49 protein-coding genes (2 of these 49 cut by a window edge) are annotated in these 57,671 nt (G+C 37.2%); 7 read left to right on the forward strand and 42 right to left on the reverse strand.

Annotated features, from left to right (window positions below; translation table 11 throughout):
• The 3 genes from trpS to DET49_RS10120 form a co-directional block, all read left to right on the forward strand.
• A protein-coding gene (gene trpS / locus DET49_RS10110; RefSeq protein WP_133547982.1) for a tryptophan--tRNA ligase crosses the window boundary here: on the forward strand, nucleotides 1-318 show its end. Its footprint begins 651 nt before the window's first position; the window shows 318 of its 969 coding nt (coding positions 652-969); its start codon lies beyond the left edge, outside the window; the stop codon is at nucleotides 316-318.
• A gap of 283 nt (nucleotides 319-601) precedes the next feature.
• Nucleotides 602-1,531, forward strand: a complete 930-nt coding sequence (locus DET49_RS10115; RefSeq protein WP_133547983.1) for an SPOR domain-containing protein — start codon at nucleotides 602-604, stop codon at nucleotides 1,529-1,531.
• A gap of 57 nt (nucleotides 1,532-1,588) precedes the next feature.
• On the forward strand, nucleotides 1,589-2,101 hold the full coding sequence (locus DET49_RS10120) for an acyl-CoA thioesterase (protein WP_133547984.1): 513 nt from the start codon (nucleotides 1,589-1,591) through the stop codon (nucleotides 2,099-2,101).
• On the opposite strand, the gene DET49_RS10125 is transcribed toward DET49_RS10120, so the two are convergent.
• From DET49_RS10125 to DET49_RS10220, 20 genes are all read right to left on the reverse strand, one after another.
• Complete coding sequence (locus DET49_RS10125) at nucleotides 2,098-2,736, reverse strand: hypothetical protein (protein ID WP_133547985.1); 639 nt, start codon at nucleotides 2,734-2,736, stop codon at nucleotides 2,098-2,100. The genes DET49_RS10120 and DET49_RS10125 overlap by 4 nt on opposite strands.
• Nucleotides 2,720-3,424 (reverse strand): hypothetical protein, encoded by a 705-nt coding sequence (locus DET49_RS10130; protein WP_133547986.1) that lies wholly within the window; start codon nucleotides 3,422-3,424, stop codon nucleotides 2,720-2,722. The genes DET49_RS10125 and DET49_RS10130 overlap by 17 nt, the downstream gene beginning before the upstream one ends.
• A gap of 65 nt (nucleotides 3,425-3,489) precedes the next feature.
• A complete protein-coding gene (locus DET49_RS10135; RefSeq protein ID WP_243729602.1) occupies nucleotides 3,490-4,662 on the reverse strand; it encodes a murein hydrolase activator EnvC family protein in 1,173 nt (390 codons plus the stop codon).
• Between the two features lie 50 nt (nucleotides 4,663-4,712).
• Nucleotides 4,713-5,483 (reverse strand): DUF4292 domain-containing protein, encoded by a 771-nt coding sequence (locus tag DET49_RS10140; RefSeq protein ID WP_133547988.1) that lies wholly within the window; start codon nucleotides 5,481-5,483, stop codon nucleotides 4,713-4,715.
• A complete protein-coding gene (locus DET49_RS10145; protein ID WP_133547989.1) occupies nucleotides 5,484-6,860 on the reverse strand; it encodes a tetratricopeptide repeat protein in 1,377 nt (458 codons plus the stop codon).
• A gap of 69 nt (nucleotides 6,861-6,929) precedes the next feature.
• Nucleotides 6,930-7,946 carry a sugar phosphate nucleotidyltransferase gene (locus tag DET49_RS10150; protein WP_133547990.1) on the reverse strand — a complete coding sequence of 339 codons (1,017 nt, stop codon included), beginning with the start codon at nucleotides 7,944-7,946 and terminating at the stop codon, nucleotides 6,930-6,932.
• Between the two features lie 90 nt (nucleotides 7,947-8,036).
• On the reverse strand, nucleotides 8,037-8,471 hold the full coding sequence (dut, locus tag DET49_RS10155; RefSeq protein ID WP_133547991.1) for a dUTP diphosphatase: 435 nt from the start codon (nucleotides 8,469-8,471) through the stop codon (nucleotides 8,037-8,039).
• Between the two features lie 2 nt (nucleotides 8,472-8,473).
• Entirely contained in the window at nucleotides 8,474-9,925 is a 1,452-nt protein-coding gene (locus DET49_RS10160) for an oligosaccharide flippase family protein (protein ID WP_133547992.1), read from the reverse strand.
• 25 nt (nucleotides 9,926-9,950) lie between these two features.
• A complete protein-coding gene (locus DET49_RS10165; protein WP_133547993.1) occupies nucleotides 9,951-10,394 on the reverse strand; it encodes a hypothetical protein in 444 nt (147 codons plus the stop codon).
• 193 nt (nucleotides 10,395-10,587) lie between these two features.
• Nucleotides 10,588-11,448 (reverse strand): ATP synthase F1 subunit gamma, encoded by an 861-nt coding sequence (gene atpG / locus DET49_RS10170; protein WP_133547994.1) that lies wholly within the window; start codon nucleotides 11,446-11,448, stop codon nucleotides 10,588-10,590.
• Between the two features lie 43 nt (nucleotides 11,449-11,491).
• Nucleotides 11,492-13,072: a F0F1 ATP synthase subunit alpha gene (gene atpA / locus DET49_RS10175; protein ID WP_133547995.1), complete on the reverse strand. Its 1,581-nt coding sequence runs from the start codon at nucleotides 13,070-13,072 to the stop codon at nucleotides 11,492-11,494.
• A gap of 116 nt (nucleotides 13,073-13,188) precedes the next feature.
• Entirely contained in the window at nucleotides 13,189-13,743 is a 555-nt protein-coding gene (atpH, locus tag DET49_RS10180) for an ATP synthase F1 subunit delta (RefSeq protein WP_133547996.1), read from the reverse strand.
• 5 nt (nucleotides 13,744-13,748) lie between these two features.
• On the reverse strand, nucleotides 13,749-14,243 hold the full coding sequence (locus DET49_RS10185) for a F0F1 ATP synthase subunit B (RefSeq protein ID WP_133547997.1): 495 nt from the start codon (nucleotides 14,241-14,243) through the stop codon (nucleotides 13,749-13,751).
• Between the two features lie 92 nt (nucleotides 14,244-14,335).
• The gene (gene atpE / locus DET49_RS10190) at nucleotides 14,336-14,566 is read right to left on the reverse strand and encodes an ATP synthase F0 subunit C (protein ID WP_133547998.1); all 231 of its coding nucleotides are present in this window, start codon (nucleotides 14,564-14,566) and stop codon (nucleotides 14,336-14,338) included.
• Nucleotides 14,567-14,590: 24 nt separating this feature from the next.
• A complete protein-coding gene (gene atpB / locus DET49_RS10195; protein WP_133547999.1) occupies nucleotides 14,591-15,679 on the reverse strand; it encodes a F0F1 ATP synthase subunit A in 1,089 nt (362 codons plus the stop codon).
• A 134-nt stretch (nucleotides 15,680-15,813) separates the two neighbouring features.
• A complete protein-coding gene (locus tag DET49_RS10200) occupies nucleotides 15,814-16,209 on the reverse strand; it encodes a hypothetical protein (RefSeq protein ID WP_243729604.1) in 396 nt (131 codons plus the stop codon).
• Entirely contained in the window at nucleotides 16,190-16,420 is a 231-nt protein-coding gene (locus DET49_RS10205) for an AtpZ/AtpI family protein (protein WP_133548000.1), read from the reverse strand. Before DET49_RS10205 ends, DET49_RS10200 begins: the two co-directional genes overlap by 20 nt.
• Nucleotides 16,421-16,437: 17 nt before the next feature.
• The gene (locus DET49_RS10210; protein WP_243729605.1) at nucleotides 16,438-18,951 is read right to left on the reverse strand and encodes a tetratricopeptide repeat protein; all 2,514 of its coding nucleotides are present in this window, start codon (nucleotides 18,949-18,951) and stop codon (nucleotides 16,438-16,440) included.
• Between the two features lie 90 nt (nucleotides 18,952-19,041).
• Entirely contained in the window at nucleotides 19,042-19,767 is a 726-nt protein-coding gene (locus tag DET49_RS10215; RefSeq protein WP_133548002.1) for an ABC transporter ATP-binding protein, read from the reverse strand.
• Between the two features lie 10 nt (nucleotides 19,768-19,777).
• Nucleotides 19,778-21,262, reverse strand: a complete 1,485-nt coding sequence (locus DET49_RS10220; RefSeq protein WP_133548003.1) for a DUF5687 family protein — start codon at nucleotides 21,260-21,262, stop codon at nucleotides 19,778-19,780.
• Between the two features lie 179 nt (nucleotides 21,263-21,441).
• Between DET49_RS10220 and DET49_RS10225 the strand changes: the two genes are divergently transcribed.
• Together DET49_RS10225 and DET49_RS10230 are read left to right on the forward strand one after the other, a co-directional pair.
• Nucleotides 21,442-22,488, forward strand: a complete 1,047-nt coding sequence (locus DET49_RS10225) for a ferredoxin--NADP reductase (RefSeq protein ID WP_133548004.1) — start codon at nucleotides 21,442-21,444, stop codon at nucleotides 22,486-22,488.
• A 35-nt stretch (nucleotides 22,489-22,523) separates the two neighbouring features.
• Nucleotides 22,524-23,492, forward strand: a complete 969-nt coding sequence (locus DET49_RS10230) for an ABC transporter ATP-binding protein (RefSeq protein ID WP_133548005.1) — start codon at nucleotides 22,524-22,526, stop codon at nucleotides 23,490-23,492.
• Between the two features lie 184 nt (nucleotides 23,493-23,676).
• On the opposite strand, the gene DET49_RS10235 is transcribed toward DET49_RS10230, so the two are convergent.
• From DET49_RS10235 to pdxA, 9 genes are all read right to left on the reverse strand, one after another.
• On the reverse strand, nucleotides 23,677-24,135 hold the full coding sequence (locus DET49_RS10235) for a transcription elongation factor (RefSeq protein ID WP_166636568.1): 459 nt from the start codon (nucleotides 24,133-24,135) through the stop codon (nucleotides 23,677-23,679).
• Nucleotides 24,136-24,297: 162 nt separating this feature from the next.
• Entirely contained in the window at nucleotides 24,298-24,969 is a 672-nt protein-coding gene (gene mtgA / locus DET49_RS10240) for a monofunctional biosynthetic peptidoglycan transglycosylase (protein WP_133548006.1), read from the reverse strand.
• The gene (locus DET49_RS10245) at nucleotides 24,966-26,081 is read right to left on the reverse strand and encodes an NAD(P)/FAD-dependent oxidoreductase (RefSeq protein ID WP_133548007.1); all 1,116 of its coding nucleotides are present in this window, start codon (nucleotides 26,079-26,081) and stop codon (nucleotides 24,966-24,968) included. The genes mtgA and DET49_RS10245 overlap by 4 nt, the downstream gene beginning before the upstream one ends.
• 100 nt (nucleotides 26,082-26,181) lie before the next feature.
• A complete protein-coding gene (gene accC / locus DET49_RS10250) occupies nucleotides 26,182-27,537 on the reverse strand; it encodes an acetyl-CoA carboxylase biotin carboxylase subunit (RefSeq protein ID WP_133548008.1) in 1,356 nt (451 codons plus the stop codon).
• A gap of 54 nt (nucleotides 27,538-27,591) precedes the next feature.
• Nucleotides 27,592-28,092 (reverse strand): acetyl-CoA carboxylase biotin carboxyl carrier protein, encoded by a 501-nt coding sequence (gene accB, locus DET49_RS10255; protein ID WP_133548009.1) that lies wholly within the window; start codon nucleotides 28,090-28,092, stop codon nucleotides 27,592-27,594.
• A gap of 21 nt (nucleotides 28,093-28,113) precedes the next feature.
• Nucleotides 28,114-29,109: a beta-ketoacyl-ACP synthase III gene (locus DET49_RS10260; RefSeq protein WP_133548010.1), complete on the reverse strand. Its 996-nt coding sequence runs from the start codon at nucleotides 29,107-29,109 to the stop codon at nucleotides 28,114-28,116.
• 177 nt (nucleotides 29,110-29,286) lie between these two features.
• Nucleotides 29,287-29,484: a 50S ribosomal protein L32 gene (rpmF, locus tag DET49_RS10265; RefSeq protein WP_037318365.1), complete on the reverse strand. Its 198-nt coding sequence runs from the start codon at nucleotides 29,482-29,484 to the stop codon at nucleotides 29,287-29,289.
• A gap of 9 nt (nucleotides 29,485-29,493) precedes the next feature.
• Nucleotides 29,494-30,033, reverse strand: a complete 540-nt coding sequence (locus tag DET49_RS10270) for a YceD family protein (protein ID WP_133548011.1) — start codon at nucleotides 30,031-30,033, stop codon at nucleotides 29,494-29,496.
• 96 nt (nucleotides 30,034-30,129) lie between these two features.
• A complete protein-coding gene (pdxA, locus tag DET49_RS10275) occupies nucleotides 30,130-31,176 on the reverse strand; it encodes a 4-hydroxythreonine-4-phosphate dehydrogenase PdxA (protein WP_133548012.1) in 1,047 nt (348 codons plus the stop codon).
• A 146-nt stretch (nucleotides 31,177-31,322) separates the two neighbouring features.
• On the opposite strand from pdxA, the gene DET49_RS10280 reads away from it, so the two are divergent.
• A complete protein-coding gene (locus tag DET49_RS10280; RefSeq protein WP_133548013.1) occupies nucleotides 31,323-31,910 on the forward strand; it encodes a riboflavin synthase in 588 nt (195 codons plus the stop codon).
• On the opposite strand, the gene DET49_RS10285 is transcribed toward DET49_RS10280, so the two are convergent.
• From DET49_RS10285 to DET49_RS10345, 13 genes are all read right to left on the reverse strand, one after another.
• A complete protein-coding gene (locus tag DET49_RS10285; RefSeq protein WP_133548014.1) occupies nucleotides 31,911-32,153 on the reverse strand; it encodes a hypothetical protein in 243 nt (80 codons plus the stop codon). It lies immediately after the preceding gene.
• A 175-nt stretch (nucleotides 32,154-32,328) separates the two neighbouring features.
• Entirely contained in the window at nucleotides 32,329-34,452 is a 2,124-nt protein-coding gene (locus DET49_RS10290; protein WP_133548015.1) for a response regulator, read from the reverse strand.
• A 114-nt stretch (nucleotides 34,453-34,566) separates the two neighbouring features.
• Nucleotides 34,567-35,907, reverse strand: coding sequence for a Gfo/Idh/MocA family protein (locus DET49_RS10295; protein ID WP_133548016.1), 1,341 nt, complete (start codon nucleotides 35,905-35,907; stop codon nucleotides 34,567-34,569).
• A 2-nt stretch (nucleotides 35,908-35,909) separates the two neighbouring features.
• Nucleotides 35,910-37,268, reverse strand: a complete 1,359-nt coding sequence (locus DET49_RS10300) for a DUF1080 domain-containing protein (RefSeq protein ID WP_133548017.1) — start codon at nucleotides 37,266-37,268, stop codon at nucleotides 35,910-35,912.
• 134 nt (nucleotides 37,269-37,402) lie between these two features.
• A complete protein-coding gene (locus DET49_RS10305; RefSeq protein ID WP_133548018.1) occupies nucleotides 37,403-38,161 on the reverse strand; it encodes a family 16 glycosylhydrolase in 759 nt (252 codons plus the stop codon).
• A 2-nt stretch (nucleotides 38,162-38,163) separates the two neighbouring features.
• The gene (gene bglX / locus DET49_RS10310) at nucleotides 38,164-40,440 is read right to left on the reverse strand and encodes a beta-glucosidase BglX (RefSeq protein ID WP_133548019.1); all 2,277 of its coding nucleotides are present in this window, start codon (nucleotides 40,438-40,440) and stop codon (nucleotides 38,164-38,166) included.
• A gap of 129 nt (nucleotides 40,441-40,569) precedes the next feature.
• Nucleotides 40,570-42,225: a family 16 glycosylhydrolase gene (locus DET49_RS10315; RefSeq protein WP_133548020.1), complete on the reverse strand. Its 1,656-nt coding sequence runs from the start codon at nucleotides 42,223-42,225 to the stop codon at nucleotides 40,570-40,572.
• A gap of 11 nt (nucleotides 42,226-42,236) precedes the next feature.
• Complete coding sequence (locus DET49_RS10320; RefSeq protein ID WP_133548021.1) at nucleotides 42,237-44,291, reverse strand: hypothetical protein; 2,055 nt, start codon at nucleotides 44,289-44,291, stop codon at nucleotides 42,237-42,239.
• Between the two features lie 11 nt (nucleotides 44,292-44,302).
• Complete coding sequence (locus DET49_RS10325; protein ID WP_133548022.1) at nucleotides 44,303-45,769, reverse strand: RagB/SusD family nutrient uptake outer membrane protein; 1,467 nt, start codon at nucleotides 45,767-45,769, stop codon at nucleotides 44,303-44,305.
• Between the two features lie 11 nt (nucleotides 45,770-45,780).
• The gene (locus DET49_RS10330) at nucleotides 45,781-48,804 is read right to left on the reverse strand and encodes a SusC/RagA family TonB-linked outer membrane protein (RefSeq protein ID WP_133548023.1); all 3,024 of its coding nucleotides are present in this window, start codon (nucleotides 48,802-48,804) and stop codon (nucleotides 45,781-45,783) included.
• Between the two features lie 240 nt (nucleotides 48,805-49,044).
• The gene (locus DET49_RS10335; protein ID WP_133548024.1) at nucleotides 49,045-51,813 is read right to left on the reverse strand and encodes a triple tyrosine motif-containing protein; all 2,769 of its coding nucleotides are present in this window, start codon (nucleotides 51,811-51,813) and stop codon (nucleotides 49,045-49,047) included.
• A 222-nt stretch (nucleotides 51,814-52,035) separates the two neighbouring features.
• Nucleotides 52,036-53,142 (reverse strand): DUF3616 domain-containing protein, encoded by a 1,107-nt coding sequence (locus tag DET49_RS10340; protein WP_133548025.1) that lies wholly within the window; start codon nucleotides 53,140-53,142, stop codon nucleotides 52,036-52,038.
• 62 nt (nucleotides 53,143-53,204) lie between these two features.
• Nucleotides 53,205-54,263, reverse strand: coding sequence for a glycosyltransferase family 9 protein (locus tag DET49_RS10345; RefSeq protein ID WP_133548026.1), 1,059 nt, complete (start codon nucleotides 54,261-54,263; stop codon nucleotides 53,205-53,207).
• Between the two features lie 1,019 nt (nucleotides 54,264-55,282).
• On the opposite strand from DET49_RS10345, the gene DET49_RS10350 reads away from it, so the two are divergent.
• On the forward strand, nucleotides 55,283-57,671 hold the 5' portion of the coding sequence (locus DET49_RS10350; protein ID WP_133548027.1) for a substrate-binding domain-containing protein. It continues 338 nt past the right edge of the window; the window shows 2,389 of its 2,727 coding nt (coding positions 1-2,389); the start codon lies at nucleotides 55,283-55,285; its stop codon lies off the right edge, out of view.

The raw sequence follows: 57,671 nt of genomic DNA on the forward strand, positions 1-57,671 counted from the left end.
GAGACTGACAGCAAGGCTTTGGAAGAACCTAAAAATCCTGATACCTGTAACGTTTTCGCATTATACAATCTAGTAGCTACAGGAGCACAAATAGCAGAAATGCGCAGAAACTATGAAGCAGGAGGGTATGGTTATGGACACGCCAAACAAGACCTATATGAAGTGCTTAAAGAGAAGTTTGAAACACCTCGTACAAAATATGATTATTATATGAATAACCTGGAAGAAATAGATAAAGCCCTGGAAGTGGGTGCCGAAAAAGCCAGGAGTGTAGCTAATAATGTTATAAATAGAGTTAGGAAGAAAGTTGGATATTAAATTAATTACCTCAGCAAGCATTTCCCATAATAATAAAAGAATCGCATTTTAATAGGAATCCAAGTTTTATTGTACGGAATTTTCGTCTAGCTGATTTTTAGCTTTCTATTACAATGGGAAACTTGATTATCCTACCTTCCCAATAGTAAAGATGTAGTTTTGAAAAGATTTACCATTACAGGTATTGGGTTGATTTGCGTTAAAATTACTGAGAAAAGGTTTGTTAATAAATTTTCTTTAGGTAACTTTAAAAAGATTAAAATAACCTCTTATTTTTGCGGCAATGAAGATAGCTAACTACATCCAGGACTTACTTTATCGTTACGAATGCGTAATATTACCCGGGTTTGGGGCATTTCTTTCCCAAAAAGAACCGGCTTACATAGACAAAGAAACCGAAACTTTTTATCCGCCAAAAAAGATAGTTTCCTTTAATTCGCAACTGAAAAAAAATGATGGGCTTCTAGCAAACTACATCGCTTCCGCCCAGAAAGAATCTTACACCACTGCGGTGAATATGATCGCTGAGTTTGTGTCGAAATTGGAAAAATCTCTTAAAGAAGATGGTAAGGTTGAGTTCGAAAATATCGGTCGTTTATTTTTTGTGGAGGAAAAACTTCAGTTTGAACCATTTAGCCAAATAAATTATCTGACAGATTCCTTTGGACTGGATAGCTTTAAAACTTCGGAAATAAATCGCGAAACCTATAAGAAACAAGTTGAAGAACTGGACGAAAAAGCACCAATACTTTTTACTCCTGAAAAAAGAAAATCGCCCGCTTACCTTAAATATGCCGCTATAGGACTTGTCGCTTTGGGTATTTCGGGATTTATGGGATTAAACATATACAGCAGCCAGGTTTCTGAACATAATATTGCTGAACAACAACAAGCTCAGGAGCAGCTTCAGGAACAACTTCAAAGAGCAACTTTTGTAATTGACAATCCTTTACCGGCCATTACCTTCAAAGTAGCTAAGCAAACCGGAAATTATCACATTGTTGCCGGCGCATATCGAGTAGAAGAAAACGCAAAAACAAAAGTAGCCGAACTTAGAAATGAGGGCTTTAAAGCGCACCTTCTTGGGGAGAACAAATATGGTTTACACCAGGTTGTTTATGAAAGTCATGAAAAAAGACGTGACGCCTTAAAAATGTTACGAAAGGTGAAATCTTTTAACGAAGCTGCCTGGTTATTGGTACAAGAACTTTAATAGTTTTTTAGGCTTCAAATTGCTCAAAGCTCCCTATTTTTGCCCAAAATTGGCGAAATGCAAGCAAAACATCCAAAAGAATCCAGAACGACTTTAACAGATTTGGTTTTACCTAGTGAAACAAATCCACTCAATAATTTATTTGGGGGAGAATTACTGGCACGAATGGATCGTGCTGCAAGCATTGCAGCCAGAAGGCACAGCCGTCGAATTGTGGTTACCGCCTCGGTAAACCACGTAGCTTTTAATAAAGCTGTTCCATTAGGAAGTGTCGTTACGGTAGAAGCTGCAGTTTCTCGTGCATTCAAATCCTCTATGGAAATCTTTATCGATGTATGGGTGGAAGACCGTGAAAGCGGAAACCGGTCTAAAGCCAACGAAGCCATTTATACTTTTGTTGCTGTTGATGAAACCGGCGCCCCTGTAGCAGTACCACCTTTAGCACCAGAAACAGAGCTTGAAAAAGAACGCTACCAAGCCGCATTAAGAAGAAAACAGCTTAGCCTTGTACTTGCCGGCAAAATGAAACCGAACGAAGCCACTGAGCTTAAAGCATTATTTGAGGTTTAACCATTTGGGTTTTGCAAATGAAGTCTTACTCCAAAGCCTATTAGCAATAAGCCGTGTTTGTTAAAGTAATCTTTTAAAACCTGGGGAGTTTCTATGTTCATTCTATCCCAGCGTAGCGTTGCTTTTAAAAAGATGCTTGCAGTTCTATCAAATCGGTATCCTATAGCACTTTGCAACATTAAACTGTTTCCATCTTCGGTAAAACGGGAATCTGGGGATCTGTTTCCGTTTTGTACTGTACCAAAACCTGCAAGGCTATGTAAGTTCCATTCGCGATTAAAGGCATGATAATAACCAAGGTGAAGCCCTAGGTAATGAGTAGTAACACCTTTGACTGCTCCTGTATTACTTATATCCTCCCCTTTCAAATTCCCGCCCATAAGACTATATTGACCACCAATGGTTAAAAATGGAAACACAAACCAATTAAAATCCACTGCAAAACCCAACTTAGAATAATTTTCCCAGCTGGAATTATTCACACTATAACCTCTAAAAAATTCTCCTACGAAAAATACTGTTTCAGGATCCGTTGTAACATATTGATTTCTGTGAGGGTCCGAAATACTATCTTGCGCAGAGAGAAAAAGTGGAAAAAAGACCACAAGTAAGGAGAGTTTAATAGTTGAATTCATAAACCGTGTTTTCAGGAGTTATTTCAACATTTATCGTATCATAAACCGCCTCGGCACTAAATTTATATTTAAACTGAAACTGGCTATTTTCCAAAGTTCTAAAGGGAATAATCTTTTCAATACTACCAGGCAGCAACCGATCAGTGTATTCTATTTCACTTTGAAAATTATACGGATTTTCCACAAATGAATTTTCATTAAGTTTTCTATAATATTCAGGATTCGAATAGGAAAGTCCATAAAACAATGTATCGGTACTCCCTGAAGTATTTTTCATTTTCAGCTCAAATCCCTGAATGCTTGGCAGTCGGATATTTACAAGTTCAAAAGAATTCCCGCGCGTTCCTATGGAATCAACAAAGTGAAGCGTTGCATATCCTTCCCGATAGGTCTCGTGATCAGGATGGTTTACACTTATACCATAAAAACTATTATCGGTGTCTAGGCTTATAAATGAAAACTGCCCGGCAGCATTGGTAGAACTTTTACCCAAAATCTCCTGTGCCCGGGCGTCCAAAATAGTATACTCTGATCCGGAGGCGGTGACATTTATATTTTCTAAAGCAGTGTTTTCTGTGTCAAGAATATTTCCCGAAACCAGTATTCTTTTGTTGTCAACCACTGAAACACTATGATCGAAGCAACCGACAAAAACAACAAAACTAAGAAGAAGTAACACTTTTTTCATATGTGTTTTAAAAAAGAGGTTCTTATAGTAAGATGCAAAAATTGCTAAAAGGTTGCGTGAGTAGGTTACATTTCCAGGATCCAGTCTGCAGGATCCATTTTCTGCATGTTTTTATATACTAAAAAGTGTAATGTGGTTTTCCCTGTAGTGCGGCTGGTAGCCACCTCTCCAAGTTCCTGTCCCGTGTTCACAACATCTCCTTTTCGAACATATACACGATCAAGATTATCGTAAATGGTGATATAATCTCCGTGCCTAACCATTACAGCCTTATTAGCACCTTTTAAAACCTGCACTTCACTTACCGTTCCATTAAAAACAGCGCGAGCTTTTCCACCGGGATCGGTGTCAATATTAACACCATTATTGTTTATACTAATGGATTTTACCACCGGGTGCGGTTGCCTGCCAAAACGTGAAGTCACAACACCCGATCTTACTGGCCAGGGCAAATTCCCTTTATTCTTAACAAAATCGGCTGCAAGAGCTTTAGCCGCAGGAGTTAATTCATAGACATCTCTTTCTGTAGAACCACTTTCTTCGTTAGATTTAACAATAGATTCTCGAATCATTCTTTCAATTTGAGCGTCTATTTTATTTATTTCTTCCTGTTTTTGCCTAATCTGTGCCGCAAATTCACCCTCTTTATTTCTTATACTCTGCATTAATTCTTGTTGCGCCTGTTTATTCTTCTCTAATTGGGCCCGGGTTTGACGGTTCTCGGCAATAAGTTTATCCTTGGTCTCCTTTTGGTCTGCAAGATCAGCGTTAAGTTGCTGAAGCTCTATAGTTTTCAGCTTAATCTCATCCCCTTGTTGCTTACGATAATTCGTATATTGTTTCATATACTGTAAGCGTTTATAAGCCTGTAAGAAGTTTTCTGAAGAAAGCAAAAACATTATTCTGCTCTGGGTAGATTTGCTTTTATAGGATTTTTGAATCATTCTTGCATAATCCTCCTTCAGCTGTTCCAATTCTTCTCTAAGACGAGATATTTTATTGGTATTAGCGCTAATCTGATTCGTTAAAAGATTAGCCTGTTGATTGGTGATTTTTATTAAATTTTCGGTGCTTCTTATTTGCTGGTCCAAATCTTCTACCTGACCTAAGACAGACCGTTCTCTTTGCTTGTTATTACTTCTTAACTCGTTAATTCTTCTGATTTCATTACGAAGTTCCAAACGCTTTTTTTCAAGTGTCTCTCGGGTTGTTTGAGCAAACAGATCTCCAGCTGACATTAGTAAAAAGCTGGTACAAATTAAAATTCTAGAAAAATACCTAAACTTCATTATAAACTAATTTCTTCATAGCCTGATGGAATATCGAATGGAAAACTTAATTCCCCAGGATTAAATTCCAATGAGCGATAGGTGAGTTCGATTCTTGTACTATTCCCTGACTCATTGGCAATTATACTTATTTCTTCCGGAAAAATCCTTCCCTCTACCTCCTGATAGTCGGAATAGGTTACCGTTACACTTTTATTGTTTTCCGCTTGGGCCAGCTGCTGTGCAGAGGTCATAAATGTCTTAGGGTTCAACAGAAACATTTTTTTAATTAATCCTTCCTCAGAGGGCATGAACTGAAATCCTTTTGCAGTCTGAGAAAACTCATATTCTTCTTCCCGTAAATCATAAATTGCCTGACCAATCAATAAATTCTGCAATTTTTGGAAATCTAGTGGCGTACCTAATAAATCACTCAATAACCTAAAATCCCCATCAAAATAAGTTTGGCTAACCTTTTCATAATAGCTTACACGTGAAGGGGTGATATAAGCCTTAGCAACCGGAAAGCCTAAAACTGAAGCGCTCATCCAAATAGCGGTATCTTTCTTCATTCTAAAACTCAGGTTCACCGATTGTGTTCGGTCTTCACTTTGATAAACCGTTTTTAATTTACCAGTTAAGGTATTAAAATCTACCTCGTTTTGGTAATGTTTATTAATAATATTGGCAGCTTCAGCATTTTTAGTTGCAATTCCTTTTACACCTTTTCGGCTTCCGCAGGAAACAATAAAAAGGCTTAGCAATACTAAACCTAAAATCTTTCTGTACATTTATTCTAATTCTTTAATTATTGATTCGACCTTATGGGAAAAATCAGATGCTTCTTCTTTCTCACCCAATGCAGCATGTGCTTTGCTTAGCTGCGTATAAAAATCCACTTCCATCCTCGGATTATTTATTAAATAATCAAGCCCAAATGTAAGTATTTCAATTGCTTCATTATATTCTTTCAGTTGATTTAAAGCAATCCCCTGCAGTAAGAACAAAACAGGCTGCGCAGGAAACACTTCTAACATTTCCTTACTCAAATCCCGGGCCTTTTCATTCTTTTCTAACTCTAATTGAAGTAAAATAGTATTTTTTACCAACTGAAAATCATTTGTTTCTTTTTTTAAACCTGTTTCAAAAAAACTTAAAGCGTTTTCCTTTTCCCCACGATTCAAGTAATACTGCCCCAATTGCCTGTAGAGTTTTGGAGCATTTTCACGTTTACTAAGCATTTTACTCACCTGCATTAAATCGTCTTCATAGTCAGGATTACTATCTACAAAAAGCAGAAAATCATTAAGGACTTTAAATTTTGATTCAGGATCAATTTCTTCACTTTCAAAAACGACTTTCATAGAATTTACAGCTTGATCTGGCTCCTCTCTATCAAGATAAAATTTATAAAGCGCCAGATGAACCAATGTTGATCCAGGATTGGCCTCCAGTAGGTCTAAAGCTGTAAGATAGGCTTTTTGATGATCCCCCATATCGCTGTAGATATAAATGAGATCCAGGTAATTTTGTTCACTTTCAGGATTTATAGAAATGCTCCTTTCAAGATTTTTTATTTGCGCTGCCGTGTTCCCTGTGCGAGCATAAATTTGTCGCCGCAATTTATTTCGGTAAGAACTTGGACCTTTATCAGCATCCAATTGGTCAATTATCTGAAGTGCTTCCTCGTATTGAAGATCCAAAAGGTAAATATTCCCGAGCTTTTCTTTGTATTTCTCATCAAATTGTAGCAATTTTTTCAAAGTTGCTATAGAATTTTCATAATCCTTCGCCTGGGTGTAGTTCCTGTATAGTTGATTTAAAATATCTTCTCTTTCCGGAGCTAATTGGTGAGCTTTTTCAAGATTTGCTATGGCCTCCTCATATTTCTCTAATTCATTGTAATTTCTGGCCATTTCAAAATATACCACTGGATTATTCAATTCCAGTTTTTTGCATTGCTCTAAAGCATCCAAAGCTTTTTCATAATTCTCAATGCCCTTTTGTTTTAATGCCTCGAAAAAATACTCCTGAAATTCATCGGTAACATTTCCCAGGTCATCCTTATTCACATCTTTAAGCATAAGCTCCTTTTCCTGAGCAAAACTACTCTGAAATATAAATAATACTCCAAAAAGTAATATAACTATGAAGATGCAATTTTTCATATAAATCAATACAGGAGAACCTTTAAATAAGGGCTGATCAAAAAAGAATTCAATCAGCCTCTGTGAAATCTATTCCAAAGTTGAATAATCGCCAATACTAATTTGGGTAAATTCCCCATTAAATTTCGCAAAATTACCAATCATCGCATTATCAAGCTTTGCGTTTCTCACCTCAGCAAAGGTCTGAATTAAACTGTTCTTTAATTCAGAATCGGTGATTTTTGTGCCATCTCCAACTGAAACATTAGGACCGATTTTCGCGTTTAACAATTCTACATTTTCACCTATATAACAAGGTTCGGTGATTTCAGAATTAGTGATTTTCACAGAATTTGAAATCAATTTTACCCCATCCTGATGAAGAAAATTCAGCATTCGGCTATTTGTTTCTACGGTAACATTTTTATTTCCGCAATCCATCCATTCATCTACTGTCCCGGTTTTAAAAATCCTGCCTTCGGCCATCATTTTTTTAATACCGTCATTGATTTGGTATTCCCCCCCGTGCATTAAATTTTCATCCAGCACTTCCTCAAGTTTTCTCTTTAAAACAGCGATATCTTTAAAATAGTAAATTCCAATAACCGCCTGGTCGCTTACAAATTCTGTGGGTTTCTCAACCAGTTCTATAATCTCATCTTTTTCGTTAAGGTTTACAACTCCAAAGGCTTCGGGATTGTCCACTTTTTTGGTCCAGATCACCCCATCAGCATCTTTATCCAGTTTAAAATCGGCTTTTATCAATGTATCGGCATATGCGACCACGGCGGGGCCTGAAAGTGATTCTTTTGCGCTCATAATGGCGTGACCGGTTCCCAATGGTTGATCCTGACGGTAGATGGAAGCCTTTGCATTTAGGCTTTTTGCCAAGTCTTTTAAACTCTCTACCACGTCATCCCCAAAAAATGCCGGATCGCCAAGAATAAAAGCAATCTCATCTATGGGCTGATCCAACACTTTTGCAATATCCTCTACCAAGCGATGCACGATTGGTTTTCCCGCAACGGGAATTAAAGGTTTTGGTATGGTTAAGGTATGAGGACGAAGTCGTGAACCACGACCCGCCATAGGTACTATAATTTTCATAGGTTAAATTTATGATTCCTTTGTATATCGAGAACCTTCTGTTCATATTAATTTTCCGCACAACCAGTTACAACTGGTTAAACTATATTTTTACTTATTTCCGGTACTTCCAAAACCGCCGACGCCACGAATGGTTTCCTCTAACACCTCAACTTCCTTCCAGGAAATATGTTCGTGTTTAGCAATGACCAATTGAGCAATGCGTTCGCCGTTTTCTATGGTAAATTCATCGTTAGATAAATTCACTAAAATAACCCCGATTTCCCCGCGGTAATCGGCATCAATGGTGCCGGGAGCATTTAAAACAGTGATTCCCTTTTTAGCTGCAAGGCCACTTCTTGGTCTCACCTGCGCTTCGTAGCCTACGGGAAGCTCAATAAAAAGTCCGGTTTTTACAATGGTGCGTTCTAAAGGTTTTAACGTAATAGCTTCGGAAATATTGGCTCGAAGGTCCATTCCTGCTGAAGCTTCAGTTTCATAATGTGGCACTTTATGTGCCGATTTATTGATGATCTTTACTTGCATAGTTAAGATTGTAAGATTTGTATAAGTTGTTTTCTTTCAGAAACATATACCGTTCCAAGAAAGATGATTAATAAGCTTATTCCCACGAAATAATTTCCGCGGAAAACATAAAATGAAAATACCGAAAATAAGACGGACAGCACTAAATAGCCGCTTATTTTTTTAAGGTTATAAGGAATGGGATAATATTTTCTTCCGTAGAAATAAGAAAGCAGCATCATCACCCCGTAAGCCACTAAAGTTGCGATCGCGGAACCGGTATAACTAATAAATGGAATAAGCAGAATATTGAGTGCCAGGGTAAATAAAGCGCCAACAACTGAGATATAGGCGCCAAAACGGGTTCTATCTGTTATTTTATACCAAACCGAAAGATTATGATAAATTCCCAGGAACAAGTTTGCCAACAGAATGAGTGGCACAATATGCATCGCTTCCCAATAAGAATTATTCTGAATTAAAAGTTCTTTTAAAAGATCTATAAAAACGATCACCGCTACCAGGATAAAACTTCCAAAAACTACAAAATACTTGGTGATTATCGCATAGGTTTCCCGGGCATTTTTTGCATCGGCATGGCTAAAGAAAAAAGGTTCTATACCCAATCTAAAGGCCGTTGCAAAAAGGGTCATAAACAAGGCTAATTTATAGCAGGCAGCGTAGGCTCCAATCTCCTCGCGAGCTATATCTTTCGGAAGCAGGTAATCCAGCATGAGCCTGTCGAAAACTTCGTTTATCGAAAAAGCAAGTCCGGCGATCAAGACTGGAAACGCATAAGACATCATAGATTTCCAAAGCTTGCTATTAAAGCTGAAATCTATTTTAAAATAGAAAGGCAGCATCATCAAAAGCGTAACACCGCTGGCCACCAGGTTGGAAATAAAGATATAACTGATCTCAAAATCTGGTACATAAATACTTTGAAAAACTGAATTTTCTTGGGCCAGATCTTTTAAAAACAATAAGAAGAAAATGTTTAGACCCAGATTTATAGATACATTAATAATTTTAATTACTGCAAAACGCATTGGCTTTTCGGTTGCCCGCAACCAGGTAAATGGGATAATCACCAAAGCGTCAAGAAAGAGAATCCAAATAACGATTTGAATGTATCTAAGCGGAAAATTAGTGATTTCAGCAATAAAATCCTGCACTAAAAATGCCGCAGCGAAAAATACTAAAGAAGTAGCAACAATAGACCAGCCGGAAGTGCTTAAAACCTCCTTGCTGTTCTTCATTTTATTGTAAAACCTAAAAAAGGCAGTTTCCATCCCGTAAGCCAGGATGACATTAAAAAATACAAAATAGGCGAAGATTATTGAAACTTCGCCATATTCCTCTCTGGGTAAAACGTATGTGTAAAGTGGAATCATGATAACATTCAGCATACGCGGCAACACCGTGGCGAGGCCGTAGATGAATGTTTGCTGAAAGAGTTTCTTGAAGGTACTCAACAGGAAGGTAAATTAGATTTAAGGCTTAGTTTTTCTCTTCTATTCCTGTTAATTTGTAATATTTGGTTTTGTCGTTTTGCGAAAAAACAAGAATAGCTTCATCGTCTTCAATCTCAAACGGTACTTTCTCAGCTTTCTGTGGAACCCTGTTTTTGTTTTCCTCAGTAGGATCAGAACTCATTATATGCATCCCATTGGCAGTACTGAAATTAGCAGTAAAAAGATTGGTTTGCTCGCTATCCTGAATCAGGGGAGATTTCATTCCTCTAAAATAAACGCTTTTCAGGTTTATACGATTATCCTGAATAGCCGCAACGGGAATGTGGAGATCTAACCCATTTTCACCCTGTGTATAATAAATATCCTGAAACTGTGCTGGAGCTCGTTCCTGCAATTCTTTATTGCTACCGCAACCAGTTACAATACTTAAAACCAATAGGAGGCTGGAAAAGAAAAGAAAATTTTTCATCTATATAAATTTAATATTCACTTTATTAATTGTGGCTGTTGGCATTAACCTTTTAACCAAATGCCCATTATGGGCTTTCAATAGAAATTTTGTTGTTTAAAAGTACAAAAACAAAACGCATACCAAATAAAAAACCCGTAGTTAACTTACGGGTCTTTAGAACGGAATTACTTCCGGAATATTATTAAATGATTTATCCATTTAGTGCTTCAGCACCACCAACAATTTCCAGAATTTCATTGGTAATAGAAGCCTGTCTTGCCTTATTATAGGACAATTTCAGATCGTCTCTAAGCTCTTTAGCGTTATCGGTGGCTTTATGCATAGCCGTCATTCGGGCACCGTGCTCTGAAGCAAACGAATCTCGAAGGGCCTTAAATAACTGCATTTTTAAAGACTTAGGAATAAGTTCCTTTACAATCTCAATCTTGGAAGGCTCGAAAAGATAATCCAGTTGTTTTTCTTCTGCAGTTTCAAACTGTTCTATTGGTAAAAACTGCTCATGTTGCACAAATTGAGTAGCCGCATTCTTAAACTGGTTATAAACTAAAATAATTTTATCATATTTTTCGTCTAAGAATAACTGCATTAATTCTTCAGCGATCTCTGAAACGTTTTCAAACGTAAGTTCATCATAGATTGCATTGTTATTTTTATAAACTTCGTAGTCTTTCTTAAGTACATCATTAGCTTTTTTACCAAGTGTATAAAGCGCTAAATTGTTGGACTTGTAATCATTTTTAGCTTTGTATTTAACACCTTTTACAATATTGGTGTTAAAAGCACCTGCAAGCCCTTTATTTGATGAAATAGCAACAACCAATACGTTTTTAACTTCCCGGTCTTCAGCAAATTTACTACTAGTATCATCATCCAGGGTTGCACTTAAATCCTGTAACAGTTGAGTTAATTTTTCGGAATAAGGCCTCATCTGCGTAATGGCGTCCTGCGCCCGGCTCAACTTTGCCGCAGATACCATTTTCATGGCACTGGTGATTTGCATCGTCGATGATACCGAAGTAATCCTGCTACGTAATTCTTTTAAGTTTGCCATAGGTTTATTATGAAATTTCCGCAAAGGCGGGAATGACCACCTCTTACTTTTTATATTTAGCTGAAAGCTCCTTTGCTACGGAAACCAATGTATCTGTAACTTCGTCGGTTAATTTACCAGCTTTTAGCGTATCCAAGACGTCTCGATGTTTCGTGTTAAGAAATTCAAGATAGTCTCTTTCAAATTCTTTAACCTTTTCTACCGGAACGTCTTTTAAAAGGTTTTTAGAGCCTGCATAAATTATTGCAATCTGGTCTTCTACCGGGTAAGGATCGTTTTCAGCCTGCTTAAGGATTTCTACGTTACGCTTTCCTTTTTGAATAACTCTTAAAGTTGTTGGATCAAGATCTGAACCGAACTTAGCAAAGGCCTCTAGTTCACGGTATTGGGCCTGGTCTAATTTCAAAGTACCGGCAACTTTTTTCATCGATTTAATTTGCGCTGAACCACCCACACGAGATACTGAAATACCAACATCAATTGCAGGACGAACCCCGGAATTAAATAAATCCGAAGTAAGGAAGATCTGTCCATCAGTAATGGAAATAACGTTGGTTGGGATATATGCGGAAACGTCTCCTGCCTGAGTTTCAATAATCGGAAGCGCAGTTAAAGAACCTCCTCCTTTTATTTTACCTTTTAGGGATTCAGGAAGATCGTTCATACTTTGTGCAATATCGTCATTATTAATAACCTTGGCTGCACGCTCTAATAATCTTGAGTGTAGGAAAAAAACATCTCCAGGATATGCTTCACGTCCCGGTGGTCGACGTAAAAGCAGAGAAACCTCACGGTAAGCTACTGCTTGCTTGGAAAGATCATCGTAGATAATCAAAGCCGGACGACCAGTATCCCTAAAATATTCACCAATGGCTGCACCTGCAAATGGGGCATATACCTGCATTGGAGCAGGGTCTGATGCGTTTGCAGCAACAATGGTAGTATAGGCCAAAGCACCTTTATCTTCTAGTACTTTTGCTATACCAGCAACGGTTGAAGCTTTTTGCCCAATGGCAACATATATACAATGTACAGGTTTCCCTGCATCATAAAATTCTTTCTGGTTAAGAATGGTATCGATACACACGGTAGTTTTACCAGTTTGACGGTCACCAATTACAAGCTCACGCTGTCCTCTACCTACAGGAACCATCGCATCAATAGACTTGATCCCTGTTTGCAATGGTTCGCTTACCGGTTGACGGTAAATTACCCCAGGTGCTTTACGTTCCAGTGGCATCTGAAAAGTTTCCCCTTCGATTTCACCTTTACCGTCTATGGGCTGGCCTAAAGTATCTACTACTCGACCTACTATACCCTCACCAACATTAATAGATGCAATTCTTTCGGTTCTTTTAACTACAGATCCTTCTTTAACTTTCTTAGAAGGTCCTAGTAAAACGATACCCACATTGTCTTCCTCAAGGTTTAGCACCATTCCTTCAAGACCGCTTTCAAACTGAACCAATTCTCCATATTGCGCGTTGGCTAAACCGTACACATTGGCGATACCATCACCTACAGTTAATACAGTTCCCACCTCGTCTAAAGAGGCTCCACTTTCAAAACCTGATAATTGTTTCTTTAATATTGCTGATACTTCAGCAGGATTTACTTCTGCCATAATTATTTAAGATAAAATGCCACGTTAATCCAGTGACTGTTTTTATTAAATTTTTAAAAACCCATAACGGGCGTTTTATAAAAATCAAAGCCATTACCTATTAATGACCGCTAATTTTATATAGATGAAATATAAGAGTTGTTCTTTAACTCTCTTTTTAATCTATTGAGATTTCGAGCTACACTGGCGTCATATTGCAAATCACCCACTCTTAAAATAAAACCTCCTATAATATCCTTATTGATAACATTTTTTATTTTAGCACCACTGCCAGTTAATTCTTTGACTTTCGCTAAAACCTTTTCTTCCAGTTCAGCCGTTAAAGGAACAACTGAAGTTACCACAGCTTCCTGAGATTTATTTAATGAGTTGTAACGAAGGATATAATTTCTCGCCACAAGACCTAAAATATTAATTCTTCCATTCTCTATAAGCACATCAAAGGCGCCCTGGGTAATGTCTCCTGCATTTTTAAAGATCTCCTTTAAACTGGCCTTTTTAACAACCCCATTTACAACCGGACTTTTAACCATATCCGCAAGATCTTCGCTCTTTGCGATAGTTTGAGAAATCTGCTGCATTTCAGTAAAAACAGTGTCTGCAGAATTTTTCTCAATTGCCAAGTCTAAGATCGCTTTAGCATAACGTTGTGCTGCCCTAGTTCCTTTCATTATATTTAGTTTAAGGTAGCGTCATTCAACATCTTCTCTATCATTTGATGTTGTTTCTCTTCGGTAGACAATTCCTTTCCAATTACCTTTTCAGCAATTTCTATAGAAAGTGTAGCTACCTGGTTTTTGATATCGGCCATTGCAGCGCGTTTTTCAGTCTCGATACTTTCTTTAGCTTTAGCAACAATTCTATCTGCTTTTTGCTGCGCATCTGATTCAGCTTCAGCGATCATCTTCTCCTTCAACTGGCGTGCTTCTTTAAGAATTTCATCCCTTTCAACTCGAGCTTCCTGCAATAATTTTTCATTATCTGCTTTAAGGTTTTGCATTTCCTTACGAGCATCTTCAGCAGAAGCAAGAGCCTCGTTAATAGATTCTTCACGGCTCTTTACCGCACCAAGAATTGGCTTCCAGGCGAATTTAGCAAGAACAAGCATCAGAACTAAAAATACGATGGTTTGCCAAAAAATAAGACCAACTTCCGGAGTAATTAAATCCATAATTTTATATTTATATAATATTTTACTTATTCATTCAATAGAATAAATCTGTTCGCAACCAACCGTTACGAACAGATTTTTAAATTTTAGGACTAAGCCGGTGTAGTAAGCACCCCTAGCAATGCAGCTACAACTCCAAAAAGGGCAACTCCCTCTACAAGAGCAGCAGCAATAATCATTGCTGTCTGGATTTTTCCAGAAGCCTCTGGCTGACGGGCAATAGCGTCCATTGCGGCACCGCCAATTTTACCAACGCCAATAGCGGCTCCAACAACTGCTAATCCAGCTCCTAAAGCTGCAAGTCCAATGTGTAAATACTCCATAATAATAGAATTAAAAAATTAAAATTAATGATGTTCATGTTCCGCTACCGCCATCCCGATAAATAAGGCTGACAGCATTGTAAAAATAAACGCTTGAAGGAATGCTACTAGCAATTCCAGTATTGTAATGAAAAGAGCGAAAGGAACCGAGATCCCGGCAACTCCAGCACTTTCAAGTATAAATATCAATCCAATTAAACTTAAGATAATTATGTGACCCGCTGTGATATTTGCGAATAAACGAATCATAAGGGCTACTGGCTTAATAATTAAACCAAGAACCTCAACTATTGCTAAAATAGGTTTTACAAAAGTAGGGATTCCCGGCATCCATAAAGTATGTTGCCAAAAATCTCTGTTCCCGTTAATTAATATTAAAGCAAGCGTAAAGAGACCAAGAGACACAGTTACCGCGATATTCCCTGTTACGTTGGCTGCACCCGGCAACAATCCTAAAAGGTTGGTAATCCAAATAAAGAAGAATACGGTTAATAAAAACGGCATAAACTTCATATATTTTTTATCACCAATTTGAGGTCTCGCAATTTCATCTCGAACAAAAAGCACCAAGGTTTCTAAAATATTATTAAACCCTGCAGGAGCATTTTTATTCTTTCTATGATGTCCCGCCAGACCAAAAAAGAAGATTAACATTAATATAACCGTTAAAAAAATAGCGGCTACATTTTTAGTTATAGAAAAATCCCAGGGTTTACTGGCATTTATTGCCACATGATCTTCATTGAATTTTAGGCGCTCAGCACCTTCATCCAATCTGTAAATATCCTCATGATAATTCACGAAACGACCTCCATCGGCTTCTACCACGTATTCTCCTTCGGTATCGTGATGAAATTTACTAGACATAAAAGTCACCAACCCATCTTCAGTAAGAAGAATTACAGGCAATGGTAATGTAAATGAACTATCCCCTTCCCCAAAAAAATGCCAACCATGGGAATCACCAATGTGATGTAAAATCATATCGGTAGGATTAAATTCATCTTTCGATTCTTTTGCCTGCGGATCAGCTTTGGCAAAAGCATTCAAAGGGAGTAAGGCTAAGGCTAGTGTAAACGTCACTATAATCTTTAAAGATTTATGTGCTATCATAGTACCTGTTCTGCTTAAAATTATGGGCTCTAAATTCGGCTGCAAAGGTATACTTTTAATTTTTATTTGAAAGCACCCCAACTAAAATTTTAGCAAAAGGGTTATTTTTATCATTTTTGCTGACAAACAGCAATTTAAGCTTCTTTGTTTATTAATTTCACGGCATACAAGGTCTCAAAGATTAAAAACAGAAAATAGGGAATAAAAAAAGCAAGAATATTAATAAACACATCATTTACTTCATTTAAAACCAAGGGGAGTAAAAAAATAACTGCCGCTAGCATTTTAATTAGGCTTAAGCCCATAAAAGCAAAACCAGCTTTATCTGGAAAAGCCCTGTAAACGAATACCAGGCTTAAATAGATAAGTAAGGTCGCCATAAAAAGAAAAAGGTAAATACTAAAACTACTATAATAAAATTCTACATCCAAGACATAAGTTTGTAGTAGAAATTGAATTAAGCATAGTAAAACACTAAAAGGGAGCAATCGTTTTAGGAAGGCCAGTAATTCATTTTTCATTTTTTTCATCTTCTTCACTCATTTTACTTACACTCCGGTACACCTGATAAAGGGCAATAAAAACTCCCAAAAGCGATAGAGATATGGTAAAAGCGGAATATTTATTCGGAAATTTTCCGTCCAGCCATATTCCAAGAAAAACTCCTCCGGCTATAATAATCCCCATTTGAAATGCAATATTTACAAAACCTAGATATTTATTTAAATTACCGTTTTTCATTATTTTTCTTAAAAAACCTATTCGTTTTCCACTGGGTACTCGTGGAGAGCTTTCTGAATCTGTACGATTCTGTAATTTTCTGCTGAAATCACTACCGGCTCCTTTTGAACTAAATATTTTTCATTTATCTGTAGCAGTTCAGCAAAACCTTTAGCTCGACTAAAATCCTCAAGCCCATGTACCATTATAAAAAGCTCATTTGGATTATAAATATCCTTAGAAACGGAAAGGCGATCATAATCTAATTCTGTAATTGCGGTATCTATTTTTGTTTTTAAGGCTAAGGCAGCTTCCTGTTCTGAAACATCAAATTTGTAAAGCAGTTTAAAATTCCCTTGGAGGCTATCCGTATTAAATTCCAAGCCCATTAATTTTGGAATAGTATTATTCAATATTTCTTGAGCTTTTTTACCTTCCCGTGTTTGCGGATAGGTTAATGCCACGTGATTTAATGCGCTTTTGTATGCTTCTACACCTAAAAGCCTTCCACTGGCCTGGGCTTTTAGGAGCTCCAACTTTGGCGTAATAGCGTCACCTTTAAATTCAGTGAGGTAACGTGTAGTTTCAGTTATAACATTACTATAATTTTGAGCTTCAAACTGCTGATAAATGGCTGCATAAACTGCCTCCGGAGAATTTTCCTCCTCCCTGATGCTCTCTGGATTTAAAATATAGGCGGCAAAACGGGAGTCTGGATATTTCTCTAAAATAAGCTGTCTGGTTTCTTCTGCCCTAAAATTCTGATTTGTGCCTTGGTAGATCTGGTACAGATTATACAATGAAGGAAGAACAAGTCTTTCATCTGAAGACATTTGCAAAACAGCCTCTAATCTATTCTGCGCCATTTTATATTCCCGGAAATTTTCTTTATAAATAATTCCCAATTGGTAATAAGCAAAATTCCTGGCACGAGCTATGGAATCCAGGACTGCGCCCTCTGTAGGGATTTGACTGATATAGGTATAAGGATCAAGCCGTGGGTCGTTATCTAAAATTTGTTGCGAAAGCTCGGTTTTTTCTAATACGGTATCTTCGGTTTCAAAACCAACTTCAGCCCAACGCCAATTATCGGCCAAGGGGCGACCTCCCCATTGATTTAAAAATTCCTGCAATCCTTGCTGCACTCTCGCCTGGTTGTAGAAATAAAACGTACGCGCGGATGCCTGCGCCTGCCTGGAAGAAATTTCTGGAAATGTCGACGGCAGCAAAGTCCCATCAACATCATCTTCTAATTGAATGCGCAGATCCTTGGTAAACTCTTTAAAATAATCTAATTGTGCGTCAGGTGTCATTTTACTTAAGCGCAGAATACTATCGTTTTTAAAGGCGATTGCCTCATATTTTATAACATCTTCTAAGTTCTCTCTTTTTTTCTTTATAGTTCTGAACTCCCGAAGTTGCGGATCCATTTCTGCAAGTGTGCTGTCATAATATTTGCTAGCTAAAATATAATTGTTACGATCAAAATTAATATTAGCCAGAATTTCATAATTGATTGACTTTAGATATACGTCACTAGAAGGCTGCCTTAAAGACCTTTTATAATATTTTTCAGCTGTTTTTGTCGAATCCAGGCTATTATAATATTCTCCGATTTGAAAATAGATTTTATCTAAAAAAGGACGGTTTTCCCGGTCTTCTTCCAATTCACGAAGCATTTCCCTTAATTCAAAATTATTTACCTGCCTACCTTGTAAATTTCGAGCTTTTTGCACATAAGCGTTTATCATGTAAATTCGAGGCGATTTTCTATTCAATTTTATAACCTCATCAAAGGCAGCATTTGCTTCGTTTATTTGTCCCAATTCGTTGTGAAGCTGACCGAGAATATAATAATAGCGTCCTTTTTTTTCTTCATTTTCAGCAAATTCTGCAGCACGTCTTAATGGTCCAACCGCACTATCTAAATGACGTAGATTGATATAGGCCTGAGCCATCGTTGCACTAGCATCAGCGATATCCTGTTCCTCCAGATAATCCAGATCCAGCACTTTTTTAAGATTATTGATCGCTAAACGATTATTATCCAGACGCATATGGGTTTTCTCGCGCCAAACCCGGGCGTGGATAATATTATTACTTGCAGGGTAACTTCTTAAAATATAATTGAAAGCTTCCAGTGCCGGAATAAAACGCTGATCAAAATACCGGGCTTTTCCCAGCAGCAAATAAGCTTCATCTATTTGTGGGTTTCTTTCCTTTCCTTCTATAAGCATAGAGTGACGCTGAATTGCCTTCACTGCCTTTTCTTCAGCGTAACCAAAATTCTGATTTCGAATACTATCGGGTAGAACGATGTTTTTGTCAATTTGCATACGCTCAATAGGCAGGAGATCCCAGTAGTTATCAGCATAATTCTGGTTTAGCTCTTCCTTTCCCTGTTCAAGGCCTAAGTAACCGTTATATAAGGTGTTGTACTCTGTAGTAACCGCATGCCAATTTCGGTTTACAAAAGTGTTCTTTTTACGTGAACAACCAACGATGCTCCCAATAAGTAGCAGCAGGAAAATAAATTTGATAATTGTATTCAAAATTAACCGGTTCTCGATGGCTTTATAACTAAAAATCAACGTATTTAGTATGCAAAAATACGCTTCTTTTTACAAACTCAAATCATATTACTATAGTTCTTCCGGGTGGGTAGCGCCCACTTCACGCGAAAAATAATTCTCCAATTCGTTTAAAGTAGCTTCAGAAGTATTGATATCTTTAACCAGTTCGCCTTTATCTAAAACTACAATACGCTCACAAACTTCGGTCACATGAATAAGGTCGTGACTCGAAATCAGGACCGTTGTTTCCTTATTCTCTGTAAGTTCTTTGATGATTTTTTTTAACCGAATTTGTGTAGTAGGATCTAAATTAGCAAAAGGTTCATCTAAGATTACCACTTTGGGGTTTCCAATAAGCGCCGCAATTATCCCTACTTTTTTCTGATTTCCTTTAGAAAGATCGCGCAAGTATTTTCTTCGGCCCAAAATCTCGCCATGAAAGAAATCTTCAAAATTCGATAAAAAGTTGTCAATATCGGCCTTGTTAGCTCCACGTAATTCGCCTACGAAATAGAAATATTCTTCAGGAGTTAAATAGCCTATCAAAAAACTTTCATCTATAAACGAAGCGGTAAAAGGTTTCCATTCTTCGCTCTCGCTTACCGTAATCTCGTTATTAAAAATGTTTCCGCTGCTAGGTTGGATTAAGTCCAGTAACAAACTGAAAAATGTAGTTTTTCCCGCCCCGTTATTTCCCACCAGGCCAAAACTTTGTCCTGCCGGAATATCCAGGTGATCAATGTTTAGAACTTTGGTCCCACCGTATATTTTACTAAGATTTGTAGCTGTTATCATAATTTTATATTTATTCGCCGGTTTGTTTAAAGCCGTTGATCATTGCATGTTTTCTTTTTCGGTATGCTCCCACAATATAATCCATCAAATTAGCACGAAAGAGGAGCCCTATCACGCCAAAGGCAGCAAGCCCGATAATAGCCGCTTCAAATCCTATAAAAAAATCGAAAAGCCAGAAAATAAAAACCGGCACCACCATTAATGGAATGGAAACCAACCATTGTGTAGCTCCTGTACCCTGATAATTCATAAATGGGCTTTTATCAAGATCTATCTTCTTTTTATTAAATGAACCCGCATAAAGCAATATAGGAACATTTACGCCTATGTTATATAAGGCTGCCACCATATTGATCAATAAGATATTCCAGCCGAAATAAATATAAGGGGTAGTGAGAATAGCTAAAATCACTACGCTAATGCTTATTAACAATGCTTTTGAAGCCAGGTAATCTTTCATTGGAATGTTCTGCGACATAATCATGGGGTAGTATGATGCATCCCACGAAGGCACAAATTGTCCGAAATTGATCATAAAAATACCCGTCATAAATATGCCAACAAAAACATAAAACGCTTCAAATTCCTGATAGGCATCATTGGGATAGAAGAACATACCATATCCCAATAAAATTAAAGACATATAAATCGTTGTTTTCGGTCTTTTATTTCGCCATATTAGTTTTAAATCCTGCTGCAAGAAAGGTGCGAGAGTCCCGAATTTTTTAGTCCATACAAAATCATGGGTATTGGCATCTTTTTGTTTTTCCTTTAGCCCGGCATCGAGGTAAAATTTACTGGTTAGGTTAAGCTGATTCCATTTGTAAAGCGCAAACACAAGAATTAAAGGTACAATTGTCAGATAAGGATTGATAACCAGGAAATTCATCATTTTCCCAAACCATAGACTTGCTTCAAAAATTTCAAAATATTCCAGCACTGCAAAAACTATTAGTATAAGAATTGCTGGAATTAATGCCTTTAAATTATCGGTGAATTTCTTTTTGATAATAAAATTCAGAAAATTTACACATTGGGTGATGGCAATCATTGTCATCATCCATGCTATAAGATTCCATGTTCCGTAATCGGCCTTATAAATGCAAAAAATTCCGAATGGAATTATTATAAATAACGGTAGAAAATTAAAAAAGGAGTACATCGACTTTATAAGTACAAAATTCACTGCCTTTCGCCTAGCAATAGGTAGATTTAAAAGTGGTTTAATGTCTAAAACTGGTAGTGATTGCATCATAAATCTAAAACCAAGATCAAAAACCACCCAGAGCAAAACCAAACGATTTACCATTTGCAAAGGATCCTTATCGGGAAAAGTTTCCCGCAACAAAGGGTAAAGACCAATCCCAAGAACGAGAAATGCCACAGAAAAATATAAAGCCAGGAAAATAAGCAGCACTTTAAGTCCAATATTCTTTCCGACACTTGCAGAACGAAAGAAAGATTTCCATTCTAGCCATAAAAACCGTTTAAACATAATTTACTGGTTTACCCGCTAACGGGATTAAAAAAGTCTATCCTAAAAGAGGTAAGCCGGGATAAAAATTTATCATATGGACATACCTGATTTAATTTACTATACAAGTATAGAAATTTAGGTATTTGTTACACTCTTTAATTTCACATACTTTGTATTTTTGCCAAAAATAATTTTTGATGAGTCAGTTTTTTCCTTTAGAGATAAAAGAAGTAATTCGAGAAACACCGCAGGCAGTGAGCTTGTCTTTTAATATCCCGGAAAACTTAAAAGAAGAGTTTAAGTTTGATGCCGGCCAGTATATCACTATAAAAATAAATCTAGGTGATGAAGAAATAAGACGTGCATATTCGCTTTGTTCCGCTCCTAATTCAGGAGAATTTAAGGTTACCATTAAAGAGGTTGAAGGAGGTAGATTCTCCGTTATTGCCAACAATAAACTAAATGCAGGAGATGTTCTCGAGGTGCACCCACCAGAAGGCAAATTCATTTTAAAACCTTCAGGTGAGGTAAAAAATTATGCAGCTTTTGCTGCGGGAAGCGGGATAACCCCGGTGCTTTCTATTATTAAAACTGTTTTAGCTGAAGAGCATAAAAGCCGGTTTGTGCTTACATACGGAAATAAATCCCCCGAAGACACTATTTTTTTTAGGGAACTTCTGGAGCTGCAGACTAAATTCCCTGACAGGCTTTTTATTGAATTTGTCTACAGTCGAACCAGAGAAGATAATTCTCATTTTGGAAGAATTGAAACCAGTACGGTGAATTATGTAATAAAGAACAAATTTAAAGAACACGCATTTGACGTGTTTTATCTTTGCGGCCCTGAAAAAATGATCAACCAGGTTAGTGATGTATTAAAGCAGAACGGTGTTACTGAAGATAAGATTCTTTACGAACTCTTTACCACCGAAGAAACCGGAGCCATAGAAACCAATGTTGCAGGCCAAACTGAACTCACCATAAGAGTAGACGACGAGGAATCAACTTTTGCTATGGACACAAAAACTACGGTACTAGATGCTGCATTGGAACACGATTTAGATGTACCATATTCCTGCCAAGGTGGGATTTGCAGCAGTTGTATCGCCAGGATTGTGGAAGGAAAAGCTGAAATGCGTAAAAATCAAATTCTTACCGATGATGAGATTGAAGAAGGTTTAATTCTTACCTGCCAGGCACAGCCTCTTACCCCAAAACTAAAGGTAGATTACGACGATGTGTAGTGAAAAAGCCTATCTTGTAGGAACAAAATTATTTTATGCTGAAACTCAAAAATGTTTCCTTTGCCTATGCTGAAGAACCAATTTTAAAAAATATCGGGTTTACGCTAGAAAAAGGAGAAAATCTTTCTGTAATTGGGGAAAGCGGCTGCGGAAAAAGCACTCTGTTAAAACTAATTTACGGCTTGCTTCATACTGATGGGAAGATTTTTTGGGAAGAAAAAGAACTTTTAGGCCCAAATTATAACCTGGTGCCAGGTGAACCTTTTATTAAATATTTAGCACAGGATTTCGATCTAATGTTACCCTTAAGCGTAGCCGATAACATCGGAAAATATCTTAGCAACCAGTTTCCCAAAAAAAAGAATAATCGCATTAAAGAATTAATGCAAGTGGTAGAAATGACGGAGCTAGCGGATAAAAAGGCAAAACTTCTAAGTGGTGGACAACAGCAAAGAGTAGCATTAGCAAGAGCCCTTGCCAAACAACCAGAATTGCTTTTACTGGACGAACCTTTTAGCCATATAGATCATTTTAGGAAAAATAATTTACGACGCCGGCTTTTCGCTTATCTAAAAGAAAACAATATCGCCTGTATTGTTGCCACACACGACATTACCGATGCACTTTCTTTTGCCGATAAAACCATTGTATTGAAAAACGCAAAAATCTACGCTGAGAATTCTCCCTCAGAATTGTACGAAAAACCACCAAATAAATATGTTGCCTCCCTTTTTGGTGATGTAAACGAACTTATGCTGAAAGATTTAGTCCTAAATGAAAACAGCCGTAAGAAGGTCATTCTCTATCCTGAAGAAATCAAATTGACCCAAAAAAAAGGAATAAAAGCTGAAGTTAAAAAATCCTGGTTTAAAGGAGAAAACTGGCTAATTGAAGCCAATTTAAATGGAAAAACCATTTATTTTAATCATTTTCAAGCTCTAAAGGAAAGAAAAAAGGTAAACCTAAGGGTTGCAGAACACTTAATAGAATCAAGGTTAAGGTAGTTTGATTCTCTCACCACGAATTCAGGAATGTTTTTCCCTTATCTAAACTTTTTACCTCGCTTCTAATGGCATTACGAGCGACGCATGAACGAATTAAGCTTTCAGTTGTCAGATTGCTTCAGCCATGACCTCTTGGTAATGACTCAGTTGAGGCAGAAATTTATATTCAATCTGAATTTAGTACCTAAAACACTTCCAAAATTTTAGCCGATTTTCCGTTAAAAGTAATCTCCTCGCCAGGTTTATTATTCAGCAATAATTGCGCAATGGGTGAATTTGCGCCTATGGCAAAATATTCATCTCCATTTATAATAATGCGATCTGCCGGAATAGCAATAAAGTAATTAGCCATGTTCGTTTTTACTGCAGTTCCCAGCCGCGCAGTGGCAGCATTTTCATTAATCCTCCCTTTGACAATATTAAGTGTTTTTCTTAAATTTTTAAATTGTTGTAATTGTTCTGCCAGTTTATTCCATTCCAGGTTTATCATTTCCCGTCCGGTTTCATATTTATCCCCTGCGCTACTTTTAGTTTCGTTTTCAAGATCGGATTCCAAATCTTTCATCGCCGCATCAATGCGATGTATACGTTCTTCGACATAAGCTTCGCAAGCTTTATAAAGCTTTTCTTTTATTGAATTCATATTTTTATCCTTGGTTGAGAATCCAAGCAATTTTGGTTTCTTATATTAATTTACTTCAGAGTCTTCTTTGAAAATAGTCCGAAATCTAGCCTGTTAAACCTCTCGAAATATTAGAATATCAGACAAGTTCAGTTTGACAATAAATGAAAAATATTTCTTGAACTACTCCAAACTAAACTTACCGTAATTCTGCATTTGACGTACAATCCAATTTTTCCTTTGATTTATATAATTACTGGTAGGTTGAGCTCTGTACTCCCTTGGGTTCGGCAGAATAGCCGCAATCGCAGCGGCTTGGTAAACCGAAAGATTTGCTGCCGATTTATTAAACCAATATTGCGCAGCCGCTTCTGCTCCATAAATTCCTTTTCCCATTTCTATGCTGTTGAGGTAAATTTCCAAAATCCGTTCTTTACTCCAAAAAGTTTCAATTAAAAAAGTAAAGTAAACCTCCAAACCTTTTCGAAGCCAGTTTCTGCCTGGCCATAAAAAAACATTTTTAGCAGTTTGCTGCGAAATTGTACTGGCACCGCGCATTCTTTTTCCTTTTTGATGCTCTTCAATGGCCTTTTCTATAGCTTCAAAATCAAATCCATTATGCTTTAAAAAATTTTGATCCTCACTGGCAATTACACCCAGTTGTAAATGGCGAGAAATTTCTTTCATGGGAACCCAGGTATGCTGTATTTTTTCCTCGGGATATTCCAAATATCGAATGGCCATTAAAGGCGTAAAGGGCACCGGAACCCATTTAAATATTAGAACCAGTAAAAGGGAAAACAAGATTAAAATACCGGTAAATTTCAACAAAAATTTGTATATTCTTTTTATCATGAAATTAATTCTGAAAGTTCCTTACCAATAATACTACCAATTGCCACGCCCATTCCGCCAAGGCGAACGCCGCAATATACGTTTTCTGAAAATTGTTTTACTATCGGATTTTTTTGTGATCCAACGCCCATTATTCCACTCCAGTATTGATCGACTTTAAAAGATGAATCCGGTAAAATAGTAGTTTTTAGCAATTCTTCTAGTTTTTGTTGAATAATTTCTGTTTTTGCGATTTCGGTGGTTTCTTCCGTCTTAAAATCCAGATGTCTTCCGCCACCAAAAAGGATGCGATCATCGATATTCCTGAAATAATAATAGCCTTTATCCAAATGAAAAGTTCCTTTAATATCCAGGTTTTTAATCGGTTTGGTAATCAACACCTGGGCGCGAGCGGGTTTCACCTCAGTAATACCCAGTTGGGAAGCAAATCCGTTGGTAGCGATCAAAAGTTTACTTGATGAAAATTCCAATTTATCAGTCTTAATTTCTACGGCATCCTGTCTATCAGTTATTGATTCTACAGTAATATTATTTAAGATCTTAACACCGGCTTTTTGTACTTTATAAAGTAAAGCTTCCATCATTCTGCCGGTATTTAATTGCCCTTCAAACTGATTAAAAATGAGTTTTTTTTGAATATTTTTAAATCCAAAAATGTCCTTTTGGATACTGAAGGCTTCTATTCCTAAAATTGGCTTTAACATTTTATTGAGTTCTGGCATATGTGCTTTACAGCTTTCAAAAAGTGGCTGATCTTCTTTTGTAAACAGCTCATAGCCACCATACTCTTTATAGCCCAAATTTTGATCTCCCAAATTTTCCCGCAATAATTGCAAACCCTTTAAGCGCTTTTGTATGAGTTTCAGCACTTCTTCCTCCGTATGTGAATTGAGATCATCGAGGATCTCAGAAACACTTCCAAAGCAGGCGAATCCGGCATTTTTAGTACTTGCACCATTGGGTAAAATCCCACGTTCCAAAACGAGGATATTAGATTTTGGAAAGCGTTGTTTCAAACTAAGTGCACAACTTAGTCCGGTAATCCCGCTGCCGACAATACAAAAATCGATATATGAAAACCAGGTTTTGGTTTCCCAATAAGACAGGTTCATTGAAGTTGATTATTTTCAATGAAATTACGAAAATTAAAAGACCCCACAGTACCAATTAATATCGGGACTGTGGGGTCTAAATATTTAAATCTATAAAAACTTAATCTTCTTCCTTGAGGGGTTTCATTTTAAAATCTTCCATAAACTTGGTGGTATAGTTCCCTTCAATATAATCGGGATGATCCATCAGTTGCCTATGGAAAGGAATGGTGGTTTTTACACCTTCTATCACGAACTCATCTAGAGCGCGCTTCATTTTACTAATTGCTTCTTCTCGTGTTTGGGCAGTGGTGATCAGTTTGGCAATCATAGAATCATAGTTTGGCGGAATAATATAACCGCTGTAAACATGAGTGTCAATTCTCACCCCATGACCACCAGGGGCATGTAAATTGGTGATTTTGCCTGGAGAAGGCCTAAATCCATTAAATGGATCTTCCGCATTGATCCGGCATTCTATAGAGTGTAATTGTGGGAAATAATTTTTCCCGGAAATTGGAACTCCTGCCGCTACAAGAATCTGCTCTCTAATAAGATCATAATCTATCACCTGCTCGGTAATTGGATGTTCTACCTGAATACGGGTATTCATCTCCATAAAGTAAAAGTTTCGGTGTTTATCTACCAAAAATTCTACGGTACCGGCACCTTCGTATTTAATATATTCAGCCGCTTTTACTGCAGCTTCTCCCATTTTCTTCCGAAGACTATCGGTCATAAATGGAGAAGGAGTCTCTTCTGTTAATTTCTGATGCCGGCGTTGTACCGAGCAATCCCTTTCTGAAAGGTGACAGGCTTTACCTGTACTATCACCCACAATTTGGATTTCAATATGTCTTGGCTCTTCAATAAGCTTTTCCATATACATCCCGTCATTTCCAAATGCAGCTCCAGCCTCCTGTCGTGCAGAATCCCAGGCATCTTCAAGGGCTTCTTCTTTCCATACGGCTCGCATCCCTTTTCCCCCACCACCGGCGGTAGCTTTAAGCATCACTGGGTAGCCAATCTCTTTGGCAAGTTTTTGGCACTCTTTAAAATCTTTCATCACGCCTTCTGATCCAGGGACACAAGGCACCCCTGCGGCTCTCATAGTAGCTTTTGCAGTGGCCTTGTCACCCATTTTGGCGATCATCTCAGGGGAGGCACCTATAAACTTTATATCGTGCTCTCCACAAATTTTGGAAAATTTAGCATTTTCTGAAAGAAATCCGTACCCGGGGTGGATTGCGTCCGCATTAGTGATTTCTGCAGCAGCGATAATATTGGAAATCTTAAGATAGGATAAATTACTAGGTGGTGGACCTATACATACGGCTTCATCAGCAAATCTTACGTGAAGGCTTTCAGCATCTGCAGTAGAATAAACTGCAACGGTGCTAATTCCCATTTCTTTACAGGTACGAATAATACGCAATGCGATCTCGCCCCTGTTTGCAATCAATATTTTTTTAAACATACCTAATGTTTTTTTGGCCCAGGAAAAAATTCCTTAACCTAAATGGGCAGTAATTTATGATGGATCTACTAAAAATAATGGCTGATCGAACTCAACTGGAGAAGCATCGTCTACCAGCACCTTTATAACTTTTCCTGAAACCTCACTTTCTATTTCATTGAAAAGTTTCATTGCTTCAATAACACAAAGTACATCGCCTTCTTTAATAGAATCGCCAACTTCTACAAAAGTCGGTTTATCTGGGGAAGGTTTACGATAAAAAGTCCCAATAATAGGTGACTTGACCGTAATATAATTTGAATTCTCTTGGGATGACGATTGTTCTTCTTTGCTTTGAGGAGCATTCTCCTGAGATGGAGCTGGAGCCTGTTGCTGCTGCGGTTGCTGTGGCATCTGCTGCATTTGGCCACCCATTGGCACTTGTTGAACAATAGTTTCTTTCTCGTCTGAGCCAGTTCTAATGGTGATTTTCACATCTCCGGTTTCCAGTTTTACTTCACTGGCACCAGACTTGGCTACAAACTTTATTAAATTCTGAATTTCTTTTAAATCCATAATATTAGGGTGTTGGTTTTTTTAAGAATTATATGCCCATTTTAAGTAGGAAGCTCCCCAGGTGAAACCGCCTCCAAATGAAGCAAATACTAAATTATCTCCCTTTTTAAATTGCTTTTCATAATCGCTAAGCAATAATGGCAAGGTAGCCGATGTAGTGTTTCCGTAACGTTCAATATTCATAAGCACTTTTTTATCTTCAAGACCCATGCGACTAGCCGTGGCACCCACAATTCGTTTATTTGCCTGGTGCGCAACAAGCCAGTCTATATCTTCATTCCCCAATTGATTCCGCTTCATAATTTGCTCGCTTACATCTGCCATGTTAGAAACAGCAAACTTAAATACTGTCTTGCCGTCCTGTTTCACATAATGTAATTTTTTGGCCACAGTTAATTCTGTAGGCGGCATCAGTGAGCCACCAGCTTCTACTCTTAAAGAATCACGCCCAATGGAATCACTTCTTAGGATTTCATCCTGTAAACCCAAACCTTCCTCATTGGGTTCCATAAGTACCGCACCTGCACCATCTCCAAAGATAATACAAGTAGTCCTATCGGTATAATCAATTATAGAAGACATTTTATCGGCACCAATGACCAATACTTTTTTATAACGCCCAGATTCTATATAGGCTGATGCTGTTGACATCGCATATAGAAAGCCTGAACAGGCAGCTTGGAGATCGTAAGCAAAAGCATTAATGGCGCCAATTTGGGTCGCCACATGAACAGCTGTAGCAGCAACAGGCAAATCAGGAGTAACAGAAGCAAGAATTACCAAATCTATCCCTTTAGGATCGAGATTAGATTTTTTAATTAAATCTTTAGCTGCCTCTATTCCTAAATATGAAGTACCCTTATTAGGATCTTTAAGTATTCGACGTTCTTTAATTCCAGTTCGGCTGAAGATCCATTCGTCATTGGTCTCCACCATCTCCTCCAACATTTTGTTGGTCAACACATCTTCGGGTACATAGGCACCCACAGCGGTAATAGCAGCTGTGATTTTATTCATAGATTTGACTTTTAAACCCCATTTACGATTAAAAAGCGTAAAAATATTTAAAGAAAAGTACTGATTTTTCTTTGAACGGGGCTGCAAATTAAGGTCTTTTTAGGACTTATTCAACTTAAAACAAAAAACTCCCACGTGGGTGAGAGTTTTTATAAAAAGTTAAAGCTCTATGGGTAATTAAGCTTCTATTTCTTCGGTATTATCAATTAATACCTGACCTCGGTAATATAGTTTACCTTCATGCCAGTGTGCTCTGTGATACAAATGTGCCTCCCCTGTAGTAGGGTCCGTAGCTATTTTAGGTACCGAAGCTTTATAATGTGTCCTTCTTTTATCTCTTCTGGTTTTTGAGATTTTTCTCTTTGGATGTGCCATGGCTTGCTGTTATTTATCGTTTAATAAGTTTTTTAATTTATCCCAGCGAGGATCTATATCATCCTCATCATTTTTATTCTCGTTGTTATTAATACTTAATTCTTCAAGTTTATCAAGTACATCAGATTCTAAAGTGCCATCTTCTACCCCGGGATGAACCCTTTTTAATGGTATAGACAAAACAATAAGTTCGTAAATATATTGCTGAACGTTTACTTCAAATTCCCCGTGAGGCAGAATAAGCAAATCTTCATTTTCATCATTAAATTCTTCACCAAATTTTATCACCAGAAACAAACTTCCTTTTATTGGCTGATCGTAAGGCTCGTTGGTAATATCACAATTTACGTTTACAAAACCGGAAGCATTGAAAGTAAGCTCCATCATTGTTGTTTTCTTTTCTAACAACAAATCTATTTTTACATCGGCAGTATTTAAATCATCGTACTCAAAATGCTCAAAGAACTCCTTATTAATATCGTATTCAAACTGGTGTTTTCCCAGCTTTAACCCCACAAAAGGGATTGTATACGCTGCTAAATTCCTCATCTCATCGTCAATTTCTTGCCCGAGCCGCTTCGACTTAGGCGGGTGCAAATATATAAAAATTAATAAATTAGAGCGCTGTTATAAACAAAAATTTGTTTATAACTTCCTGCCCTGTTTCTTCAAAGGATTTTTAGTCAGTTCTTTGTATTCTTCACGACATTTATGAATTTCAATCGCCCGAAAAACAGCTTCTTTAAAAGAATTAATATTAGCTGAATTTGTTCCGGCAATTTCAAAAGCGGTACCGTGATCCGGCGATGTTCTCACTTTACTTAAACCGGCGGTAAAATTCACCCCATTTCCAAAGGAAAGTGTTTTAAAAGGAATTAATCCCTGATCATGATAAGAGGCCACAACCGCATCAAAATTCACGTAATTCTTTGATCCGAAGAAACTATCAGCCGAAAATGGACCAAAAACAAGGTCGCCTTTATCACGTAATTTCTGAAGGGTAGGTTTTAAGATTTCTTCATCTTCTTTTCCAATAACTCCATTATCACCGCTATGAGGATTTATTCCTAAAACTGCAATCTTTGGTTTCTGAACCCTAAAATCCTGTTTTAAGGTTTGCTGAATTATTTCCAGTTTCCTTTCTATTAATTGTGGGGTAATCGTATTAGCAATATCTTTTAGGGCCACATGATCTGTAAGTAAACCGATTTTTAAGGTGTCGGTAATCATAAACATAAGACTTTCACCCTCCAGCTCTTTCGCTAAATAATCGGTATGGCCAGGAAAATTGAAGTCCGCCGACTGAATACTATGTTTATTAATTGGAGCCGTTACCAGTACATCTATTTCATTATCTTTTAGGGATTTGGTTGCGGCTTGTAAAGATTTAAATGCATATTCACCTATTTTAGTATCTTCTTCACCAAAATTGATATTCACCCCTTCTTTCCATACATTTACCACATTAATTTTTCCATCAATAGCTTTAGAGGCATCATCTATACCAAGGTAATTTATAGAGAGGTTGAAATGCTTTTTTAAAAAGGTGAGTACTTTAGTAGACGCAAAGATTACCGGTGTACAAAAATCCAGCATGCGGGAATCATCAAAGGTTTTAAGCATTATTTCACTTCCAATACCATTTAAATCTCCTATGCTTATTCCTAATTTTACCTTTTCAGCGTGCTTCATCTGCTTATAATTATAGGGGCCTGTCTATTATATGATTTTCACTATTTATCTCCAAAATTAAATAAAGATTTGTTCCTGGCTATTTCATTAAACTTCCCTTGTTTATTTCTATTTTTACATCACAAATGTAAGAATAATCCAAAGATATGTTTACCGGAATTATTGAAGAAGTAGGAGAAATAAGTCGCATTGAAAGCGAAGGTGGAAATATGCATTTCACCATAAAAGCAACTATGACTCCCGAACTAAAGATAGATCAGAGTGTAGCCCATAACGGCATCTGCTTAACCGTCGTTTCTTTATCGGAAATTCAATACGTTGTTACTGCAGTGGCCGAAACCTTGAAAAAAACCAATTTAAGCAGCCTGGAAAAAGGTGGGCTGGTAAACCTGGAACGAGGAATGAAACTGGGCGATCGTCTCGATGGCCATATCGTCCAGGGGCACGTCGACCAAACCGCAATATGCAAAAACATAGAAGAAAAAGACGGTAGCTGGGTGTTTACTTTTGAATACAACCCCAATATGCAAAATATCACTATAGAAAAAGGATCTATCACTGTTAACGGAGTAAGTCTAACTGTTATAAATTCAAAAAAAAATAAATTTAGCGTGGCTATAATTCCTTATACTTACAATCATACAACGTTTAAATACCTTAGGGAAGGGGATGTTGTGAACCTGGAATTTGATGTCATTGGGAAATACGTAAAGCGAATTCAGGAATTAAAATAATTACTTCCTGTTTTTAATATGTTGAATTCCAAGGACCATACCGGCAGCTATTAAAGCAGAAATTCCAAAATCTATAGGAAGTCCTACGGGAGGTGGTATACTTGGCCCACCCTCCCTCATCTGTGGCTCAGGTAAATTATGACTGGGGGTTTGAGCCGAAACATCTAAAGATGTCAGCATCAATATTATAAGTAAATATATGTACTTCACTTCAACCCTCATAATTCCTGCGTAATGTAACACAATAATATTATTTGCCAAAAAACTTTGTCCTGGGGTATATTAACGTAAAAGTTAGTACGTTGGTTTTGTGTAGGGGCGACACCATATAAAAATAATACAATTTTGTTGTACTTTAACAAATTCTATTAATTTTAATTAAATCATCTTTTTATTATAAATGCTTTCATAAAGGAAATTAAATGGCATAGCCATTTGTATCTATTTCTTTGGCATTTTTTCTATTAATCCACTTTTCTATTTTTTCAAATAGTTGTTTTTTCTGAAAAGGTTTTCCTAAGTAATCATCCATTCCCACATCAGTACATTTCTGTCGTTCAACGGCCAGGAAATTGGCTGTTAATGCTACAATTGGCGTGTTTAATTTAAGTTCTTTTCTAATAATTTTTGTGGTTTTGTAACCATTTTTAACCGGCATTTGCACATCCATAAAAATAAGGTCATACCTATTATTTTTTAAAAGACTAAGGGCCTTTTCCCCATTTGAAGCAATATCAACTTCCAATCCTTTGCCTTTTAATAAAGCCTTTATTAGACGTTGATTCAGTTCGCTATCCTCACAGATTAAAACTTTTCCCGGAAATTTTACCTGAAAATCATCTTCCGCAATCTCCGGATCCCCTGCTTTCCCTTTCGTTTTGTCAAAAGGAATATTAAAAATAAAATCTGTTCCTTTTCCGAGTTCACTTTTAACCTCAATATTACCTTCCTGCTTTTCTATTAATTGCCTGGAAATATTAAGGCCTAATCCAGTACCTCCGTATTTTTGTGAGGTATTTTCCTCCGCTTGCAAAAATCGCTGAAAAACGGTTTCCTTTTTATCCTCTGAAATACCAATCCCTGTATCTGAGACTTTAAAATTGAGCATAATTGTAGTTGAAGTTTCTTTGGTCACACTCACATACAATTTCACACTTCCTTCGGATGTAAATTTTATAGCATTCCCTAGAAGATTAAGAAGTACCTGTGAAAGTCTGTTTTTATCTCCAACTAATAATTTTGGGACATCAGGACTAAGGTAATGTTCGAATTCGATTTTCTTTTGATGCGCTTTGAGATGTAGAATTGAAAAGACCCTAGTTACAGCCTCCCGTAGGTCGAACACATCTTTATCTATTTGTAATAAACCCGCTTCCATTTTAGAAAGATCAAGAATGTCGTTTACAATAAAAAGCAACGAATCCCCAGCAATCTTTACTGCATTTAGGTAATTGGTTTTATGTGAATCCTTTTCATTTTCCAGTAAAAGATCGGTAAAACCAAGCACCGCGTGAATGGGGGTGCGAATTTCATGACTAACATTGGCAATAAAATTATCTTTTTGTTCATTGAGGTTTTCGGCCATCTCTTTGGCTCTCTGTAGTGAAATTTCAGCTTCAATTTCCTTGGTGATATCCTGAGAAATCTTCACCACCTTAATGACGTCTCCCTGGATATTATGGATGGGATTATAGCTAGCCTGTAAATAAAATTCAGAACCATTTTTATGTATTCTACGAACACGACCGGTTTTATGTTCTCCTTTTCCTAAAGACTTCCAAAGTCGATTATTTTCATCATAATCTGCAGGGGTAATAAGCATTTTATGATGACTTCCCAGGAGTTCATCTTCAGTATAACCGGAAAACTTTTCAAAATTATGGTTAATTGAAACTATAGTCCCATCCGGTTTAAACTCAATCACGCCGCTAGAATTCTTAACCGCCTGCATGAGAGATTTATTTTCACTTTCTTTAAGCTCAAGTTTCTTTTGGGTTTTTTCTATTTGCTTCTCGAGCATTTTATTTAATTCGGTTCCTAAACTTTTATTTTTTTGCCTAACCTCTATAAGGTGCATCGCCTGTCGGGTAAGTAATTTGAAAGCTTTTCTTTGTTTTTCAGTGAGTTGTTTTGGTTTATCACCTACCACGCAAACTGTACCAATGTTATAGCCATTCTTAGCTTTTAAAGGCATCCCTGCATAAAAACGGATTCCATTTTCTGAAGTTACGTGAGGGTGGTTTTGTACCCGTTTATCTAATAAAGCATCTGAAATCTCGAGAAGTTCATCCTGTACCACTGTATACTGACAAAATGTTTCTTTAATGGGCGTTTCAGTTCCATCGATACCCACTTTGGCTTTGTACCATTGTCTCTTATCATCTATCATAGAAATGACAGCAATTGGGACATCACAAATAAGTGCAATTAACTGCGCAAGTTCATTAAAATCTTTTTCGTAGGGCGTGTCGAGAATATTGTAGGAAAGCAAGGTTTGAAGCCTTTCAATCTCAACAATCTCACGTAAATTAGTATTATTCATAGGGGGCAAAATCGGGCCGCTAATATATTAAAAAAGAAGAATCTACCCATATAAGTTAGGTTTATTCAAAAATCACCTATTAAATTTTCGGCCTTAACTAACTCTTTCTAGCGATTAAAGATTAGGTTTCCAGCCTGGAGCATATTCCCGACTCCAAAGTTTCATCGCATCACGGTCAAAAATTCGTCCTGTTTTATCGTCTATATCAAAACCTTTACCCAGCTGATCGGCGATATTGGTGTAATGAACCATCGTCATACTAATATTAGCATCATCTATAGGAGCATTTAATTTTGCTTTGCCTCGTATTCCATCAAAGAAATTTACCATATGTGCTGTAGACATATCGCCACCTCCTCCAAGTGCCGTTCCCGCTTCATCAGACTCAGAGTTATATTCCTTTATTATTTCTCCATTTCTATCAGTAAGTACGTATCTTTCACGGTCTACAAAAACACCGCCATCCGTACCATAAATTATGGTTCCGCGACCACCACCATAGGTATCATATGCATTTCGACTTTTAGAGTCCCATTGAATAATTTTATCATCTGCAAACTTAAAGGTCGCTTCCACGGTATCGTACATTTGCCAACCATCTTGTTTGAAATGTCTTTTAGCCGACTGTACATCGGTACGTAACGGAAGACCTACTTGCATTGCCCAACGAGCTACATCCATTTCGTGTGTTCCGTTGTTGCCTGCTTCAGCAGTACCATAATCCCAGCCATACCAGTGCCAGTTATAATCCCAGGTTTCTTCGGTATAATCTCTTCTTGGAGCAGGACCCTGCCATAACTCCCAATCTAATCCCTTTGGAATAGGAGCCTTTTTCTGATTTGGAACTTCTCCACGGCCATTTGAATAGAATGCCACTGCTTTATATACTTCACCAATAGCCCCGTCGTGGATGTCTTTTATAATTTCAATTGTATGATTTGAAGAGCGTTGCTGGTTACCCATCTGAACCACTTTTCCATATTTTTTAGTAGCTTCTACCAACAGTTCATTTTCAAACATATTATGACTGGAAGGCTTTTCAACATAAACGTGCTTTCCTGCTTTCATCGCCATAATAGAACCTGGAGTATGCCAGTGATCAGGGGTAGCATTAATAATAGCATCTACCTTTTTATCTTCCAGTACTATTCGAATGTCATTTTCCAGCTTGGGTTTATAATCTATATGTTCTGAAAATCGCTCTAATGCTTTTACCCGCTGGCTATCCATAACATCACATAAATACATAAGTTCTACGTTGGAATCCCGCCGCGCAATAGGATCGAAATACGCACCCAGTCTCCTTCCTAATCCTGCTATCGCTATATTAATCCTATCATTGGAGCCTATAATTTTACGGTAGCTTTTGGCGCTCATTGCCATTGCTGAACTTCCAAACGCAATGGCCGTACCGCCTAAAGCTGTTTTTTTTATAAAATCTCTTCTTGAATTCATATCTACTCTGATTTGATTTTAATATTTTTAAAGCTCACTTTATTTCCGTGATCTTGAAGTAGGATACGCCCCTTTTCCAATTCACCAAAATCTGGCCATTCTACATACTTGCTTTCAGCAACAAGCTTTCGATACTCTGGGCTTTTCCGCTCATATTCAAGCACTTTCTCTCCGTTCAACCAGTGTTCTACTTTATTACCTTTAGAAACAATACGGGCAGTGTTCCATTCCCCCACAGGATTAACCGGTTTATCAGGATCGGCCTGGATTAAATCATATAGGGAAGCCATGGTCCTGCTACCCTGGTGATTGCCCAATTTAGCATCGGGATGCCGCTGATCATCGAGAATTTGATATTCTAGACCAATTGATGAGCCTGGACCTTTATTAAGGTCTGTATCAACAAAATATTTTATACCACTGTTGGCTCCTTCCGTTATTTTAAAGTCTACTTTCAATTCAAAATCGCCATAAAGTTCTTCCGTAACGATATCACCCCCGGCTTCAGCTTCTCCCCCGCCACTGGCCAATACCGTAAGAATCCCATCTTCTATTTTCCAACCCTTTTTCGGGAAATCTTCTAAACGAGCGCCTCTCCAACCATTGGTGGTTTCACCATCCCAAAGCAATTCCCAGCCGCTAGCTTCTTCCGCTGAGGTTAGATTATTTTTTGTTTTCACAGGCAATAAAGGAGATTTAGTACTGTATTTATTTAAATCTTCTGTTAGAATTTTAATGTCTTTCCACATCACTTCAGTACCAGCTTTTGCATCTTCTCCTATGCTGTGGACTTGCAACGCAATAAAACCTTTTGCTGTTTTATTGTCAATTAAATGGGCTGAAGGAACCCCATTTATCCAGGTTTTAATGGTATCGCCAATTGCTTCAATTCGAAACTTGTTCCATTCATTTTGCTTAAAGGCTTCCTGAGCTGCACCATTTTTTGCTAAATCAACCAGCCAACCTCTGCGTGCTTCATCATAAATTCCACCGCTATAAGCACGGTCTGAGGGATCTATTTCCACTTGGTATCCGTGAACTCGGCCATTTCTATAATTCTCAAAGCTATTACTCCTTATTTGAATTCCAGAATTCATACTGGGATGGACTTTAAAATCCAGTTCCAAGATAAAATCTTCATAATCTTTAGCTGTAGTAAGGAAAGTATTAGGGGTATTGTGTACCGTAGAGCCAATTATTGCGGAATTTTCTACCCGGTACTGAGCATCGCCACCTTTTTTGGTCCACCCCTTGAGGCTTTCATCATCAAATAATTTCTTCCAGGGCACCTCATCTTTATGGGATTCAGCACAGCCGGTAAATAAAACTGAAGATACAAGCAGAATTAAGATATTTCTCATAGGTTAAGTTTAAAATACCTGTAAAATATACATAAATTATTAATCTCTTGCCAATTCATTAAAAATTGTCTAAATAGAAAAGACCAACATAACCCGGTGAAATGTTGGTCTTTTCTTAAAATTATTAAAAAATTCTATTTATAAACCTTTACATAGTCTATTAAGAATTGTTTAGGAAAAATTGAATCATCTACTTCAGGACCTCCAAAATTACCTCCTATGGCAAGATTTAATAAAAAATAAAAAGGATGATTATAAGGGTAAGTTTTCTCATTTTTATCGGAAGGCGAAAAGGCATATGTTTTTTCACCATCAATAAAAAAAGTAATGGCATCCTTAGTCCAGTGCATTTTAAAAACGTGAAAATCTGATGTTACATTTTGTATGTATGTAGACTTAATATTTTCAGTGTCTCCATGGCTATAGGGTGTATGGAGCGCATTATGAATAGTATCTGGTTGCCTGCCTACAAATTCCATAATATCAATTTCACCAGAACTTGGCCACCCTACTTCGTTTATATTGTTTCCCAACATCCATATAGCCGGCCATAATCCGTGACCATCGGGTAATTTAGCACGCACCTCAACCGTACCGTATTTAAATTCGAACTTATCCTTTGTATTTACTTTTCCGCTAAAATACTTATCACCAACCTTATCGGCCGTAATAACTAGGTTGCCATCTTTAACCTCAACATAATCTTGGCTGTAAACCTGGCGTTCATTGTTTCCCCAACCGCATAGATCCGGGCAACCGTCACCGGTCTCGTAGCTCCAATTTTGCATATTTAGGGAGTCTCCTTCAAAATCCTCTACCCAAACCAATTCTTGTGCAGAGATCTGCATGCCTAATAAAAAACAAAGGCTATAAATTATATAATTTCTATTCATATCTATTTTTCTAAACTAAAAGTGGCTTTTTTAAGATCTCTGGAATTGCTACCTATAAAAACCTCAAATTTTCCCGCCTCTGATTCCCAAGTTTCATTTGCATTGTAAAAGCGAAGCATAGGCTCGCTAAGCTCGAAAGTCACCGTTTTTGTTTCCCCGGGGTTCAATATTACTGGCTTAAAACCCTTAAGTTCCTTCACCGGTCTGGTAGTGCTTGCTACTAAATCTCTAATATATAGTTGAACTATTTCCTTACCTCTTTTATCCCCGGTATTACTAAGTTCTACGCTAACTTCAATTGGGTTTCCAGGGATTAATTCTTCTTTGGATAGTTTTAGATTTCCATATTCAAAGGTCGTATAGCTAAGACCATAACCAAAAGGATATAAGGCATCCTTCTTTTGATCAGTGTAGCCCGAATAGGTGACATGTACTGGATTACTCGGTCTTCCTGTACTTTTTTGATTGTAATACAGCGGTTCCTGACCAACAGCCCGTGGAAAAGAAACCGGAAGTTTTCCGGAAGGATTATAATCTCCTAACAAGACATCGGCAATAGCATTTCCGCTCTGAGAACCCAGGATCCAGGCTTCAACGATAGCCGGAATATTCTCTGAAGCCCAGCTTATTTCAAGAGGTCTTCCGTTTATAAGAACTAACGCAATATTTTTATTAACCTTATGAATTGCCTTTAACAATTCTTGCTGAACGCCCGCAAGACCAATATTCACCTGGCTCCGGCCCTCCCCGGTTTGAAATGCATCTTCTCCTAGTGCCATTATGACCAGGTCGGCCTGAGAAGCAATTCTGATGGCTTCTGCAAATCCTGAGGTATCGGTTTCATTAATTTTTAAAGGCATTAAAAAACTTCGTTCGCCAATAGCTAGATCCGCACCTTTGGCGTACGAAATATCTACATCCTCATCAATTGAATTTTTTAATCCTTCCAGCAAAGAAACAGCTGAATTAGCCTCTCCCTGAGCTCTCCAATTCCCAATAGGGGTATCCTTATCGTTGGCCAATGGGCCAATAACTGCAATTTTTTTAACTGATTCCTTTATTGGCAATAAATTATCTTCATTCTTTAACAAAACAATTGATTTCCTGGCTACATCACGTGCTACAGCTGTATGCTCTTCAAAAGGGATTTTTTCTAAAAGATCAGGATTAGAGTATAAGTATGGATTCTCAAAAAGACCGAGTTTGAATTTCACCCTCAATACTCTTTTAACCGCGTCATTTATATCATCTTGGCTTACCTCACCTTCTTTTACCAAATCTACCAGGCTTGATTCATATGCACCGCCTTCCATATCCATATCGCTTCCGGCGTTAAGAGCAATTTTGGCTGCGTGGCTCTTATCTCTGGCAAAACCGTGAGCCACCATTTCCGGAATGGAGCCCCAATCAGAAACGACGAATCCATCCCAGTTCCATTTTTTCTTTAAAATATCACGAAGCAATACTTTATGTCCAGTTGCCGGAATCCCATCAATTTCATTAAAAGCATTCATAAAGGTGGCTACGCCAGCTTTCGCTGCAGCCTTAAAGGGAGGAAGGATGCTATTATGAAGTTCATTATCTCCAACATTTACAGTATTATAATCCCTTCCGGCTTCTGCAAAACCATAGCCAGCAAAATGCTTGGCTGTAGCAGCAATACTCTGCGGATTTGAAAGATCTTCACTTTGGTAGCCCTTTATTTTGGCAACTCCCACTTTAGAAGTTAGATATGGGTCTTCACCAGATCCTTCCATAATTCTTCCCCAACGGGCATCCCGTGAAACATCAATCATAGGTGAGAAAGTCCAATTGATCCCGTTTGCAGCTGATTCAAGAGCTGCAATTTCTGCAGTCCTCTCCATAGCTTCAAGATCCCAGCTAGCAGTTTCTGCCAAAGGAACAGGAAAGATTGTAGTATATCCGTGGATTACGTCATACCCAAACATTAAAGGGATCTTTAAACGCGAATTTTCCATAACTAACTTTTGTGCCTCCCTGGTAGCTTCAACCGAAAGCACATTAAGCATAGCTCCTACTTTTCCCGCTTTAAGATTTTCTTCCTTTTGTTTATTATTCATTTCCGAAGCAGGACCGGTAAGATCCCAACTACCGTTGTATTGTACAAGTTGTCCAACCTTCTCTTGTATAGTCATCAAAGCTAAAACCGAATCGACTTTGGATTCCACATCTTTAATAGAACTCTTTATGGTTGCATTTTGCCCTGTGGCTATAAAATAGCTAAATAGGAAAAAACCTAAGAAATTTATTTTTTTCATTTTTATCAATAAAAAACCGCCTGTACTATGGTTCTTGTAATTAAGTCTGTGGCCGACAAACAAATCATCCTCAACCGTAAATTCAGAGAATAGTCACATAGTAATCAGGCAGTTCAACTTTAATTTTTTTTAATCTTGGTATACCCTTACATAATCTATTTCCATGGCGGTTTGTTGAAAATCAGGGTCTATTTCTCCACCAAAAGTGCCGCCCATCGCTACATTCAGGATCAAGAAAAATGGTTTATGAAATGGTGTATTTTCTGAATTATCAAATACGTGGTAAATTTGATTGTCCACCGCGAAAATAATTTGTTCCTCAGTCCATTCTACTGTGTAATTATGGAATTCAGTCGCTGCATTTTCAACAATTGTCGATTCAGTTACAGCGTTACCACCAGCGTTTCCGGGATAGTGCAATGTACTGTGAACTACGTTTGGCTCATTACCTTTGTATTCCATAATATCGATCTCACCGGTTTCTGGCCAGCCCACATCTTCAAAATTGGAGCCCAGCATCCATATGGCGGGCCAGGTTCCACCTCCCTCAGTCAATTTAGCACGGACTTCAACCCTACCATATTGAAATTCAAATTTATCCATCGTAGTAATTCTTGAAGAGGAATAGTCATATCCACTGGTTTCTTCAGCTATAAGATTAATGTTTAGTATTCCTTCTTCTATTACCGCATTTTCATCTGTGTAATACTGGGCTTCTTGATTTCCCCAGCCATTTTCACCATTTCCTATTTCGAAATTCCAGTTTTCATCACTTGGTATATCGCCTTGATCAAATTCATCAGACCATATGAGTGTTTCAAATTGAGTTTCTAGTTCGGCTTGTTCTTCTTCACCTTCTTCTTCTTGAGATGTGGTGAATTTTAAATACCAAGCCAAAGCGGGATCGGTTCCCGGTATTACCCTAACGTGCATTGTGGTAGGTGTAATATCGAGAACTTCGTAACTACTTGAACCAACATAATAGCTCATAGTTCCACCATTGGCAATATTAATTACCGTTCCGGTAGTGGCATCTTCGGGTAATCCAGAGGTCGAAGGGGAAAGCGAAACATTAAAGTCACCTGTACCATCGTATTCCAAGCATTGATCTTCCGCTCCACTTCCTCCAAAATCAGAAGTGTAAGCCACATTAATAAATGTTTGTCCGTTATTATTATAGTTGTATATAATATTATCACTATCGTTTAAGCTAAAAGTAAGCTCATCGGTATAGAAACAAGAACTTACAGGAGCTCCTGCTTTCTCATAAGGAGCGGCTGCATAATAAATAGGACTTGTAAACCCTTCTCCAGAGCTTGGCCCAACACCTAAATGACCAGGCTGGGAAGCCGCTACATACCATGTTTTTGAACTTCCACCCGTAAGCAGTTCTTTAGTTTCCGGATCGTTAAAATTACTAAAAACAGTAACTGTAGTGGTCATATTAGAAGAAGCCCCTCCAGTTCCTGATGCAACTACAGTTACTGTATATTCGTTAACACCGTTCTCATTGAAACTATGGGTGGTCTCACCTGAGGCAGAAACTTCTTCAAAACCGTCGCCATAAATAAATTTATATGAAATGGCATTATCGGCACTAACACTAAAATTCACCGTACCACTACCATCGCCATTAGGCATCTCGTCTGACTGCCCCACCACTTCGGTAATCACATTTAGGTTAGAAGGTGTTGTAATCTCGCCCATATCATAATCGTCGTTAGTACAAGCGCTAAAGAATATTAGCAAAAGTGCCGTAAGACTCGTTTTAATTATATTTTTCATTTTTATGCTTTTTAATTATGAAAGTAAACGTTGTTCACATATACATTAGCAGTTCCCGCAGGTAAGGCAGAGTATATCAGCTGACCGATATTGGACATGCCAGTGAGGTTTTCAAACTCTGACAATGGAATATCCAAACTCACCCATTGGTTTTGAGCAGGATTCTCTATTACAACTTCTGACTCAGAATCGTCGCCACCACCAAAAACTCCATCTGGACCCAGATTTACCAATTTCACTCTAAAAACTGTTGCATTATCAGTATAGAACTCAGTATGAAAGTGCGTCATATTCGAGACGTCAATCGGGTTAGCAATTGCTTCAATGCCCACAAAATCTAAATTGAAATAATGTTTTGATAATCTTTCATCAAATTCTACTTCTTCATATTCTGAAACCGACCAGCTAGTTTTCCAAGTATCTATGGCAACATTCTCATCAAGATCACTAAAAAGCGAAACATATTCTGTTTGCGGATCACCAATCCTTACCTGATCAAAATAAAAGCTGCTTCCTTGACCCGGGCTGTTAAAATCATAGAAAACAATCAACCTGTCATAACCTATGTTTTGATCAAAAGATTCAAAAGTGCTTAAATCGAAAGTAAGTTCTTCCCATTCGTTTGCAAGGGTGGTATTTTGAATAACTTCAACAAAAACTGATGGATTTCCGTTGGCATCTGGGGCAGAATCTGAATCCTCAAATTTCAGTAAAATAGGTACTCCAGCTTCTGGCGACCAGGTTTCCATTGTTACAGTTGTTCCATTTTCAAAATTCAACTCCTGGTCGAGATTTAAGGAGACTCCTGCCCAAACTTCAGAACCATCGCCTTTTTCAAGTTCGGTTACTTTGGGACTGGTATTTATTCCACTTACATCAGGATTATCTATTACCGTTGCTCCTGCTCCACCAAATCCGCTCCAGGAGTAACTAATGTTCTCAGATTCAAATGTTAATGGCAGTTTTACAAGTTCTAAACGGGTTGTTTTAATATTATCAAAATAATAAGTTTCCCCTGTTCCTGGAATATTAAAATTAAAAAACAAGGCAATTCTTCCGTAATCAACAGCGGGATCAATTGCATTCATATCAAATACTAAAGTCTCCCAACCTTCATCTACTGTGGTTGTGGCAATATCTTCAACAAAAATATCGGCATTTTCAAGATTCTCAATCTTTAATAAAATCTCTGTTCCAGCCTCAGGGGACCAAATATCCACGCTAATATAACGTTCGCTAGAAAAATCTATGGGCTCATCCAGTGCGATGGTAGTGCCTGCCCAGGATTCCGAATTTTCTGGTTTCGTGTAAGATGCCACTTTTTCGCTATTATTTACTTCGGATGGATCTGGATTATCTACTATTGGAGCACCAACTCCCTGACCACCACCAAAATTGGTGAACGTGTAATTAAGAGTTTCCGATTCAAAGGTTATAGGAAGAAAAAGAGGATCAGTAATGATTACTTGCTCAACAATCTCAGTCGTTGCTTGACCACCACTTAAGGCAACAACGCGAACATCGTAAGTCCCAACATTGCTATAAGTATAAGAAACAGTTTCTCCCGGCATTAACAAGGTAGGTTCTTCCTCTTGATTTTCTCCAAAATAAACCTCGAACATCGCAGCATTTGTAGCACTGGCTGAAACTGTCACCAAATAATTATTGTCGGCATCCTTTACAATTTCGGTCTCCAGATCTTCTGGAGCTAAAAAAGAAACGGTTAAGGGTTGAATTCCAGTAGCAGATTTTCCATTAATGTTAGACCCTGTTATTTCAACTTCATATTCGCCTTCTGCATAAATATGTTCAACGGATTCTCCAACCTGAATTGCTTCAGTCGGTGCAGTGCCATCACCAAAATCTACCGTGTATAAAGCAGCGCCCTCACCGGTTGGGGTAATTTCTACTAACCCAGAGTTATCCTGGGTAATTTGAAAAGTTGCTCCCAAATTTGCCGGTGCCTGAATTTGCTCAAGATTCACCAATTCGTTCTCGTCTGTTTCACAACTCACAAAAGGAATTGTGCACAAGAATGCAAAAATTAATTTATAGTATTTTTTCATAATTCTAATTTTTAGTATCCAGGATTTTGCTCCCAGTTACCCTGGGAAAATTCTATTTCTTCTAATGGAATTGGGAAAACCTCATTTTTTCCCGCGGTAAATCCTTCAATATTTTCAGCCGCTCTGCCAGTCCTTACTAAATCGAAAAAACGGTGACCTTCGCCTACTAATTCCTTTCTTCTTTCTTCGTAGATAATCTCGGTAAGGGCATTTCCTGAAGCCTCTACTGGCTCCAATCCTGCTCTGTCAAGAACTTCATTAAGATAAGTTCTGGCCTGGCTATCATCAATTCCACCACGATTTAGTGCTTCGGCTGCCATTAATAATACATCGGCAAATCGAATTGCACGATAATTATTTGGTTGAGTAAGATTGGCATCACCGACATTATCATTTTTACGCGGAAGATATTTGCGGTTAAAATAACCGGTGTGTTTATAACCTTCAGCATATGTTGCACCGGTTTCTTCTGCCCAGGCCTCAATATCTAAAACAGAAAGATCTCTTCTTATATCGTTCTCATCAAAAATATCATAAGTTTCCTGAGTTGGAAGATTAAAGCTGAAACCAGGTTCAAAAACAGGTCCTGAATAGTTCCTAATCCCCTGAAATCCTACGGCAACATTTCCTTCACTACACTGTAAACATCCAAAACCCGCACCTTCTTCTCCAGTATATTGTACTTCGAAAACCGATTCAATACTATTTTCGCCTTCCTGTAGAAAAAGCGTATCAAAATCAGTTAATGCATAAGGTCCATTGTTTATTAATTCAATTAGTACATCTGCAGCCTGATCAAATTCTTCCTGATATAAATGTGCTTTTCCAAGTAAAGCCATCGCTGCACCTTTGGTGGCACGACCTACTTGTGGTGCGGTATAATCTAAGTTTTCTATAGCGAATTGTAGATCGTTTTCAATTTGTGTATAAACCTGGTCTACGGGCGCTCGTGGTACTGAATTTTCATCACCTAAAATAAAACGTTCGTCACCTTCTTTTATGGGAATGGGTCCAAACCACTTTAATAATTCAAAAGTGAAATATGCACGTAAAAACCGGGCCTCAGCAATAATTGTTTCACGACCCTCAAAATCGGTCTTATCTTGATACTCCAGAATGTAATTGGCACGCTGTATACCAGCAAAATTCCAATCCCAAACATCGTCCAGGTTATCGTTTACCGGAGTATGCGTCATTTCGTCTATTTGCTGAAAACCAATTACATCATTGGCGCTTTCACCTCCGCTGACCGTATTATCTGAAGCGATTTCACCCAATAATACATTTACGTATGTAGATTGGAGAATATCGTATACCCCAATAAGTGCGTTATAATAATCTTCTTCAGAATTGAAATAGTTTTCCGAATCTATATTATACTCTTCGGTTTTATCCAGATAATCTTCGGTACATCCAAAGCTGAAAGCTACAAGGAGTAACAGAAGCATTTTATTGAATATGTTATTATATCTCTTCATTGTGCGATTTTTTAAAAGTTAAGGTTTAATCCAGCAAGGAAAATTCTTGGTACGGGATAAAACCCATAGTCAATTCCACCACCTATGGCTTCCCCTGTAGAGGCCGCGGGGTCAAAACCCTTGTAATTCGTAAAAGTGTATAGGTTTTGTACCGAGGTGTAAATTCTTAAACGGCTAATGCCTGTTTTCTCCAGAAACGATTTTGGCAGACTATATCCCAATTGGACATTCTGGATTCTGGCATAGGAAGCATCTTCTACATAAAAATCAGAAAAAACCACATTGGAAGTTGCACCTGTAGTTAAACGCGGTACCTCTGTGCTGGTCCCGGGACCGGTCCATCTTTCTAAATAATAAGCGTGACGGTTGACATTTGGCTGGTTACGCTCATAATTTCTAACCATATCTTTCCCTAGAGATGCGTAGGTATATGCAGTGAAATCGAAATTTTTATAATTGAAATTTAAATTTACACCCATTGTGGCACCCGGTATAGGATCTCCAATATAAGTACGGTCGTCAGTATTAATTACTCCATCACCATTAATATCCTCAAAACGTATATCACCCGGAGAAGCTACCGCGCCTAAAGATTCCTGAGAAGGATGAGCATCTACCTCCTCTTGATTTTGGAAAATGCCATTGGTTCTGTAGCCGTAGAAATAACCAATTGGAAACCCTTCCTCGAAACGTGCAGGTTGTGGTTGCCCTACTCCAAACTGGCCGCCAGGAAGAAAGTCGGTTCCATTGACCTGAGTAACTTCGTTTCGAAGGAAAGTAGCATTATAACCAATTCCAAAGCTAATATCCTCTCCAATATTTTGCTTATAATTTATTGCAAATTCCACCCCTTCATTTCGAGTAGTTCCCGCGTTTATAGTTGGTGCACCAGAACCTGGGGCTCCGCCACCAAAAATTCCAGATACCGGAATCCCGGCAACCAAAAGATCGTTACGATCTTCCCTAAATACATCAACGGTTATATCAAGTTTGTTATTAAAAAGTCTAAGGTCCAAACCAATATTAGTTTTCTCAGCTTCTTCCCAGCCTGAGGCTGGATTGGCAATTCGGCCTAAGGCAGTACCATTTATCAAATTTCCACCTAACACATAAGTGGCTTCTCCATTTAGTAAAGACCGGTAAAACTCCGCGCCACCAGCTTCATCGTTACCAAGAATACCATAACTCCCCCTTAATTTAAGGAATGAAACCACATCAGAATCCTCCAAGAAATTTTCTTCGGAAAGAATCCAACCCGCAGTAGCAGAAGGAAAATAGCCCACCCGATTCTCTGGACCAAACCTGGTTGAAGCATCTCTACGAAGCATTCCTGAAACCAGATATTTTCCTTTGTAATCGTACTGCAACCTTCCGAAGAATGATAATTTTCTAATATCATATTTGTACGCACTGTTATTCAACCCATCATTAGTTCCAGTAGTTAAGCTTATATCTGCAAAATCCCAGGAATTGTTTGGAACATCGTAACCAGTAGCATAAAGACCATCTCCCCATTCGCGAATTACGGTCATACCAGCAGTTCCTGTTAAGTGATGTGTATCAGCAAACGTGTTTTCATAAGTACCAAAAAGGTCGTATGTGTAAGAATTATCATTAATTCGGTTTTGGTTTACCATGCTGCGAACACTATTAAAAACCTTCCCGGGACCATAATCTATAATGGGTGAAAAATCCTTCCCTTTAGAATTTGATAAACTGTATCCGATCCTGGAAGTAAAGGTTAGTTCTTCTATCGGCGTATAATCTAAACTAAATGAGCCATTAAATTTATTAAGGTTATAATCGTTAAATGTATTCTCAATTTGTGAAAGTGGATTTATAATTTCGTTCCCCAATATCCCGTCAAGATCCTCCTGATCTAAAGCGAAAGTAGGCGGGATGTTTAGTGCATTAAAAAGAACCGAGCCCAGACCATTTTCGTTAATAGACCTTCTGTTTAAACTTGTATAAATAGAATTGGCAGTAAACTTAAATTCATCTGAAATATCAACTCCAATGTTGAACCTGACTGTGCTTCTTTGAAAATCAGATTTTTCAGCACCAATAATTCCTTCCTGATCAAGATGCGACGCTCCAAAGGAATAAGTTACTTTTTCGGAACCTCCACTAAGGGAAAGGTTATGGCTCATAATTGGGGAAGTATCAAAGACAGCGTCTTGGAAATTTGTCCCACGACCTAATTCACTAACATCCGGAAAAGGTAACTGCTGTCCATTGTTAGCGTAGCTTTCATTCAAAAGCAAGGCATATTCAGTTGCATTTAGTAACGGAAGTTTTCTTGAGGTTTCCTGTATTCCTACGTAAGTGTCGTAACGAACGGTAGGCGCTGTATTTCTTTTACCAGATTTTGTAGTCACTAAAACTACGCCATTTGCACCGGCAATTCCATATATTGCAGCCTGGGCATCCTTAAGGACAGAAATAGATTCAATTGCATTAGGGTTTAGGGTACTTAAGTCCCCTTTATAACCATCAATAAGAACAAGCGGTCCGTTCACACTATTGGAAGCGATACCACGAATGTTTATATTAATTCCAGCTCCGGGGGCTCCCGATGTAGAAGTTACATTTACCCCTGCAGCGGTACCTTGTAAAGCCTGCTCTACTTTAATCGGGTTAAGTTCTTCTATGGTTTCATTTGAAACAACCGAAACAGCCCCGGTAATATCTTTTCGTTTTTGCGTTCCATAACCAATCACCACTACTTCCTCTAAGGCCTCAGAATCTGGTTCTAAAGAAACGTCTATAACTTCCTGATTTTCTTGAATTGTAATTTCCTGTGGAAGAAAACCCACATAAGAATAAACCAAAACATCTCCTACCGAAACATCATCAATTATGTAATTACCGTCAAAATCGGTAACAACTCCGTTAGAAGTATTCTTTACGATAATATTCACTCCTGGAAGTGGGAGCTCTGTATCAGCTTCCACGACCGTTCCCGAAATCGAGGTTTGTGCTTGCAGGGAAAAGGTTCCTATGCAAAACAAAATTAGTACTAGTATTCTATTCATTTGTTGAGATTTTAATTCGGAAATCAATGTATTAAGAATGTATTAACAGCAGTAATAAATCACCCTTACAAAAAGTATACACAGTATAAAAAGGGGACTTTTTTTAGGAAATATACATTTGAAACCTACTGAAATCGAAGAAAAAACCGCTTAAAATAATTTCGCGAAAAGTCTTGATTAATTGTCAGTTAACCTAAATGTTGTGGTAATGTTGAGGAAAGAAACCAATATGTTAAGGCCTTAGAACTTCAAGATGTACTCTACCAAACCCTGATCATGGGCTAAATCCATCTTTTTACGCAAACGATATCGTTTAATTTCAACACTTCGTACCGAAATATTAAGCAGTGGAGCAATCTCCTTTGAGGATAAATTCAGTCTTAAATAAGCACAAAGTTTAAGATCGTTTGAGGTTAAATTGGGATGTTCATTTTTTACCGATTGAAGAAAATCCTTATCCGCATTATCAAATGCTTCTTTAAATAGTTTCCAGTTATCCTTCTCGGCAATATCTTTATTAATAATAGTGATTACCTCTTCTACATCTTCTTTTTTTCCAGCTTTAGAAAGTTTTTCCTTCAGCTGATTTAAAAATTCATTCTTTTTTATAAGATTCATGGTAGAGGCTGCAAGTTCACGGTTTTTACTTGCTACATCAGATTCTAGCTTTTGGTTTTGAAGGGTTATAATCTTCTGCTGAGACTCCAGATGTTTTATTTCCAGTTTCTTACGATTTCTTTCCAGTAATCTGCGTTGCTGTTTTCGATAATACCCGGTATAGACTTTGTGCAATACAAAAATTAGTAGCATAAAAAGTAAAATATACACAAGAACCGCTGTAGTTGTTGCATACCAGGGCGAAGCTATATTAAAGGAATAGGTTTTGACCTCACTTATATTATTATTATATTTTCCACGGACTTCGAAAATATAATCTCCCGCAGGTAGGTTTTCAAAAGTTGCGCTACCAATTCCCTGCCATTGGGTCCACCCAGCACTAAACCCCTTTATTCTATAACTATACTCTGGCCTGGCTAATTTGGAATACACCGGGATACTAAATTCAAAATGAATGTTATTAACTGAATTTGGGAGATCCAGTTCTTCAATTTCCAGATGGTGTTCTTTAAAATTCTCTTCCAAAGCAGCAGTAGAAACCTTATTGATACTAAGGTCTTTAATAGGTGGAAGATCCAAAGGGGTTGAAAATATAGTATAACCCAAATTGGACCCCACCAAATATTGACGCTCCCCGATTAGCGAAATATTCTCAAAGCCTTTGGCTATACTTCTGTAATCTAATGGAATTGCAGTGGATTTAAGATTTAACCGATCCTGAAAAGCATCACGCGTTACATATAACAGATTATCTTCGCCAAAACCCCACCATGTATTATCAGGTAAAACATGTGAAATTCCGCTTACCCTTTGTTCTTCAACTAATGAGTTTAATTCATTTTCAGAAATAAATTTATTAGTTTCCGGGTTGAATTTATAGATTTCGTCTTCGGTGGAATAATAAATAGAATCATTGAATTTAAAAACCTTAAGCCCCATTCCGCCCTTATAGGAAACACCATAATTTTCAAGGCCGATTACCTCGCTAACTTCCTGGTTAACTATAAGCTTAAAAATTCCTTTATGATCATGGCCTACCCAAATTACAGAATCGTTTTCCACAACCAGGTTTCTGGAAGATAGATCGAAATTCGATAAATAAACAGGATCATTTTCAAAGTCTCCATCCTTCCAGAAACTAATACCGTCGTAATGCCCCTGAAGCAATCCATTTTTAAAACCTTCGACTTCCCAAACACCCGGGCCATCAAAAATATGAGTAGCGGTATTGCCTTTTACGGCGAATACTCCACGATCGTGACCCGCATACAGTTTATTCTCAACTTCGTTAATACTCCAAACCTGTCCGCTAGTGCCGGGAATGAATTCATAATTATCAGAATTTTTCGTGCTCACATATAACCCTTGGTTGGTGCCTAAATATAAATGATCCTGAAACTTATAACTGGAATATACGGTACCAACTTTTCCGTAGATATCAGTGAATAAACGAAAAGGACTTTTACGATTGATAAGAACCAACCCATTATCTAGCCCACCCCATACATTGCCTGCATTATCCTCCATTATGGAAAGGACCGTATTATTGTTTATTACTGGTTGTAACAATTGATAATTTAAAGAGTTCTCTAAGTTATAAATATGTAAACCATTCCCGATCGTTCCCAAAACCAGGGTATTATCTTCCACTAATTTTGCGGTAAAAATACTTTCCTCTATAGGATAATCTTCTAATTGATAAGGTGACCAGGTATTATTATAGATCAAGAAAAGCCCATCATCTCTTGTAACGGCAAGCATTTTATTCTCCTCAAAAGGAAAAAGTCCTACAATTGGTTTATCCTGAATTTTAGAATTAGGAACTACACGTTCAATTATCCCATTGTCTATGGCATACAAGCCATCTTCGGCAACCTGATAATATAATTTATTATCTACACGAAATAGATTTGAAATAATATTACTTGCAGTAATAGTGCTTATCTCCCCGCTATACGTGTTGTAGCTATATAACCTTCGTAAACTTTGAAAAATAATATACTGATCCAGGGCTTCAATATGCCAGAATTGTTCCCCATCCAGAATTTCTTCTTTCGAAAGATCACTAAGGCTAAAGTATTCCAACTTACCTTTTGCGTTTTCTTCCCAGAAGCCAAAATCCATATAAGAACCGGTATAGATTCTATTATTTTCTGCTAAAACTGAGCGTACTGCACTGGCATTAGGGACTTTATTCAATTTCCAGTGTTCTCCATCAAAACTCAGTAATCCGAGATTGTTGGCTATAAAAATATGGTTATTGGATGCCTGGGATAGCATCCAGTTTTGGTTTCCAGCACCATAAACGCCAGGATCAAAATTAGTGATTGGAGGCAATTCCTGGGCAACCAGGTTGAAGCTGAAAAATAAAAAGAAAGCATATATACGCATAGTAATGCAAAAAACGGAAATTACTAAATAAAATGGGCTTATGCTAAAGGTAGAAATCAGGAAAAATTTAAACCTCGATAATATTAATTTAACCCAAAAGAAAAGGATTTTAGTTGCTTAATTCTCCTTCGGATAAAGGAGAAAAATGCCGCCTAAAAACCTCTTTTTAACATTAAAAGCGTTATTATTTCTTTACAACTGTCGGTTTCCTATAAAATTTTACTAAGCTTTTTTAGAGGGCTGGTCCAGGGAAATAAGATCTAATCTAACTTTATTTTCACCAATTTTTCTATCCTGATCTGGACTATCGTAAGCGATAAGGAGGTTATTATCGTCTCGCAGGGCAAGGCCTTCTGCTTTATCAATGCCGTGTTTTTCTTTCCGATAAGGAAAAACAAAAATGCTTTCTATATGGCTACGCTTTACCACTTGCTCATCGGTTTTGTCACAAGCATTTTTCCAGCGATAAATTTCCATAGTACCATCAAGATCCATCGTAGGACCAGCCAGTACTAAAAGATCTTTTCCCTGGTGTACGAGTTCTCTGATACCCATGCCATGGAGGTTAATGAAGTGTTTTTTTAAATATTTCCCGGTTTTTTTATTTTTTTTGAGTTCTAAAAGATGGGGCTCTGTCTCCTTTAGTTCAATTTCTATAATAATAGCCCAACCGCGTAATACCGGGCCTCGAAGTCCGAGAAAAATCCGATTTTCCAGTACGGCCAAGCCTTCAATATCAAATCCGTTGTCTTTACCCGGTATCCCTATAAAACTTCCTATGTGTCGATCGTCAATCAACTTTTTAGTCAGCTGACTCCATTTCTTTTTACTATGTTTCAATTTCCTAGCAGATAAAATCTTTTTAGGGTTGGAAGGATCTGGACATTCTTTCATTAAGGTAAATTCTCCAGCTTCATTTTTAATTATTGGTATTCGAGCAAGCAAATTTCTGTTTGGTCCCAGTTTTGTTTTACATAATCTTTCAATTTGAGCTTCTGCGTCTTCAGATTCCGGTTTTACTTTTTTTCTCTTATAACTATGCGAACCAACGATCCAAAGATAGTTTCCATAAACATCCATTCCTTCCACATCTGCTTCATCATCTTCAGAGGGAAGATCAATAAAATCTTTTAAGAAGTAATTACAGGCTTTCCCGTAAGAACCATCCTGCAAAATTTCCAGTCGTTGTATACTTATATTCTCATCTCCGGCAACCCAAAGATATTTACCTGTACAGGCAATAGAAGAAACACCATCCCTAATATTCTTGTCCAACAGTTCTGCTCTGGATGCCTCTTCAAAATCGATAATAACGTTTTCTCTCCTCATATTTTTAAAGGTAAAAAAAAGGAACTATGGCACAAGACAAAGTACACATAATTTTTTTTACATTAAGCCCTTGAAATATAGTCTGTATTAGTGTTGCCAGGATATATTGCTATCTTAAGCCTATCAATTATTTCATCAAAATTTAAGGTGTTGGTATCTACCCATCCATTTTTATTTCTTAGGGGACCATATATTTCTGGATCTGTCACATTAAATAATCCTATTGTAGTTGTATTAGTCGAAACAGATAAATGCATTATCCCACTATCGGCACCTATAAAAATAGTACAGTTTTCAATTATCGAGGCTATTTCACGTAAATCTTTACTGTAAAAATGAACACTTTTAAAATCTATTTGAGATACATTCTCTATGGGTAGAATTTCTAAAATATTATGGCCTTTAAATTCAGTCTTTAATTTTTCATAAAAATCCAACCACCATTCTTTAGCATGACATTTTTTAGCTGTTGCATAGGTGTAAATACAGATAGTCTCATTTTCATTATTAAATAATTTCCTAACTATACTTTTACCCTGTTCAACTTCATTGGGAGTAAGCTTAACAGAAAGTTTCGGGTATTCATAATCCTTTAAATCCATGGAGGGATCAAGAAATTTTAAAAGGTTGTAAATTGGTATTTTGCTATTATGCCGGGGTTTATAAGCATCCATAGCATCAGAATTATAAATTTTATTTTTTGAGCGCGATAACTTTACAAATATTTTAGAAGAATTCGATTTCTCATTACCCGCTATAGCTATATCATATTTTGTAGTCATCATGCTGACTGCTCTATTAACGTAGAGAAGAATATTATTAAATGGCTTTTTGGGTAAATTATATATCTTCCCTATATAATCATATTCAGAAAATAAGACCAAACCTAAATTTCCGTTTACAACAAGGTCAATCCTACACTGTGGAAATCTCTTTTTGAACTCCTGAATTAAAGGGGTCACTAATAATTGATTCCCCAACCTGTGATTTGGCCGTGCAATTAAAATTTTTACTGAGGAATTGGAATCAAAGTTTACTTTTGGACTTCTAGTATTTTGATAGGAGCCCGTAAGAAATTTAAAAATTCTAGTTTTTACTGAATTCAACTTCTTTATATTCATCAGTATTAAAATTAATAGTTTTTGTAAGGTGTTAAAAGGACCAAGATAGTTATTTATGAGATATTCCGAAATTGAAGGGTCACTGTTATAAAAAATTATATTTAGTGGTTAGCTAAAAACAAAACAATGGCAAACTTATGGTCATAGGGCTTTCTTAGTATTAAAATCGTTTCCTCCCAATTTCATTGGGACAAAATAGCGCTCCACCTTTCCGACTTTATCCATTTTAAATCATTTAGAATTCTGGCTCAAAAAAGTTTAAAAAAACACCTTTATAAATTCGAAATTTTTATTTCCTAGTCTGTTTTAATCAAGAGATTTCTGTGATTAAAGGTTAATTATACAAAGTTAGAATTAGTAATCTATTTAATTCTTTATAATATTTAAAAAATGAAAATCTAATACTATTTTTGGAGCTTCAAAAATATTTCAGGTAATCGTCCCTTGAAAAAAATCTTAGTCTTACTCAGCTAAACTCTTGGTAAGAAATTCGATAAAGATCTAAAAGATTTAGCATATATCGTAGGAATCCATAAGTCCAAGTTCACTTTTTTTTTTAGACATAGTTTTGCCATTTATATCAAAAGCTAAAAGGGTTGGAATCTATATCATAATTTAATCCTTAAGCGGTCCAGGTGTAAAAACAAATATGGCTTATCTGAATTATTACTGCTGCAATCGAAATGCTTATAAATTGGTGTTGTTAATTAAAATGATGCTTTGCTCAATAATTATATGATTAAGAGTATATTGGTTTTGGAAATCACATTTTTAAAATAAGGCTCAGAATTAAATGTGATGACCATGATAACCAATATCTTCTGCCAGAATGAATTTCCTTATAATTCTAAGTCAAACCTTATAAAAATAGTTATTTACGACTTTGTATTATTAATTTATAGAGGAGATTAAATCTGATGCAGTAAGATGGAACAAAGAAGAATTAAAAGAAATTTGTTTCCAGAATGAAAAAAATCTTTTTAATAAGTTATTTTTTAATTTTTATTTAAGAAGAGTATATGTATAAGTTATATTGGATAATTCTAGTTTTCTTTTCCCTTAATACAATTTCTTGTGATAAGAACGGTAAAGAAACTTCCTTAACTATAGGTTTTGCGCAGGCAATGACTACTGATAACTGGCGTAAAGAAATGAACAGGGCAATGAAGGTAGAAGCCTCAATGCATCCTGGTTTAAACCTAATAATTAAAGATGGAAAAAATGAAGTTTCCAGGCAGATTGAGCAAATAGAAGAATTTATTGAAAATCGCGTAGATGTTTTGATAGTTTCACCCATACAATCTGTACCCATTACTCCGGTTATAGAAAAAGCAATGGATGCCGGGATTCCTACAATAGTTATTGACCGTAAAATTGAAGGAAATAACTATACTGCCTATGTGGGAGCAAATAATGTTGAAATTGGCAGAAACGCAGCAAATTATATTGTCTCCAACTCTTCCCCAAATGAAAAAATAAACCTGATTGAAATAACAGGGTTACAAACTTCTTCACCTGCATTTGAGCGAAGCCAGGGATTTCGGGAGGTAATCCAAGAAAATGAGAATTTTGAAATTACGGCTACAATAGCAGGAGATTGGGAGAAAACTTCAGTCAGTGAAAATTTGGAATCCATTTTAGATACGGTAGCCAGCACGGATTATATTTTTGCACATAACGACCGCATGGCAATGGGTGCCTGGGAGGTGGTTCGTAAAAAAAATCTGGAAGATAGCATTCAAATTATTGGAGTAGATGGACTTTTTGGTCCTAGTGGTGGTATACAACTTGTAAAGGAAGGGGTGCTAACTGCCACTGTGCTTTATCCTACTGGTGGGTCTGAAGCTATAAAACTTGCAACTGATTTATTAGAGGGGGAGCATATTGAGAAGAAAAATATTTTGAATACGGTAGTTATAGATAAGGTTAATGTGGATATCATGCAAAACCAGTTCAATAAAATGAATCAGCAGCAAAATGATATCGAGCAGCAACAATCAGTTATTAAGGAGCAGGTAGCAACATACAATTCACAAACCAACCTTTTAAAAATTATGGTTGGATTATTTATACTGCTTCTATTACTTGGAATTTGGGCAGTTTACCTTGTTTTTAAATTGAAGAAGCGAAAACATATGTTGGAGCTAAATAACCGGAAGATAATAACCCAACGCAACCAAATTGAAAAATTTGCAGAAAAATTAAAGGTTTCTAATGAAATAAAGATCAATTTCTTTACTGCCCTATCTCACGAATTTAAAACTCCATTAACTTTAATATCTAGTGCTATTGATAGTATAGCGAAAAACCCGCTTCGACAACGTAAGGATTTTACTTATGAAACTAACCTCATCACCAAAAATTCGAACAGGTTGTTAAGACTCATCAATGAGCTTTTAGATTTTAGAAAGCTGGAAAGTGGAAATTTTAGACTCAAGCCATTAAGAACCAATTTATATGAATTTATAAGAAATATTTTTGAGGATTTTGAAACCGAAGCAATAAGGAAATCTATAGATCTTCATCTTGAGGCGGAAAATAAAGAGCTCATGGTTTATATTGACAGGGATATGATGGACAAAGTGTTTTTTAATATGCTTTCCAACGCTTTTAAATTTACCCCTAAAAATGGACAGATTAGTATTAAATTAGAAGAAAGAGGCGAGGATAAAGTTGAGGTACGTTTTAAAGATTCCGGGATAGGAATTCCAAAGGAAGATTATCAAAAGATATTTGATCCTTTTAGACAAGCCGGTAATAATACCAAGCCCAGCTCAGGACTCGGACTTTATATTACAAGGCAGTTTGTAGAACTTCATAAAGGCAATATTTCGGTTTCATCGCATCAGGGTGCAGAATTTAAAATTGAATTGTTAAAGGGTAAAAATCATCTCTCGGAATATGAATTCTCAGAAGATACTTCGGATATTAAAATTGAAGTAACAGAAAAGGAATTGAAGAGTAATCCCAGTGCTGAAGAGCTTCCGCAATCCCTAAATGAGAATGCTGAAACTATTTTGATTATTGAAGATAATGCAGATCTATCTTATCTCCTGAAAAAGAAATTGCTGGCAGATTACCGGGTAGAACTTTCTGATGGAACAGACGCAATTGAAAAAGCGCTGGAAATAATTCCGGATATTATTATTTGTGATATTAACCTACCGGAAAAAAATGGCTTTGAAATTTGTAATGAACTCAAAAGCGATTTACGCACTTCTCACATTCCAACTTTAATTCTCACAGCTTTAAGCGATGAAGAATCCCGGATTAAAGCCTTAAAAGCCGGTGCCGACTCTTATATTACTAAGCCCTTTAATTTTGATATTTTAAAAGAGTCTTTACGAACATCATTGTTTAACAGGGAAAAATTACGTTATTATTATACCAATAAAATAGATCAGGTAA

The sequence above is a fragment of the Salegentibacter sp. 24 genome (assembly GCF_004362395.1).
Taxonomy (GTDB): domain Bacteria; phylum Bacteroidota; class Bacteroidia; order Flavobacteriales; family Flavobacteriaceae; genus Salegentibacter.

What these genes read in the sequence shown, in the direction of transcription:
- DET49_RS10340 (WP_133548025.1), bottom strand. Translation starts at nt 53,142, where the DNA reads ATGAGGAGAGAAAACGTTATTATCGATTTTGAAGAGGCATCCAGAGCA.
- DET49_RS10260 (WP_133548010.1), bottom strand. Translation starts at nt 29,109, where the DNA reads ATGAATAAAATCACAGCTGCTATTACCGCTGTGGGTGCCTATGTACCC.
- DET49_RS10315 (WP_133548020.1), bottom strand. Translation starts at nt 42,225, where the DNA reads ATGAAAAATATAATTAAAACGAGTCTTACGGCACTTTTGCTAATATTC.
- DET49_RS10135 (WP_243729602.1), bottom strand. Translation starts at nt 4,662, where the DNA reads ATGTCAGCTGGAGATCTGTTTGCTCAAACAACCCGAGAGACACTTGAA.
- DET49_RS10200 (WP_243729604.1), bottom strand. Translation starts at nt 16,209, where the DNA reads ATGAAAAAAATGAAAAATGAATTACTGGCCTTCCTAAAACGATTGCTC.
- DET49_RS10185 (WP_133547997.1), bottom strand. Translation starts at nt 14,243, where the DNA reads ATGGATTTAATTACTCCGGAAGTTGGTCTTATTTTTTGGCAAACCATC.
- DET49_RS10220 (WP_133548003.1), bottom strand. Translation starts at nt 21,262, where the DNA reads ATGTTTAAACGGTTTTTATGGCTAGAATGGAAATCTTTCTTTCGTTCT.
- atpA (WP_133547995.1), bottom strand. Translation starts at nt 13,072, where the DNA reads ATGGCAGAAGTAAATCCTGCTGAAGTATCAGCAATATTAAAGAAACAA.
- DET49_RS10270 (WP_133548011.1), bottom strand. Translation starts at nt 30,033, where the DNA reads ATGAGGAATTTAGCAGCGTATACAATCCCTTTTGTGGGGTTAAAGCTG.
- DET49_RS10225 (WP_133548004.1), top strand. Translation starts at nt 21,442, where the DNA reads ATGAGTCAGTTTTTTCCTTTAGAGATAAAAGAAGTAATTCGAGAAACA.
- DET49_RS10295 (WP_133548016.1), bottom strand. Translation starts at nt 35,907, where the DNA reads ATGAATTCAAGAAGAGATTTTATAAAAAAAACAGCTTTAGGCGGTACG.
- atpH (WP_133547996.1), bottom strand. Translation starts at nt 13,743, where the DNA reads ATGAAAGGAACTAGGGCAGCACAACGTTATGCTAAAGCGATCTTAGAC.
- atpE (WP_133547998.1), bottom strand. Translation starts at nt 14,566, where the DNA reads ATGGAGTATTTACACATTGGACTTGCAGCTTTAGGAGCTGGATTAGCA.
- DET49_RS10120 (WP_133547984.1), top strand. Translation starts at nt 1,589, where the DNA reads ATGCAAGCAAAACATCCAAAAGAATCCAGAACGACTTTAACAGATTTG.
- mtgA (WP_133548006.1), bottom strand. Translation starts at nt 24,969, where the DNA reads ATGATAAAAAGAATATACAAATTTTTGTTGAAATTTACCGGTATTTTA.
- DET49_RS10230 (WP_133548005.1), top strand. Translation starts at nt 22,524, where the DNA reads ATGCTGAAACTCAAAAATGTTTCCTTTGCCTATGCTGAAGAACCAATT.
- DET49_RS10215 (WP_133548002.1), bottom strand. Translation starts at nt 19,767, where the DNA reads ATGATAACAGCTACAAATCTTAGTAAAATATACGGTGGGACCAAAGTT.
- DET49_RS10335 (WP_133548024.1), bottom strand. Translation starts at nt 51,813, where the DNA reads ATGCGTATATATGCTTTCTTTTTATTTTTCAGCTTCAACCTGGTTGCC.
- DET49_RS10235 (WP_166636568.1), bottom strand. Translation starts at nt 24,135, where the DNA reads ATGAATTCAATAAAAGAAAAGCTTTATAAAGCTTGCGAAGCTTATGTC.
- DET49_RS10165 (WP_133547993.1), bottom strand. Translation starts at nt 10,394, where the DNA reads ATGAAAAATTTTCTTTTCTTTTCCAGCCTCCTATTGGTTTTAAGTATT.
- DET49_RS10305 (WP_133548018.1), bottom strand. Translation starts at nt 38,161, where the DNA reads ATGAATAGAAATTATATAATTTATAGCCTTTGTTTTTTATTAGGCATG.
- rpmF (WP_037318365.1), bottom strand. Translation starts at nt 29,484, where the DNA reads ATGGCACATCCAAAGAGAAAAATCTCAAAAACCAGAAGAGATAAAAGA.
- pdxA (WP_133548012.1), bottom strand. Translation starts at nt 31,176, where the DNA reads ATGAAGCACGCTGAAAAGGTAAAATTAGGAATAAGCATAGGAGATTTA.
- DET49_RS10320 (WP_133548021.1), bottom strand. Translation starts at nt 44,291, where the DNA reads ATGAAAAAATACTATAAATTAATTTTTGCATTCTTGTGCACAATTCCT.
- DET49_RS10115 (WP_133547983.1), top strand. Translation starts at nt 602, where the DNA reads ATGAAGATAGCTAACTACATCCAGGACTTACTTTATCGTTACGAATGC.
- bglX (WP_133548019.1), bottom strand. Translation starts at nt 40,440, where the DNA reads ATGAAAAAAATAAATTTCTTAGGTTTTTTCCTATTTAGCTATTTTATA.
- DET49_RS10150 (WP_133547990.1), bottom strand. Translation starts at nt 7,946, where the DNA reads ATGAAAATTATAGTACCTATGGCGGGTCGTGGTTCACGACTTCGTCCT.
- DET49_RS10300 (WP_133548017.1), bottom strand. Translation starts at nt 37,268, where the DNA reads ATGAGAAATATCTTAATTCTGCTTGTATCTTCAGTTTTATTTACCGGC.
- DET49_RS10125 (WP_133547985.1), bottom strand. Translation starts at nt 2,736, where the DNA reads ATGAATTCAACTATTAAACTCTCCTTACTTGTGGTCTTTTTTCCACTT.
- DET49_RS10245 (WP_133548007.1), bottom strand. Translation starts at nt 26,081, where the DNA reads ATGAACCTGTCTTATTGGGAAACCAAAACCTGGTTTTCATATATCGAT.
- dut (WP_133547991.1), bottom strand. Translation starts at nt 8,471, where the DNA reads ATGCAAGTAAAGATCATCAATAAATCGGCACATAAAGTGCCACATTAT.
- DET49_RS10280 (WP_133548013.1), top strand. Translation starts at nt 31,323, where the DNA reads ATGTTTACCGGAATTATTGAAGAAGTAGGAGAAATAAGTCGCATTGAA.
- DET49_RS10145 (WP_133547989.1), bottom strand. Translation starts at nt 6,860, where the DNA reads ATGAAAAATTGCATCTTCATAGTTATATTACTTTTTGGAGTATTATTT.
- DET49_RS10140 (WP_133547988.1), bottom strand. Translation starts at nt 5,483, where the DNA reads ATGTACAGAAAGATTTTAGGTTTAGTATTGCTAAGCCTTTTTATTGTT.
- DET49_RS10345 (WP_133548026.1), bottom strand. Translation starts at nt 54,263, where the DNA reads ATGAATATAAAGAAGTTGAATTCAGTAAAAACTAGAATTTTTAAATTT.
- DET49_RS10290 (WP_133548015.1), bottom strand. Translation starts at nt 34,452, where the DNA reads ATGAATAATACTAATTTACGTGAGATTGTTGAGATTGAAAGGCTTCAA.
- accB (WP_133548009.1), bottom strand. Translation starts at nt 28,092, where the DNA reads ATGGATTTAAAAGAAATTCAGAATTTAATAAAGTTTGTAGCCAAGTCT.
- atpG (WP_133547994.1), bottom strand. Translation starts at nt 11,448, where the DNA reads ATGGCAAACTTAAAAGAATTACGTAGCAGGATTACTTCGGTATCATCG.
- DET49_RS10330 (WP_133548023.1), bottom strand. Translation starts at nt 48,804, where the DNA reads ATGAATAGAATACTAGTACTAATTTTGTTTTGCATAGGAACCTTTTCC.
- atpB (WP_133547999.1), bottom strand. Translation starts at nt 15,679, where the DNA reads ATGATAGCACATAAATCTTTAAAGATTATAGTGACGTTTACACTAGCC.
- accC (WP_133548008.1), bottom strand. Translation starts at nt 27,537, where the DNA reads ATGTTTAAAAAAATATTGATTGCAAACAGGGGCGAGATCGCATTGCGT.
- DET49_RS10130 (WP_133547986.1), bottom strand. Translation starts at nt 3,424, where the DNA reads ATGAAAAAAGTGTTACTTCTTCTTAGTTTTGTTGTTTTTGTCGGTTGC.
- DET49_RS10205 (WP_133548000.1), bottom strand. Translation starts at nt 16,420, where the DNA reads ATGAAAAACGGTAATTTAAATAAATATCTAGGTTTTGTAAATATTGCA.
- DET49_RS10325 (WP_133548022.1), bottom strand. Translation starts at nt 45,769, where the DNA reads ATGAAGAGATATAATAACATATTCAATAAAATGCTTCTGTTACTCCTT.